General features: G+C 71.1%; 55 protein-coding genes, 1 tRNA gene and 1 riboswitch (2 of these 57 running past the window's edge). Of the genes, 17 read left to right on the plus strand and 39 right to left on the minus strand.

Annotated elements, in window-relative coordinates; all coding sequences use genetic code 11:
* The 8 genes from lepB (BLS99_RS20525) to proS all read right to left on the minus strand — a co-directional run.
* Nucleotides 1-370, minus strand: partial view of a signal peptidase I gene (gene lepB / locus BLS99_RS20525; RefSeq protein WP_245712344.1) — the 5' portion only. 329 nt of this gene lie to the left of the window's left edge; only the first 370 of its 699 coding nucleotides appear in the window; the start codon lies at nucleotides 368-370; its stop codon lies off the left edge, out of view.
* The gene (gene lepB, locus BLS99_RS20530; protein WP_218126759.1) at nucleotides 367-1620 is read right to left on the minus strand and encodes a signal peptidase I; all 1254 of its coding nucleotides are present in this window, start codon (nucleotides 1618-1620) and stop codon (nucleotides 367-369) included. Before lepB (BLS99_RS20530) ends, lepB (BLS99_RS20525) begins: the two co-directional genes overlap by 4 nt.
* An 86-nt stretch (nucleotides 1621-1706) precedes the next feature.
* Nucleotides 1707-2057, minus strand: coding sequence for a 50S ribosomal protein L19 (rplS, locus tag BLS99_RS20535; protein WP_091053604.1), 351 nt, complete (start codon nucleotides 2055-2057; stop codon nucleotides 1707-1709).
* A gap of 88 nt (nucleotides 2058-2145) precedes the next feature.
* A complete protein-coding gene (trmD, locus tag BLS99_RS20540; RefSeq protein ID WP_091053605.1) occupies nucleotides 2146-2931 on the minus strand; it encodes a tRNA (guanosine(37)-N1)-methyltransferase TrmD in 786 nt (261 codons plus the stop codon).
* A complete protein-coding gene (gene rimM / locus BLS99_RS20545) occupies nucleotides 2931-3428 on the minus strand; it encodes a ribosome maturation factor RimM (RefSeq protein ID WP_091053606.1) in 498 nt (165 codons plus the stop codon). The genes trmD and rimM overlap by 1 nt, the downstream gene beginning before the upstream one ends.
* A 62-nt stretch (nucleotides 3429-3490) precedes the next feature.
* A complete protein-coding gene (locus BLS99_RS20550; protein ID WP_026922808.1) occupies nucleotides 3491-3721 on the minus strand; it encodes an RNA-binding protein in 231 nt (76 codons plus the stop codon).
* A 3-nt stretch (nucleotides 3722-3724) separates the two neighbouring features.
* Nucleotides 3725-4225, minus strand: coding sequence for a 30S ribosomal protein S16 (rpsP, locus tag BLS99_RS20555; protein WP_091053607.1), 501 nt, complete (start codon nucleotides 4223-4225; stop codon nucleotides 3725-3727).
* Between the two features lie 161 nt (nucleotides 4226-4386).
* Nucleotides 4387-5793, minus strand: coding sequence for a proline--tRNA ligase (gene proS / locus BLS99_RS20560; protein WP_091053608.1), 1407 nt, complete (start codon nucleotides 5791-5793; stop codon nucleotides 4387-4389).
* 154 nt (nucleotides 5794-5947) lie between these two features.
* Here proS and BLS99_RS20565 point away from each other — a divergent pair, with 154 nt between their 5' ends.
* The 3 genes from BLS99_RS20565 (at nucleotide 5948) to BLS99_RS20575 (ending at nucleotide 10307) form a co-directional block, all read left to right on the plus strand.
* A complete protein-coding gene (locus BLS99_RS20565) occupies nucleotides 5948-8341 on the plus strand; it encodes an HAD-IC family P-type ATPase (protein ID WP_218126760.1) in 2394 nt (797 codons plus the stop codon).
* Between the two features lie 115 nt (nucleotides 8342-8456).
* The gene (locus BLS99_RS20570; RefSeq protein WP_091053610.1) at nucleotides 8457-9413 is read left to right on the plus strand and encodes an ATP-binding cassette domain-containing protein; all 957 of its coding nucleotides are present in this window, start codon (nucleotides 8457-8459) and stop codon (nucleotides 9411-9413) included.
* Between the two features lie 36 nt (nucleotides 9414-9449).
* Nucleotides 9450-10307, plus strand: coding sequence for an ABC transporter permease (locus BLS99_RS20575; RefSeq protein WP_091053611.1), 858 nt, complete (start codon nucleotides 9450-9452; stop codon nucleotides 10305-10307).
* A 60-nt stretch (nucleotides 10308-10367) separates the two neighbouring features.
* Here the strand turns inward: BLS99_RS20575 and BLS99_RS20580 are convergent, their stop codons facing one another.
* On the minus strand, nucleotides 10368-13349 hold the full coding sequence (locus BLS99_RS20580) for an ATP-binding protein (protein WP_176953461.1): 2982 nt from the start codon (nucleotides 13347-13349) through the stop codon (nucleotides 10368-10370).
* A 300-nt stretch (nucleotides 13350-13649) separates the two neighbouring features.
* On the opposite strand from BLS99_RS20580, the gene BLS99_RS20585 reads away from it, so the two are divergent.
* A complete protein-coding gene (locus BLS99_RS20585) occupies nucleotides 13650-14123 on the plus strand; it encodes a hypothetical protein (protein WP_143034891.1) in 474 nt (157 codons plus the stop codon).
* Between the two features lie 109 nt (nucleotides 14124-14232).
* On the opposite strand, the gene dapC is transcribed toward BLS99_RS20585, so the two are convergent.
* Together dapC and fdxA are read right to left on the minus strand one after the other, a co-directional pair.
* Nucleotides 14233-15348 (minus strand): succinyldiaminopimelate transaminase, encoded by a 1116-nt coding sequence (gene dapC / locus BLS99_RS20590; RefSeq protein WP_091053614.1) that lies wholly within the window; start codon nucleotides 15346-15348, stop codon nucleotides 14233-14235.
* A gap of 4 nt (nucleotides 15349-15352) precedes the next feature.
* A complete protein-coding gene (fdxA, locus tag BLS99_RS20595) occupies nucleotides 15353-15673 on the minus strand; it encodes a ferredoxin (protein ID WP_091053615.1) in 321 nt (106 codons plus the stop codon).
* Between the two features lie 97 nt (nucleotides 15674-15770).
* Between fdxA and BLS99_RS20600 the strand changes: the two genes are divergently transcribed.
* A complete protein-coding gene (locus BLS99_RS20600; RefSeq protein ID WP_143034892.1) occupies nucleotides 15771-16691 on the plus strand; it encodes a GNAT family N-acetyltransferase in 921 nt (306 codons plus the stop codon).
* Here the strand turns inward: BLS99_RS20600 and BLS99_RS20605 are convergent.
* The gene (locus BLS99_RS20605; RefSeq protein ID WP_091053617.1) at nucleotides 16681-17172 is read right to left on the minus strand and encodes a hypothetical protein; all 492 of its coding nucleotides are present in this window, start codon (nucleotides 17170-17172) and stop codon (nucleotides 16681-16683) included. The two genes, BLS99_RS20600 and BLS99_RS20605, sit on opposite strands and share 11 nt — an antisense overlap.
* Entirely contained in the window at nucleotides 17169-17579 is a 411-nt protein-coding gene (locus BLS99_RS20610; protein ID WP_091053618.1) for a hypothetical protein, read from the minus strand. Before BLS99_RS20610 ends, BLS99_RS20605 begins: the two co-directional genes overlap by 4 nt.
* 98 nt (nucleotides 17580-17677) lie before the next feature.
* Here BLS99_RS20610 and BLS99_RS20615 point away from each other — a divergent pair, with 98 nt between their 5' ends.
* Nucleotides 17678-19405: a SulP family inorganic anion transporter gene (locus BLS99_RS20615; protein WP_091053831.1), complete on the plus strand. Its 1728-nt coding sequence runs from the start codon at nucleotides 17678-17680 to the stop codon at nucleotides 19403-19405.
* On the opposite strand, the gene BLS99_RS20620 is transcribed toward BLS99_RS20615, so the two are convergent.
* On the minus strand, nucleotides 19343-20893 hold the full coding sequence (locus tag BLS99_RS20620; protein WP_176953462.1) for a heparinase II/III domain-containing protein: 1551 nt from the start codon (nucleotides 20891-20893) through the stop codon (nucleotides 19343-19345). The two genes, BLS99_RS20615 and BLS99_RS20620, sit on opposite strands and share 63 nt — an antisense overlap.
* 152 nt (nucleotides 20894-21045) lie before the next feature.
* Here BLS99_RS20620 and BLS99_RS20625 point away from each other — a divergent pair, with 152 nt between their 5' ends.
* The 3 genes from BLS99_RS20625 (at nucleotide 21046) to BLS99_RS20635 (ending at nucleotide 24140) form a co-directional block, all read left to right on the plus strand.
* On the plus strand, nucleotides 21046-21696 hold the full coding sequence (locus BLS99_RS20625; protein WP_091053620.1) for a MerR family transcriptional regulator: 651 nt from the start codon (nucleotides 21046-21048) through the stop codon (nucleotides 21694-21696).
* A 37-nt stretch (nucleotides 21697-21733) separates the two neighbouring features.
* Nucleotides 21734-22558 carry a spermidine synthase gene (locus BLS99_RS20630; protein ID WP_091053621.1) on the plus strand — a complete coding sequence of 275 codons (825 nt, stop codon included), beginning with the start codon at nucleotides 21734-21736 and terminating at the stop codon, nucleotides 22556-22558.
* 386 nt (nucleotides 22559-22944) lie between these two features.
* Nucleotides 22945-23113, plus strand: a riboswitch (cyclic di-AMP (ydaO/yuaA leader).
* Nucleotides 23114-23120: 7 nt separating this feature from the next.
* Nucleotides 23121-24140 (plus strand): C40 family peptidase, encoded by a 1020-nt coding sequence (locus BLS99_RS20635; protein ID WP_091053622.1) that lies wholly within the window; start codon nucleotides 23121-23123, stop codon nucleotides 24138-24140.
* Nucleotides 24141-24251: 111 nt separating this feature from the next.
* Here the strand turns inward: BLS99_RS20635 and BLS99_RS20640 are convergent, their stop codons facing one another.
* The gene (locus BLS99_RS20640; RefSeq protein WP_245712345.1) at nucleotides 24252-25202 is read right to left on the minus strand and encodes a sigma-70 family RNA polymerase sigma factor; all 951 of its coding nucleotides are present in this window, start codon (nucleotides 25200-25202) and stop codon (nucleotides 24252-24254) included.
* A 609-nt stretch (nucleotides 25203-25811) separates the two neighbouring features.
* Between BLS99_RS20640 and orn the strand changes: the two genes are divergently transcribed.
* The gene (orn, locus tag BLS99_RS20645; protein WP_245712346.1) at nucleotides 25812-26444 is read left to right on the plus strand and encodes an oligoribonuclease; all 633 of its coding nucleotides are present in this window, start codon (nucleotides 25812-25814) and stop codon (nucleotides 26442-26444) included.
* Between the two features lie 57 nt (nucleotides 26445-26501).
* A tRNA-His gene (locus tag BLS99_RS20650) sits at nucleotides 26502-26577 on the plus strand.
* A gap of 112 nt (nucleotides 26578-26689) precedes the next feature.
* Here BLS99_RS20650 and BLS99_RS20655 read toward each other — a convergent pair.
* The 9 genes from BLS99_RS20655 to BLS99_RS20695 all read right to left on the minus strand — a co-directional run bounded on the left by BLS99_RS20655 (nucleotide 26690) and on the right by BLS99_RS20695 (nucleotide 33998).
* Complete coding sequence (locus tag BLS99_RS20655; protein WP_091053625.1) at nucleotides 26690-27166, minus strand: DUF1707 SHOCT-like domain-containing protein; 477 nt, start codon at nucleotides 27164-27166, stop codon at nucleotides 26690-26692.
* 36 nt (nucleotides 27167-27202) lie between these two features.
* On the minus strand, nucleotides 27203-27757 hold the full coding sequence (locus tag BLS99_RS20660; protein ID WP_091053626.1) for a DUF1707 SHOCT-like domain-containing protein: 555 nt from the start codon (nucleotides 27755-27757) through the stop codon (nucleotides 27203-27205).
* A gap of 23 nt (nucleotides 27758-27780) precedes the next feature.
* Nucleotides 27781-28617 (minus strand): type I methionyl aminopeptidase, encoded by an 837-nt coding sequence (gene map, locus BLS99_RS20665; protein WP_091053627.1) that lies wholly within the window; start codon nucleotides 28615-28617, stop codon nucleotides 27781-27783.
* A 5-nt stretch (nucleotides 28618-28622) separates the two neighbouring features.
* Entirely contained in the window at nucleotides 28623-29258 is a 636-nt protein-coding gene (locus BLS99_RS20670) for an adenylate kinase (protein ID WP_091053628.1), read from the minus strand.
* A 106-nt stretch (nucleotides 29259-29364) separates the two neighbouring features.
* Nucleotides 29365-30702, minus strand: a complete 1338-nt coding sequence (gene secY, locus BLS99_RS20675; RefSeq protein WP_091053629.1) for a preprotein translocase subunit SecY — start codon at nucleotides 30700-30702, stop codon at nucleotides 29365-29367.
* Nucleotides 30703-30951: 249 nt separating this feature from the next.
* Complete coding sequence (gene rplO / locus BLS99_RS20680; RefSeq protein ID WP_091053630.1) at nucleotides 30952-31425, minus strand: 50S ribosomal protein L15; 474 nt, start codon at nucleotides 31423-31425, stop codon at nucleotides 30952-30954.
* A 2-nt stretch (nucleotides 31426-31427) separates the two neighbouring features.
* Nucleotides 31428-31610: a 50S ribosomal protein L30 gene (gene rpmD / locus BLS99_RS20685; protein WP_091053631.1), complete on the minus strand. Its 183-nt coding sequence runs from the start codon at nucleotides 31608-31610 to the stop codon at nucleotides 31428-31430.
* Nucleotides 31611-31620: 10 nt separating this feature from the next.
* Nucleotides 31621-32259: a 30S ribosomal protein S5 gene (gene rpsE, locus BLS99_RS20690; protein WP_176953463.1), complete on the minus strand. Its 639-nt coding sequence runs from the start codon at nucleotides 32257-32259 to the stop codon at nucleotides 31621-31623.
* Nucleotides 32260-32540: 281 nt separating this feature from the next.
* Nucleotides 32541-33998 (minus strand): RICIN domain-containing protein, encoded by a 1458-nt coding sequence (locus BLS99_RS20695; RefSeq protein WP_218126762.1) that lies wholly within the window; start codon nucleotides 33996-33998, stop codon nucleotides 32541-32543.
* A gap of 479 nt (nucleotides 33999-34477) precedes the next feature.
* On the opposite strand from BLS99_RS20695, the gene BLS99_RS20700 reads away from it, so the two are divergent.
* The 4 genes from BLS99_RS20700 to BLS99_RS20715 are packed head-to-tail and all read left to right on the plus strand — an operon-like array spanning nucleotide 34478 to nucleotide 42233.
* Nucleotides 34478-34948, plus strand: a complete 471-nt coding sequence (locus BLS99_RS20700) for a GtrA family protein (protein ID WP_176953464.1) — start codon at nucleotides 34478-34480, stop codon at nucleotides 34946-34948.
* Nucleotides 34884-37220 carry a glycosyltransferase gene (locus BLS99_RS20705; RefSeq protein ID WP_245712347.1) on the plus strand — a complete coding sequence of 779 codons (2337 nt, stop codon included), beginning with the start codon at nucleotides 34884-34886 and terminating at the stop codon, nucleotides 37218-37220. Before BLS99_RS20700 ends, BLS99_RS20705 begins: the two co-directional genes overlap by 65 nt.
* A complete protein-coding gene (locus BLS99_RS20710; RefSeq protein WP_245712348.1) occupies nucleotides 37217-38662 on the plus strand; it encodes a glycosyltransferase family 2 protein in 1446 nt (481 codons plus the stop codon). Before BLS99_RS20705 ends, BLS99_RS20710 begins: the two co-directional genes overlap by 4 nt.
* A complete protein-coding gene (locus tag BLS99_RS20715) occupies nucleotides 38652-42233 on the plus strand; it encodes a PQQ-dependent sugar dehydrogenase (RefSeq protein ID WP_245712349.1) in 3582 nt (1193 codons plus the stop codon). The genes BLS99_RS20710 and BLS99_RS20715 overlap by 11 nt, the downstream gene beginning before the upstream one ends.
* Nucleotides 42234-42329: 96 nt before the next feature.
* Here the strand turns inward: BLS99_RS20715 and BLS99_RS20720 are convergent, their stop codons facing one another.
* From BLS99_RS20720 to BLS99_RS20735, 4 genes are read right to left on the minus strand one after another with little or no spacing between them, the layout of a single operon-like run.
* Entirely contained in the window at nucleotides 42330-43211 is an 882-nt protein-coding gene (locus BLS99_RS20720; RefSeq protein WP_091053636.1) for a carbohydrate ABC transporter permease, read from the minus strand.
* An 8-nt stretch (nucleotides 43212-43219) separates the two neighbouring features.
* On the minus strand, nucleotides 43220-44143 hold the full coding sequence (locus tag BLS99_RS20725) for a carbohydrate ABC transporter permease (protein WP_091053637.1): 924 nt from the start codon (nucleotides 44141-44143) through the stop codon (nucleotides 43220-43222).
* Nucleotides 44144-44170: 27 nt separating this feature from the next.
* A complete protein-coding gene (gene ngcE, locus BLS99_RS20730; protein WP_091053638.1) occupies nucleotides 44171-45568 on the minus strand; it encodes an N-acetylglucosamine/diacetylchitobiose ABC transporter substrate-binding protein in 1398 nt (465 codons plus the stop codon).
* Between the two features lie 50 nt (nucleotides 45569-45618).
* Complete coding sequence (locus tag BLS99_RS20735; RefSeq protein WP_091053639.1) at nucleotides 45619-46551, minus strand: MurR/RpiR family transcriptional regulator; 933 nt, start codon at nucleotides 46549-46551, stop codon at nucleotides 45619-45621.
* A 141-nt stretch (nucleotides 46552-46692) separates the two neighbouring features.
* On the opposite strand from BLS99_RS20735, the gene BLS99_RS20740 reads away from it, so the two are divergent.
* Nucleotides 46693-47646 carry an N-acetylglucosamine kinase gene (locus BLS99_RS20740; protein ID WP_091053640.1) on the plus strand — a complete coding sequence of 318 codons (954 nt, stop codon included), beginning with the start codon at nucleotides 46693-46695 and terminating at the stop codon, nucleotides 47644-47646.
* A gap of 465 nt (nucleotides 47647-48111) precedes the next feature.
* Here BLS99_RS20740 and murQ read toward each other — a convergent pair whose 3' ends face one another.
* Complete coding sequence (murQ, locus tag BLS99_RS20745) at nucleotides 48112-49038, minus strand: N-acetylmuramic acid 6-phosphate etherase (RefSeq protein WP_245712350.1); 927 nt, start codon at nucleotides 49036-49038, stop codon at nucleotides 48112-48114.
* Between the two features lie 102 nt (nucleotides 49039-49140).
* Here murQ and BLS99_RS20750 point away from each other — a divergent pair, with 102 nt between their 5' ends.
* On the plus strand, nucleotides 49141-50022 hold the full coding sequence (locus BLS99_RS20750) for a MurR/RpiR family transcriptional regulator (RefSeq protein WP_091053834.1): 882 nt from the start codon (nucleotides 49141-49143) through the stop codon (nucleotides 50020-50022).
* 59 nt (nucleotides 50023-50081) lie between these two features.
* On the opposite strand, the gene BLS99_RS20755 is transcribed toward BLS99_RS20750, so the two are convergent.
* The 10 genes from BLS99_RS20755 to rplN all read right to left on the minus strand — a co-directional run.
* On the minus strand, nucleotides 50082-50783 hold the full coding sequence (locus BLS99_RS20755) for a peptidoglycan recognition protein family protein (RefSeq protein ID WP_091053642.1): 702 nt from the start codon (nucleotides 50781-50783) through the stop codon (nucleotides 50082-50084).
* A 56-nt stretch (nucleotides 50784-50839) separates the two neighbouring features.
* Complete coding sequence (locus tag BLS99_RS20760; protein WP_091053835.1) at nucleotides 50840-51532, minus strand: GH25 family lysozyme; 693 nt, start codon at nucleotides 51530-51532, stop codon at nucleotides 50840-50842.
* 217 nt (nucleotides 51533-51749) lie between these two features.
* Complete coding sequence (locus BLS99_RS20765; RefSeq protein WP_091053643.1) at nucleotides 51750-53549, minus strand: glycoside hydrolase family 3 protein; 1800 nt, start codon at nucleotides 53547-53549, stop codon at nucleotides 51750-51752.
* Between the two features lie 132 nt (nucleotides 53550-53681).
* Entirely contained in the window at nucleotides 53682-54077 is a 396-nt protein-coding gene (gene rplR, locus BLS99_RS20770) for a 50S ribosomal protein L18 (protein WP_091053644.1), read from the minus strand.
* Nucleotides 54077-54616, minus strand: a complete 540-nt coding sequence (rplF, locus tag BLS99_RS20775) for a 50S ribosomal protein L6 (RefSeq protein ID WP_091053645.1) — start codon at nucleotides 54614-54616, stop codon at nucleotides 54077-54079. The genes rplR and rplF overlap by 1 nt, the downstream gene beginning before the upstream one ends.
* Nucleotides 54617-54632: 16 nt before the next feature.
* Nucleotides 54633-55040 carry a 30S ribosomal protein S8 gene (gene rpsH / locus BLS99_RS20780; protein WP_091053646.1) on the minus strand — a complete coding sequence of 136 codons (408 nt, stop codon included), beginning with the start codon at nucleotides 55038-55040 and terminating at the stop codon, nucleotides 54633-54635.
* Between the two features lie 85 nt (nucleotides 55041-55125).
* The gene (locus BLS99_RS20785; protein ID WP_026929009.1) at nucleotides 55126-55311 is read right to left on the minus strand and encodes a type Z 30S ribosomal protein S14; all 186 of its coding nucleotides are present in this window, start codon (nucleotides 55309-55311) and stop codon (nucleotides 55126-55128) included.
* On the minus strand, nucleotides 55311-55886 hold the full coding sequence (gene rplE, locus BLS99_RS20790; RefSeq protein WP_091053647.1) for a 50S ribosomal protein L5: 576 nt from the start codon (nucleotides 55884-55886) through the stop codon (nucleotides 55311-55313). The genes BLS99_RS20785 and rplE overlap by 1 nt, the downstream gene beginning before the upstream one ends.
* Complete coding sequence (rplX, locus tag BLS99_RS20795) at nucleotides 55886-56200, minus strand: 50S ribosomal protein L24 (protein ID WP_091053648.1); 315 nt, start codon at nucleotides 56198-56200, stop codon at nucleotides 55886-55888. Before rplX ends, rplE begins: the two co-directional genes overlap by 1 nt.
* 3 nt (nucleotides 56201-56203) lie before the next feature.
* Nucleotides 56204-56337 carry the end of a 50S ribosomal protein L14 gene (gene rplN / locus BLS99_RS20800; RefSeq protein WP_091039823.1) on the minus strand. It continues 232 nt past the right edge of the window, so the window shows 134 of its 366 coding nt (coding positions 233-366); its start codon lies off the right edge, out of view; the stop codon is at nucleotides 56204-56206.

The following is a 56337-nucleotide window of genomic DNA, read 5'->3' on the forward strand; positions in this document are numbered from 1 at the left end:
CGCAGCAGACGACGTGGTCGCCGCCGACGGCGATGACCCGCTTGATGAACTCGTCCTCCTCCATGACCGACCGCCACGACTCGGGCGCGGTGAAGACGATGATGTCGCCGCGCTCGGGTTCGGAGAAGTCGTAGACGAGCTTGTTGACGAGGACCCGGTCGTTGATCTGGAGGGTGTTCTCCATCGACCCCGAGGGGATGTAGTAGGTCTGGACGACCCAGGTCCGCACCACGATCGCCACCAGGATGGCGACGCCCAGGAGGATGGGGAGTTCCTTCCAGAACGACCCCTTCTTCTGGGGCTCCTGCTTGTCGGGGGTCTCCTCGGCGCCCTCGCCGTCGGCGCCGGGCGCCTGCCCTTCTTCGATCACGGTGCGAGTCTACGCGCTCGCGCTCCGGCGGCAGGGGCGGTGGTCGCGGTGGCGGGCAACGAAGGCGGTGGGTCCCACGAGGTGCCCTGCGCGGCGGGGAGGCCGTCGCCGGCGGTGCCCGAGGCCGACTGGCTCCCTTCGGATCCGGTGGTCCCGTCGAGCGCGTCGAAGGCGCCGGGGATCTCCAGTTCGGTGGCCCGGTCGGTGGGCCACACCAGGGCGATGGCGCGGCCGATGATGTTCTCGACCGGGACCGGGCCCTGGCAGCGGGAGTCCTTGGAGTTGCCCCGGTGGTCCCCCATCACCCACACCTCGCCCTCGGGGACGGTGACCTGGTCGAAGCGGCGCGAGTGGCAGGTGCCGGGCTCGGGTTCGACGGGCGCGTTGTCGTACACGTACTCGTCCTCGTGGAGCGCGACGCCGTTGACGACCACGTTCCCGTCGGCGTCGCAGCACATGACGGTGTCGCCGCCGACGGCGATGACGCGCTTGATGAAGTCCTTCTCGTCGGGCTCGGCGAGGCCGATGAGGTCGAGGACGGCGGTGGTGACGTCGGACAGGACCGAGTCGGAGCCGCCCGCGGGCCGGTACTCGGGGTCCCAGGAGTCGGTGCCGCGGAAGACCACGACCTCGCCGCGCTGGGGCGTGCGCATGGTGGTGGTGAGCTTGAGGACGAGGACCTTGTCGCCCTCCTGGAGGGTCTGCTCCATCGAGCCGGAGGGGATGTAGAAGGGCTGCACGGCGAACGTGCGCAGCAGGACCGCGGCGGAGAATGCCACGACCAGGAGCAGCGGCAGCTCGATCCACAGCGACAGGTACTGGCGCTTGTGGGGCTGCGAGAGGCGGCTCTCGGCCTCCTTCTTGGGCTTGTCGTCGGCGCCGCCTCGGGCGGGCTTCACCCGGTCGTGCGCGGCGCTCACCCGGTCGTGGGACGCGGCGACGCGGTCCCGGGCGCCGGTCGGGCCCTCGGAGAGCCTGCGGCGCTGGACGTCGGCGGGAGGGCGGCCGGCGACAGGGCTACCGGAAATGCGGCCACCGGACGTGCGGCCACCGGACGTGCGACCGCCTGAGTCGCGACCGCCGGAGTCGGGGATGCCGGGACCGCGGCCGCCGGCGACGGGGCCGTCGGGGAGGCGGCCGGGGCGCTTCGCGCCGGGGGGCGGCGGGGCGCCGGGCTCACCGGCACCGGGGAGTCGGCTCCATTCGATGCGGCGGGGGCCCTTCGCCCCGTCGGAGGAACCGGGACTCATGAGGTGAGGGTAGCGGAAAAGGGCGCGCAGCGAAAAACCCCGGGCGGATGCCCGGGGTCTGCGGAAGTCGCTGTCGCGGCGCGGCCCTAGAGCTCGCGGCGCTCCTTGATCTTCGTCGCGGCCTTGCCCTTGCGGTCGCGCAGGTAGTACAGCTTCGCGCGGCGGACCTTGCCTCGCATGGCGATCTCGATCGAGTCGACCATGGGGCCGTGGACCGGGAAGGTGCGCTCGACGCCGATGCCGTAGCTGATCTTGCGGACCGTGAAGGTCTCGCCCAGACCGCCGCCGTGGCGGCGGATCACGACACCCTGGAACACCTGGACACGGGACCGGTTGCCTTCCTGGATCCGGACGTTCACCTTGACGGTGTCGCCGGGACGGAAGTCCGGCACGTCGGCGCGCATGGAGGCGGCGTTCAGCTCATCCAGAATGTTCATTGGTTTCAACCCTCGTTGATGAAGAAGTTCGTGGCTCCGGACCGGGAGAGGTACCGCTTGAACGGGCGGGACGTCGCGGGGAACCGTCTTACTCTGCCACACCCTGCGAAGGCGCGGCGAACCCGGCTCCTTCGAGGAGGAGCCGGTCACGTTCATCGAGGCTACCCGCCTCCAGCCGCGCCAGCAAATCCGGGCGGGCCGCCGCGGTGCGCAGGAGCGCCTGCTCACGCCGCCACCGGTCGACCTTCCCGTGGTCGCCCGACAGGAGCACCGGCGGGATCTCCAGGCCGCGCCACTCGGCGGGCCGCGTGTACGCGGGGGCCTCCAGGAGGCCGGCGTTGTGCGACTCGTCGTCGAGCGAGGCGGCGTTGCCGAGGACGCCCGGCACGAGCCGGGCCACGGCCTCGACGATCGCCAGGACCGCGACCTCGCCGCCGAAGAGCACGTAGTCGCCGATGGAGACCTCGGTGACCTCCATCGCCTGGGACGCGTGGTCGACCACGCGCTGGTCGATGCCCTCGTAGCGGCCGCACGCGAACATGAGCCACGGCTCGGCCGCGAGCTCGTGCGCCATCGCCTGGGTGAAGGGCCGCCCGGCCGGGCTGGTGACGAGCAGGCGCGGCTTCTCCTCGCCGGGACCCTGCCGTTGGAAGACCAGTTCGTCGAGGCATTCGCCCCACGGCTGAGGCTTCATGACCATGCCGGCCCCGCCGCCCGCGGGGGCGCCGTCCACCGAGTGGTGGACGTCGTGGGTCCAGCGGCGGAGGTCGTGCACGTCGAGGTCGATGAGGCCCCGCTGGCGGGCGCGCCCGATGAGCGAGAGGTCCAGGGGCGAGAGGTACTCGGGGAAGACGGTGACGACGTCGATCTTCACTACAGCTCCAGCAGGCCCGGGGGCAGGTCGACGGTGATGACCTCGGCCTCGAAGTCGATCTCGGTGACCATCTCGGCCACGAACGGGATGCGCGCGGGGTGGGTGCCCTGGCGCCGGACCACGAGGGTCTCGTGGCCCGCGCCGTGCTCGACGCGGGCGACGGTGCCGATCGCGGTGCCGTCGGCGTCCACGACCGCCAGACCCTCCAGGTCGTCGTCGCGGAACTCGTCGTCGCCGAGGTCGTCCTCGTCGACGTCGACCGACAGGAGCACGCCGCGCAGGAGTTCGGCCTCGGTGCGGCCGGGCACGCCGTCGAAGCCGACCATCGGCCGGCCCTGGTGCCAGCGCACCGTGAGGGCCTTGAGCGGCCCGTTCTTCGTGGCGTACACGACGCCGGGCTGGAACCGGGCCTCGGGATCGTCGGTGCGGACCTCGACGATCAGCTCGCCGCGCAGCCCGTGGGGGCGCACGATCCGGCCGACCACGACCTCTGCCATTGCGTTCCTCTCCTTGCAGCACGACAGCCCCGAGGCGGACCTCGGGGCTGTCGCATCAGGACTCAGTAGGAATCGACGACCTCGACGCGGATGCCGCGCCCGCCGATCGAGCCGATGACCTGCCGCAGCGCGTTGACGGTGCGGCCGCCGCGGCCGATCACCGTGCCCAGGTCGTCCGGGTTGACCCGGACTTCCAGGCGCTTGCCGCGACGCGAGTCGACCAGACGGACACGGACATCGTCAGGGTGATCGACGATGCCTTTCACAAGGTGTTCAAGCGCTGGTCGCAGCACGGTCTACTCCCCTTTTTCGTCGGAAGCCTCAGTGGCCTCCGCCTTGACCTCTTCAGTCTTAGCGGACTCGTCGGCCTTCTCGGCGGACTTCTTCGACTTCGTCGCGGGCTTCGTGTCGGCGGCCTTGACGGCGTCGTCCGAGACGTAGGCCTTCGACGGGTCGATACCGGACTCCTTGAGGGCCGCCACGTACAGCGACTCCTTCTCCGGCTTGGGCTCGGCGGTCTTCAGCGGGCCCGGCTCGGGCAGGCCCTTGAAGCGCTGCCAGTCGCCGGTCTTGCGGAGGATCGCCTTGACCTGGTCGGTCGGCTGGGCGCCCACGGAGAGCCAGTGCTGGACGCGGTCGGACTTGACCTCGATCCGGGACGGGTTCTCCTTCGGGTGGTAGATCCCGACGTTCTCAATGACCTTGCCGTCGCGCTTGACCCGCGAGTCGGCGATGACGATGCGGTACTGGGGAGTACGGATCTTCCCCATACGCGTGAGGCGAATCTTCACTGCCACGTTCTTGTTACTCCTGTAATAAGGATCACGCAGCACGCCCGCTGTCCAGGGGAATCACTCCGGATCGCGGTCGCGCTGAAACCTGGCTTTGCGTCACGGTTGTTGAGAGGGCACCCGTCCCAAAGCTCATGTACAGCGACCGAGTCTAGCCTACGGACGGATCAGTACGACCGCGCCAGGTAGGCGATGAGACCGGGTTCATCCAGCGAGTCCGGTACGGAGCCGTCCTCGCGTTGCAGGACCCGCACGGTGACCGAGGATTCGGCGGCCCTGCGCTCCCCTTCGACGCCGCAGGCGTCCCACGGGAGGCGGGCGTACCCCGTCTGGGCGGCCTCGACGGCCTCCTCGACGGTGGCCGCGTCGGCGGTGTGCGACTCCCGGAACTCCAGGGCCTCGTTCCACAGCTGGTCCTGGGCGCCCTGGAGCGCGGCGGCGACGGCCTCGGCGAGCATCCCGAGCGGGACGGTCTCCTTGGTGCCGGCGACGCGCGAGACCACGGTGGCCTCGCCGTTCTTGAGGTCGCGGGGGCCGATCTCGATGCGGACCGGGTAGCCCTTGAGCTCGGCGTCGACGGCGCGGCGGCCGAAGGCCACGTCGCCGCGGTGGTCGAGCTTGACGCGCAGGCCGTCGCCCTTGAGCTCGTCGTGGACCTTGCGCGCGGCGGTCTGGACCTCGTCGGTGTCCTTGACGACCATGACGCAGACCTGGACGGGCGCGAGGTTCGGGGGCACGCGCAGCCCCGCGTCGTCGCCGTGGCCCATGATGAGCCCGCCGATCATGCGGGTCGAGGTGCCCCAGGAGGTGGTCCAGCCGTGGGCCTGCTTGCCGTCCTTGCCCTGGAACTGGATGTCGAACGCCTTGGCGAAGTTCTGGCCCAGCTCATGGGAGGTGCCCATCTGGAGGGCCTTGCCGTCGCGCATGAGCGACTCGACCGCGAACGTGTTCAGGGCCCCGGCGAAGCGCTCGGCCTCGGTCTTGATGCCGCGCAGCACCGGCAGCGCGAGCACGTTCTCCATGAAGTCGGCGTAGACCTCGTGGAGGATGCGCAGCGTGAACGCGTGCGCGTCCTCATAGGACTCGTGGACGGTGTGCCCCTCCTGCCACAGGAACTCCGAGGAGCGCAGGAACAGGCGGGTGCGCAGCTCGTAGCGCATGACGTTGCACCACTGGTTGAGCAGCAGGGGCAGGTCGCGGTACGAGTTGACCCACTTCGCCATGTACTCGCCGATGACGGTCTCGGAGGTGGGCCGGATCGCCAGCTTCTCCTCGAGCTCCTTGCCGCCGCCGTGGGTGACCATCCACAGCTCGGGGGCGAAGCCCTCGACGTGGTCGGCCTCGCGGGTGAAGTACGACTCGGGGATGAGCAGGGGGAACGACGCGTTCTCGGTCCCGGTGTCCTTGATGCGGGCGTCCATCTCGGCCGTCATGCGCTCCCACAGGGAGAACCCGGACGGTCGGATCACCTGCGAGCCGCGCGCCGGCCCGTTCTCGGCCAGCTGGGCCTTGGCGATGACGTCCTGGTACCAGCGAGGGAAGTCCTCGCCCTGCGGTGTGAGTACATTGGCCATAATCAGGGATTCTACGGGCCGGGCCCCGCGGCGCCGCAATCGGATGAGGGCGCGGAGGCGCCGGTCGCCCTCCACATTTCGGCCGAGGGGCATTCGCACCGTCTCGGTCCTTCGGCGGTGATACAGGACGGCGAGAGTCGCATAAGCTGTCGACGTGACAACACCCATGCTGGCAGGCGACCGCGGCCTGACGGCCGCCGAGGTCGCCGAGCGCGTCGAGGCCGGAGCGGTGAACGAGGCCAAGCGCCGCACGAGCCGCCCGTTCTCCGCCATCCTGCGCGCCAACCTGTTCACCCCGCTCAACGCCGTCATCGGCATCCTGGCCGTCATCGCCGTGACCTTCGGCGGCTGGAAGCAGGGCCTGTTCGCGGGGGTCATCATCGCGAACATCCTCATCGGCACCATCCAGGAGCTGCGCGCCAAGCGCACCCTCGACAAGCTCTCGCTCATGAACCAGGCCAACGCCAAGGTGCTGCGCGACGGCGAGGTCCAGGAGGTCCCGCCCGACCGCATCGTCAAGGACGACCTCGTGTTCGTCGAACCCGGCGACCGCGTCGTCGTCGACGGCCCCGTGGTGGAGTCCCGGAACCTGGAGATCGACGAGTCGCTGCTGACCGGCGAGGCCGACCCCGTGGCGAAGGCCCCCGGGGACGAAGTGCGCTCCGGCTCCTTCGCCGTCGCCGGCACCGGCCTGTTCCGGGCCGAGCACATCGGCGCGGACTCCTACGCCGCCAAGCTCGTCGAGGAGGCCAGCAAGTTCACGCTGGCCCGCTCCGAGCTGCGCGAGGGCATCAACCGGTTCATCAAGCTCATCAACTGGCTCATCGTGCCGATCGCGATCCTGCTCATCGTCAGCCAGGCCGCGGACGCCCAGAACTGGCGCGAGATCATCGTCTCCACCGTCGCCGGGATCGTGCCGATGATCCCCGAGGGCCTGGTGCTGCTCACCTCCGTCGCGTTCGCCGTCGGCGTGGTCCGCCTCGGTGCCCGCAAGTGCCTCGTGCAGGAGCTCCCCGCGATCGAGGGCCTGGCCCGCACCGACGTGCTGTGCCTGGACAAGACCGGGACCCTCACCGAGGGCGGCATGGACGTCGACGAGATCCGCCCCATCAACGGCACCGCGGCCGACGCCGCCTTCGAGGCGCTCGCCGCCCTCGCCGCCGCCGACGACAGCCCCAACCCGACCATGCAGGCCGTCGCCGCGCACCTCCAGGAGAAAGAGGTCGCCGACCCGCGCTGGCGCGTCATCGACGTCATGCCGTTCTCCTCCGCGCGCAAGTGGAGCGGCACCCGCTTCACCGACCACGGCACCTGGCTCCTCGGCGCCCCCGACGTCCTCCTCGACAGCGCTCCTGACGGCACCGGCGACCCGGTCGCCATGGACGCCGACGTCCTCGCCGCCCAGGGCCTGCGGGTCCTCGCGCTCGTCACCGCCGAGTCTGCCTCCACCACCGGCGGGGTGACCGGCGTCAAGGCCCAGGCCCTCGTCATCCTGCGCCAGCGCCTGCGCTCCACCGCGGCCGCGACCCTCGCCTACTTCAAGGAGCAGGGCGTCGCCGTCAAGATCATCTCCGGGGACTCCCCCGCCGCCGTGGGCGCGGTCGCCGCGCAGCTCGGCGTCGAGGGCGCCGCGGACACCGTGGACGCCCGGCGCCTGCCCGAGGACCCCGAGGAGCTCGCGGACCTGCTGGAGCGGGCCACGATCTTCGGGCGCGTCAAGCCGCACCAGAAGCAGGCGTTCGTCAAGGCGCTCCAGTCGCGCGGGCACACCGTGGCGATGACCGGCGACGGCGTCAACGACGTCCTCGCGCTCAAGGACGCCGACCTCGGCATCGCGATGGGCTCGGGCTCGGCCGCGGCGCGGTCGGTGGCGCAGGTCGTGCTCCTGGACGACGAGTTCGCGACGCTCCCGCACGTGGTCGCCGAGGGCCGCCGGGTCCTGGGCAACATCGGGCGGGTCTCGAACCTGTTCCTCACCAAGACCGTGTACGCGATCGCGCTGGCGCTGTTCATCGCCGTGGGCGCCTCGATCGCGTGGTTCGCGGGCAACGACCCGCTGCCGTACCCGTTCCTGCCGATCCACCAGTCGCTCATCAACGCGTTCACGATCGGCATCCCGGCGTTCTTCCTCGCGCTGGCCCCGACGTTCGACCGGGCCCGGCCCGGGTTCGTCAAGCGGGTCCTCAAGTTCGCGATCCCCGCGGGGATCTGCTGCGCGGTGCCGACGTTCGCGGTGTACCTGGCGGCGCTGGCGCACGACGGCTACGACTCGGCGCTGCCGCAGACGACGGCGGCGATCACGCTGTTCAGCCTGGCGCTGGCGGCGCTGGCGATCGTGGCGAAGCCGTACACGTGGTGGAAGGGCCTGCTGGTCGGCGTGTGCGCGGGCGCGTTCGTGCTGGTGCTGGCGGTGCCGCCGTTCGCGCGGTTCTACGAGCTGGAGTTGCCGGGGGTGTGGAACACCACTGCGGCGGCGATCGCGGTCGGCTGCGGTGTGGCGGCGCTGCTGTTCTGGCTGGTCGTGCGGCCCAAGCACCTGCGGGACTGACGCGGGAAGAAGCGAATCGGGGCCCCGCTACACGGGATGTAGCGGGGCCCCGGCGCCTCTGGCGGGGCGTGTAGCGCCTCTGGAGTGAAGGCAGTAATTCACTCAGGAGGCCGACATGGCAAGCGAGACCGCGATCCGGGCCGAAGGGCTCGTCAAGCACTTCAAGGAGATCAAGGCCGTCGACGGCGTGGACCTGGAGGTCCCGGCGGGGACGGTGTACGGGGTGCTCGGGCCGAACGGCGCGGGCAAGACCACGACCGTGCGGATGCTGGCCACCCTGCTGCGTCCGGACGCGGGCACCGCCACGGTGTTCGGGAACGACATCGTCGCCGACCCCTCGGCGGTGCGCACCCAGGTGAGCCTGACGGGCCAGTACGCGTCGCTGGACGAGGACCTGACGGGCGCGGAGAACCTGGTCCTGCTGTCGCGGCTGTACGGGTTCGGGAAGCCCGCGGCGCGCTCGCGCGCCGAGAACTTGCTGGAGGCGTTCGGGCTCACGTACGCGGCCGGGAAGCAGGTGAAGAGCTACTCGGGCGGGATGCGCCGCCGCCTCGACATCGCCGCGTCGATCATCATCACGCCGAAGCTGCTGTTCCTGGACGAGCCGACGACGGGCCTGGACCCGCGCAGCCGCAACCAGGTGTGGGAGGTCATCCGGACGATCGTCGGCGAGGGCACCACGGTGCTGCTGACGACCCAGTACCTGGAGGAGGCCGACCAGCTCGCGAGCCGCATCGCGGTCATCGACACCGGGAAGGTCATCGCCGAGGGCACGCCGGGGCAGCTGAAGTCCTCGGTGGGCGCGGGCTCGATCAAGCTGCGGCTGCACCACACCGACCAGCGCGACCACGCGCGGACCGTCCTCAGCGGGGCGCTGAACGCCGAGGTCGAGCTCGACGACGACCCCGTGGCGCTCACCGCGCGGCTGCTGCCCGGGCAGGACAACGCCGTGCAGGGCGCGCACGCGCTGAGCGAGCTGGCGAAGGCCGGCATCCTCGTCGACGACTTCTCGCTCGGCCAGCCGAGCCTGGACGAGGTCTTCCTCGCCCTCACCGAGCGCGTCGACGCCTAGTCAGTGGACTGAGAGAGATAAGAGGAAGAACCCATCATGGCTTTCACCGAGACCAAGACGAGTACCGATCAGGACGCGCCGGCGCCCGTTGAGAAGGAACGGCTCCGCAAGCTGCTGAACCAGGGCGAGCGCCCGGCGCCGCCGAGCGCGTTCGCGTCGGCGCGGGCCTTCGCGTGGCGCTCGATGCTGAAGATCAAGCACGTGCCCGAGCAGCTGGGCGACATCCTGGTCTTCCCGATCATCATGCTGCTCATGTTCACCTACCTGTTCGGCGGCGCCATCGCCGGCGGCACGGGCGACTACCTGCAGTTCCTGCTGCCGGGCATCATGGTCATGAGCATCGTGATGACGACGATCTACACCGGCATGTCGGTGAACATCGACATCAACAAGGGCGTGTCGGACCGGTTCCGGACGCTGCCGATCTGGCGGGCCGCGCCGATGGTCGGGTACCTGCTGGCCGACATGTTCCGGTACGCGGCGGCCGGGGCGATCATGTTCGGGACCGGCATGGTCATGGGCTACCGGCCCGAGGGCGGCGCGGTCGGCGTGCTGCTGGGCGTGGGGCTTCTGCTGGTGTTCTGCTTCGCGTTCTCGTGGGTGTGGACCTGGCTGGGGCTCATCACGCGGTCGGAGAAGACCGTCATGTCGATCTCGATGTCGATCATGTTCCCGCTGACGTTCCTGTCGAACATCATGGTCGACCCCTCGACGATGCCGGGCTGGCTCCAGCCGGTCGTGGAGAACACGCCGATCAGCCAGCTGGTCGACGGCGTGCGGGGCCTGTTCGACGGGACGTCCCCGTCGGAGGGGATCCTGACGACCCTCATCTGGTCGGCCGGCTTCATCGCGGTGTTCGGGTTCCTGACGCTCAGGGCCTACAACCGCAAGTGAGACTCGATTCAACACCCGGCGGGGCCGGGCGGACCACCTGGTCCGCCCGGCCTCTTCGCGTCACAGGTCCCATTTCGGGGCGCCGGGTCCGGGCCGGTAGGCGCAGGAGGAGCCGGTGGCGACGGCCTCCCGCAGGTGCGCGCCGAGCGCGGGGTGGCCGTCCTCGATCTTCTTGAGGGTGTTGCGGATGCGGTTGGTGACGGACTTGCGGGCCCGCTCGTGGTTGTCGCCGAGGCGCCGGGCCCGGCCGCCGAGCCCGGTGGCGGCCTTCAGGTGCTCGATGAGGGCCTGGCGCTCGGTGTCGAGGGCGGCGGCGCGGGCGTCGTCGCCGACCGCGGCGGCGGTGTCGATCTGCTCGTCGAGGGCTTCCAGGTGCTCGCGGAAGCGGGCGCGGGCGGCGGCGTCGAGGACGTCGTCGCCGCCGAGCCGCGCGTCGGCGGCCACGGACTCCGCGGGGTCGAGGAGGTCGGCGGCGGCGATGTCCTCGCCCGGGTGCGAGAGCAGTTCGTGCAGGTCGGCGAGGCCCTTCGCGTGCGGCAGGTGCAGGACGTCGCCCTCGAACGCGAGGGTCCAGGTCGCGCCGTCGCGGCGGAACACGTCGCCGGAGGCGGGCGGGTCCTTCGGGGCGGCGAGGGCGGCGAGCCCGGCGCGGGCGGCGTCGGCCCAGGGCCGCGCTTCGAGCCGGTCGGCCTGCTCGACGGCGGCCGTGAAGTGCGCGGCGGCGCGGTCGTCCTCGCCGAGGGCCGCCGCGAGGGTGCCGAGCCAGTGGCTGATCGGCCCGCTGATGCTGTTGCCCCACATGGCGACCAGCCATTCGCCTTCGTGCGGGGCGAGCCGGTCGTAGAGGTCGCGGGCGAGGTCGGTGTCGCCGTCGGCGACGGCCAGTTCCGCCTCGAAGCGGAGCATGAGGGACTCCCAGGAGCCGAAGAGGTCGTCGGCGGCGAGGAGCCGTTCGCGGATGCGGCGGGCCCGGCCGGTCTCGCCGCGGCGCAGCGCGACGAGGCCGGTGAGCAGTTCGGCGTGGTTGGCGCCGTAGGAGCCGTGCGGCAGGGACTCGTCGGTGGACGGGAGCTCGCCTCGGGCGATCGTGAGCTCCCAGCGCAGGTGCCCGACGAGGTCGAGGTGCGCCCGCTCGCCGTCCATGAGCCGGGCGGCCTCGTCGATGCGCGCCTCGGCGCTGTCGTAGCGGCCCTGGACGATGTCGACGATGGCGCGGTCGACGTTCGAGCCGCCGACCCAGTGGCCGGCGTCGGCGACGTCGGCGAGCGCGCAGAACTCGGCGAGCTGCGCGAGGAACGCGGGGTCGCCCTGTTCGAGGAGCACGACCCAGCGCAGGGAGGAGGCGAGGAGGCGCATCTCCTCGTCGCCGGTGCGCCGCGTGATGTCGGCGAGCTCCTCGACGACCCGCTGGCGGTGCGCGGCGGTGCCGGGGCCCCAGCTGGAGGCGTGGGTGGCCCACAGGCCGAAGGAGATCTCCTCGTCGTCGCCGGATTCGCGGGCGGCGATCATGAAGCGGTACAGCAGCTGGCGGCTCAGCGCCTCGTGCTCCAGGCCCGGGTCGGGGGCCTCGCCGGCGAGCCCTTCGTAGGCGAGGGCCTTGAGCCGCATGAGTTCGGGGACGTTCTCGGTCTGCGGGGCGTCCATCGCGGCGCGCGCCAGCAGCATCGGGTCGCCGTGGTCCTCGGCCTCGTGGAGGGCGAGCGCGAAGATCCCGCGGGCCTCGTCCTCGCGTTTGAGCCAGCGCACGGCGTCGGCGAGCTGGATCCGCAGCAGGACCCGCTTGCGGACCATCGCGGGGGTGCAGCGCTCGACGGCGCGGCGGTAGTACCGCTCGGAGCCGGCGATGCTCATGCACGCGGTGGACTTGGCGCCGGCGCGGGCGATGAGGTCGACGGCGGTCTCGGGGTCGAGGTCGTCCCCGGCGACCCACGCGTGGTGGGCGATCTCGGTGATGAGCATGTGCTTCTTGAGGGACTCGTCGGCCTGGAGGGCGCGCACGACGCAGCCGTGGTGGTGGGCGGCCTCGGCGGGGTCCATCGAGTTGTAGAGGGTCTCGCGGACGAGGTCGTGGACGAAGACGTACCGGTCGCGCTCGCGGCGGATGAGCCGGGTCTGGCAGGCGGTGTCGAGGGCGGACTCGATGCGGAACAGTTCGAGGCCGGACGCCTGGGCCATGACGCCGGCGTGGAACTCGCGGCCGCCGACCGAGGCGAGGGTGAGCATGCGCAGGATGGGTGCGGGGAGCTGGTCGAGGCGGCGGCGCAGGGCGTCGCGCATGCCGGCGCTGGTGGCGTCGACGGGCTGGCCGGAGGCCCACAGGAGCGCGGACTGCTCGACGAAGAACGGGTTCCCGCCGGTGCGGCGGGTGATCTCGGCCACCGTGTCGGGGTCGGGGGCGGCGCCCGCGGTGGCCGCGACGAGCGCGGCGACGCCGTCCTCGGTGAGGCCGTCGAGCCCGACCATGGCGGCCTTGGAGACGAGCTGGAGCATGCGGCCGCGGAGGCGGTGCCCGGGGTCGATCTCGGAGTCGCGGTAGGTGCCGACGAACAGGACGCGTTCGAAGAAGGTGTGCTGGCAGGCGAACTTGAGCAGTTCGATGCTCGCGGTGTCGGAGAAGTGGAGGTCGTCGAGGACGACGAGGAGGGGCCGGACCCGGGAGGCGGCGATGAGGAGCTGGGTGACGGCGTCGTGGAGTTCGAAGTCGACGGGCCGGGAGCCGTCGCCCTCGCCGAGGAACACGTCGATGGCGGGGGCGGGGCGCAGCGCGCGCCACGCCTCGTCGCCGAGGCGCCCGCGCAGGGAGCGCAGGACCTGGATCCAGAGCCAGTTGTCGGGGACGGCCTCGGACTCCCAGGAGGTGGCGAAGGCGACGAGCAGGTCGTCGCGGCGTCCGGCCGCGGCCTCGGTGACGAGGGCGGTCTTGCCGATGCCGGCCTCGCCCACGACGAGGACCAGGCCGCCGTGGCTGGCCGCGGTGCGGTCGACGGCCGCGCGCAGCGCGGAGGCGGGGTGGTCGCGTCCGATGAGCAGCGTGTCAGTCACCCGCCAAGTGTGAACGAAGGGTCCGACGCCCGCCACCGGGTTCGGCCGGGACTGTCGGGTTTCGGACGATGGGGTTTACCGGCGATCGTGCTGCTCAGGGCGGTCCCATCGGCGAGGATGTCGGTATTTGCCCGGTGGATTCCGCCGAACCGGCGCGGTGCTTACCTTCAGTACATAAAGTCCTACGGAAAGTTAGGCATCCCGGTGCCGATGGACGGTCGGGGTCGTCCCCGCTGACGGCCTTTGAAGGCAGGACCGCTCCTGAGCCGGGGTCGCCGACAATCCACGGGAGTAATCCTCATGGCAGAGTCCATGTTCGAAACAGCACGAGACCGGAGCCCGAAGACCAAGACCTGGCGGGCCGTGTTCATCGGCCTCGCCGTCCCGGTGGCGATGCTCGCCGCCGCGCCGGCCGTCGGCGCCGCCGAGACCACCGACCGGGTGGAGACCGTCGCCGCGGAGCAGCTGCCGCCGCTCCCGGTCGACCCGCCGCCGCTTCCGGGCGGGCTGCCCGACCCGACCGCGCTCACCGACCTGGCCACGTGCCTGACGGACCTGCAGGCCGCGCTCGACGCGGGGGCGCCGCTCCCGGCCGAGCTGGAGGAGGAGTTCGAGCAGCTCCCGCCGCTGCCGGTGCCGGTACCGGGCGGTGACCCGGCGCTGCCGGACATCGGGGCCCTGGCCCAGACCTGCCAGGACATCCTGGCGACGGTGACCGGCGCGGTGCCGCCGGTCGACCCGCCGGTCGACGTCCCCGCGGTCCCCAAGGACTAAGGGCGCGCCATGAGCGAGGGGCCCGCGGCATCCGGCCGCGGGCCCCTTTTCCGTGCGCTGGTGCGGGCGCCTCGGCGCCCGTCCGCTCGGGCCGCTGCGCGGCCCGCGTCTACTTCAGCCGCCCGGCGGCGTCCGCGATGGCGTCGTCGGTGGCGGTCAGGGACAGCCGCACATGGCGGTTCCCCTTGGCGCCGTAGAACTCCCCCGCCGCGGCGAGGATGCCGCGGTCGGCGAGGGCCGCGACGGTGTCCCAGCAGTCCTCGTCGCGCGTGGCCCACAGGTACAGGCCCGCGGCGGAGTGGTCGATGCGGAACCCGGCGGCCTCGACGGCGGCGCGCAGGACCTCGCGGCGGCGCCGGTAGCGCTCGCGCTGCTCGATCGCGTGCTCCTCGTCGTGGAGCGCGGCGATCGTGGCCCGCTGGACCGCCCACGGCACCATGAAGCCCGCGTGGCGGCGGATCTCCAGGAGGTCGGCGACGACCGCGGGGTCCCCGGCGAGGAACGCCGAGCGGTACCCGGCGAGGTTCGAGCGCTTCGACAGCGAGTGCGCGGCCAGCAGACCGGTGAGGTCGCCGTCGTTGACGCGCGGGTCGAGGACCGACACGGGCGGGCCCGCCTCGTCCCAGCCGAGCGTCAGGTAGCACTCGTCGGAGGCGAGGACCACGCCGGACTCGCGGGCCCAGCGGACCAGGTCGCGCAGGTGCTCGACGGTGGCGGTCTCGCCGGTCGGGTTCGCCGGGTAGTTGATCCACGCCAGGCGCAGGCGCGAGCCGAAGGCGTCGCGCGGGTCGGCCACCGGGACCGGGTCGGCCTTCGCGAGGATCGCGCCGATCTCGTACGTGGGGTAGGCGATCTCGGGGTAGGCCACGGACTCGCCGGGGCCGATGCCGAGCTGGAACGGCAGGTTCGCGACCAGTTCCTTGGAGCCCACCGTGGGCAGGACCGCGACGTCCTCGGCGACCCCGGTGTGGCGGTGCAGCCACGAGCGCATCGCGGCGGCGAGCTCGGGCGGGCCGGCCACGGTCGGGTAGCCGGGGAAGCCGGCGCCCTCGTCGAGGGCGGCGCGGATCGACTCGGGGACCGGGTCGACGGGCGCCCCGACGGTGAGGTCGACCAGCCCGTCGGGGTGCGCGGCGGCGCGCTCCTTGAACGGGGCCATGCGGTCCCAGGGGAAGCGCGGCAGCCGCCGGGCCGGTGAGGCGCTGTGGAGGCGGCGCAGCGCCATCGGGCTACTCCTCTTTCGCGGGCAGCGCGGCCACGAACGGCACGTCGCTGTCGATCTTGCCGACCTTGGAGGCCCCGCCGGGGCTGCCGAGGTCGTCGAAGAAGTCCACGTCGGCCTTGGTGTAGGCGGCCCACTCCTCGGGGACGTCGTCCTCGTAGAAGATCGCCTCGACCGGGCACACCGGCTCGCACGCACCGCAGTCGACGCACTCGTCGGGGTGGATGTAGAGCTTGCGGTTGCCTTCGTAGATGCAGTCGACGGGGCATTCTTCAATGCAGGCCCTGTCGAGCAGGTCCACGCACGGCTCGGCGATTACGTAAGTCACGAGTCGTCCTTCCTACGGCGCGCGGCCGGGCGGGCTGCGCTGAGATGAGCCTAAAGCTTATTTCCTCTATGAGACCCGAAGGCTTGGGGTGCGCCAGATGCTGGGACCGGAACACGTCGGCCGCCGCGTGGCGGTTCGGATCAGGTTGCGGGACGCCCGGCCCGGTCTGCGGTTCACGGACGTCACGGGCGAGCTTATCGAGTTCGGCGCGGAGCGCTGGCTCGTGCGGTCGGCCGCAGGGGCGGTCGTCACCGTCGACGCCGCGGCCGTGGTCGCCGCGCGCCCGGTCCCGCCGCAGCCGGTGAAGTTCTCGGAGATCATCGGGCTGGAGCGGCTGCTCGCCGAGACCTGGCCCGCGGTCGAGACCGCGGCGCTCGGCGGCTGGGTGCTGCGCGCCGCGGGCGGGTTCACCAACCGCGCGAACTCGGTCCTGGCGCTCACCGCGCCCGAGGGCGGGATCGACGCGGCCGTGGCCGCCGTCGAGGCGTGGTACGCGGCGCGCGGGCTGCCGGCGAAGTTCTCCCTGGCCGGGCCGGTCACGCGGCGGCTGGAGGAGGAGCTGGACGCCCGCGGCTGGGAGGCGCGCATGGAGACCGTGGTGATGGTCAAGGCGCTCGATGAGACCGCGTACGCGGGCGAGGCGGTCGTGTCGGACGCGCCGAGCGCGGCGTTCCTGGAGCAGACCGGGCGCGGCGACCCCGCGGTGGCCGCGCGGGTGTTCGGGTCCGGTCCCGGCCGGGCCTACGCGGAGATCCGCCGCGGCGGCGCGCTCGCCGCGCGCGGGAGGGGCGCGGTGGCCGGGGACCTCCTGGCCGTCACCAACGTCGGGACCCTCCCCGACCTGCGCAGGCAGGGCCTGGGGACCGAAGTCCTGGCGGCGCTGGAGGCGTGGGGCGCGGGCGGCGGAGCGGCGCGCGCCGCCCTCCAGGTGGAGGCCGACAACGCGCCGGCGATCGGCATGTACCGGAGGCTCGGCTACGCCGAGCGCTACCGGTACCACTACCGGGTCAGGCCTTAGCGGCGGCGGCCTTGCGCGACGGGCTCGCCTTGCGCTCGAACGCGATCCGCGTGGCCTTGAGCTCGCGGCCGTAGCGGTCGACGCCGAGGGCCATCACGATGAGGAAGCCCACCCAGCCCGAGACCGCCAGCAGCGCGAAGTAGATCGGGATCTGCGAGAACACGCCCTGGAGGTCCGGGTAGTCCACGCGCGCGATCAGCGGGTTGACGAGCACCGCGAACAGGGTCGCGATCAGGAAGATCACCAGCAGCTCGCCGGTGATCTCCTGGCGGCGGCGCCGCACGCCCCACCAGATCCCGGCCGCGACCGCGACCGCGGCCATGGCGCCGAAGGTGTACACGCCCACGAGGTCGCCGACCGCGGTGCCCTCGCCCCACACGTTCGAGGCGATCCGGCCGCCGAGGTTCGCGGCGATGAGGCCCAGCGCGAAGCCGTAGATCGACGGCCAGTGCGGCATCAGGAGGCGGCTGAGGAGGGTCACTGTCGGGACTCCTTCGGGGCAGAGGGGGCCTTGCTCGGTCTGGGACGAAAATACCGCCACAGCGCGACGCCGATCCCGGCGGTACCGGCCAGGAGCAGCGCGTAGCCGTTGAAGCCGCTCGCGACGACCAGCGACCCGGCGGACGAGGGCATCGAGGCGGCCAGGACCACCGCGAACCAGGCGAGGGAGGTGAGCAGCGCGCCCCACCGACTGCCGGTCCACCACACCGCCAGCGCGGCGAGCGACCAGTTCCCGGCGAACGCGAGGGCCCCGGCGAGGGGGATCGCGATCCCGTCCCAGTAGGTCGGGACCAGGAACGCTTCGATCAGGGCGGCGAGGACCGCCGCGGCCGCCGCGACGACCGCGCCGCCGACCCGGACCGCCGTCTCCAGACCTCTCGCACGCACGGTGGCGATCCTACGGCAGCAAGCGCATCGGCCGCCGCCCCGGCGCGTTGGAGGCGTGCTCCCGTACCACCGGACGGGACAATACGCTCATGACCACGATGCGAGAGACGACTGCCACGAAACGACGACGATTCCGACAGCTGTTTCCCGAACGGTCCGACTTCGCGCACGTCCGCCGCCACTGGCACACCGACCTCCTCGCCGGGCTCACCGTCGCGGTCGTCGCGCTGCCGCTGGCGCTGGGCTTCGGGATCGCCTCGGGCCTGGGGGCCTTCGCGGGCCTCATCACCTCGATCATCGCCGGGGTGCTCGCGGCGCTCCTGGGCGGCTCGAACCTCCAGGTGACGGGCCCGACCGGGACGATGGCGGTGGTGCTGGTGCCGCTGGCGGCCACCCACTCGCACACGGGCGTGATGCTCGTGGGGGTGATGGCCGGGATCATGCTGGTCGCGCTCGCGCTGTGCGGGGCGGGCCGGTACGCGCGGTACGTGCCGGTCCCGGTGGTCGAGGGCTTCACGGCGGGGGTCGGGATCGTCATCGCGGTGCAGCAGCTCCCGCCCGCGCTCGGGCTCCCTTCGCAGAACGCGCACCTCATCACGGGCGCGTGGGAGTCGCTGCGGACGTTCGCGGCGGCCCCGGACTGGGCGCCGGTCGCGGTCACGTTCGGCGTGGTCGCCGCGATCCTGCTGGGCTCGCGCCTGCACTCGCAGATCCCGACGCCGCTGCTCGCGGTGATCGCGGCGACGGTCGTGGTGTGGTTCGCCGAGCCCGGGGTCGCGGTCATCGGGTCGCTGCCGCGGACCGTCCCGGCCCCGGAGGCGGGGTTCCTCGACTTCGCGTCGGAGGCGCCGCAGCTCGTTGCGGCGGCGGTCGCGATCTGCGCGCTGTGCGCGCTGGAGTCGCTGCTGTCGGCCACGGTGGCGGACAACATGACCGTGGGGCGCCACCACAACCCGGACCGCGAGCTCCTGGGGCAGGGCGTGGCGAACCTGGTGACGCCGTTCTTCGGCGGGATGCCGTCCTCGGGGGCGCTCGCGCGCACGGCGGTGAACGTCCGGTCGGGGGCGGCGGGGCGGCTGGCGTCGCTGACGCACGCGGTGGTGCTGGCGCTCATGATGCTCGCGCTCGCGCCGCTGGTCGCGCACGTGCCGCTGGCGGCGCTCGCGGGCGTGCTCATCGCGACGTCGATCCGGATGATCGAGGTCGGCTCGATGCTGGCGCTGGCGCGGTCGACGCGCGCCGATGCGGCGGTCATGTGGCTGACGCTGGCGGCGACGGTGCTGTTCAACCTGGTGTGGGCGGTCGCGGTGGGGATCGCCCTGGCGGGGCTGCTGGCGCTGGGGCGGATCTCGCGGTCGGTGTCGGTGGAGGAGGAGCCGATCGACCACGACGACCACCACGACGAGGAGGCGGCGCTGCTGCACGAGCACATCGTGGCGTACCGGCTGGAGGGGCCGCTGTTCTTCGCGGCGGCGCACCGGTTCCTCTTGCAGCTGTTGGACGTGGCGGACGTGCGCGTGGTGGTCCTGCGCATGAGCCGGGTGTCCACGATGGACGCGTCGGGGGCGACGGTCCTGGCCGACGCGATCCGGCGCCTGGAGCACCGCGGCATCGCCGTGTACCTCTCGGGCCTCGAACCGGTGCACGCCAAACCCCTTGAGGCCCTTGGCATCCTGGAACCGCTATGGCAGCAGGGGCGCCTGTTCGAGCACACCAGCGAGGCCATCGCGGCGGCCCGCCGCCGCCTCAAGGCCGACGGGCTCCTAGAGCAGCTCGAAGCGGAGGCGGGCGCTCTCCGCGGGGAGTCCGAAGCGGAGCGCCCATAGGCGGTCGTGGAAGCCCCGGTGGTCGGCGGTGTCGACCGAGTCGACCAGGGCGTCCTCGGGGTTGATCCCGTGGAGGATGAGGGTGCCGCGCTCGCCGGTCCACACCGCGCGGTCGCCCTCGAGTTCGGGGCGGATGCGGCTGACGAACGTCTCGGTGAGCTCGGGTCCGAAGTCCCGCAGGATGATCCGCTCGTCCTTCCACGCGAACTTGCGGATGAGGGCGCCGTCGCCGTAGGCGTCGACGTAGACCTCGACGCCGTCGGGGCCGTCGACGAGCTCGGCGCGGGAGTCCTCGCCGGGCTGCTGGGCGGCGCCCTCGACGGTGGGCACCGAGTGCCAGGCGGCGGAGGGGTGGACCTGCTCGTAGCGCTCCTCGCCGAAGTACGCGGCGGTGTACTCCCCGGCCCCGGCGTCGCACAGGAGCTGCTCGCCGTCGACGGCGATGATGAAGGCGCCCAGGTCGAGGTGGTTGTGGGGCTCCTCGTTGTAGCCGCCCTTGACGGCGAGGGCCCACATGCGCCGGCCGATGCGGCGGCGCTCGACGAACCAGCCGACCTCGGGCAGGAGGGTCCGGGCGGGCTCGACCGACTCCGGGAGCGGCCGGCCCCACTCGAGGGTGCGGGTGAGCGGGGCCCAGCGCGCGCACTCGTCCTCGGCGAAGGTCTGGGGGCGGGAGGCCGCGGGGGGCTCGGCGCCGAGCCGGTCGTGGAGGCGGGTGAGGAGCCCGGCGGGCAGGAGCGGGTCGCCGTCGGTGTCGCCGAACGTGGCGAAGGAGCCGGGGTAGAGCTGGGCGCGGGCCGGGAACGCGGCGATGGCCTCGTTGCCTTCGAGCAGGTCCTCGCCGGTGGCCTCGCGCCACGCCTCGGCGAAGTAGGTGAAGTACCCGAACCCGTAGATCCAGTAGTAGACGCCCTCGACGCAGCCGCCGTCGGGTCCGAAGGAGAACAGGTAGCTCTGGAGCGCGGGCAGGACCCGGGCGCGGACGACGTCGGTGTCGTAGCCGAGGGCGAGCGCGGCGAGCCCGGCGGCGCCGGCGCACACGGCGGTCCAGTTGGAGATGCGCAGCTCCCACCAGAACGGGAACTCCGACTCGAAGAACGGGTCGAGGACGCGTTCGCGGATCTCGGCCTCGACCTGCTCGCGACCTTCGACGTCCTCGCGCAGGCGCAGGATCTCGGCGAGGGTCTGCGCGGTCTCGCACGCGAACAGGTCGACGCAGGTGCGCGGGTCGAAGTCCTCGCCCCAGTGGGCGGGCAGGGCCCAGGACCGCTCCTGGCAGACGTCCTTGAGGAGCGAGGAGAGCGGGGCGGCCTCGCCGGTGATCGCGAGCGCGGCGAGGTGGCGGCGGCGCGCGAAGTACTGGGCCTCGTAGGGCAGGCGGCGCCCGGTGGCGGCGAAGTCGTCGGCCAGCGCCGGGTCGAAGTCCGGGACCGGCCGCGCGGCGATCTCGCGGAGCTCTTCGAGGAGGGCGGTTCGGAGGTCATGCATGGCGCAGCCGTTCGGGTTCGGGGCGGTCGGGAGGGGGCGGCGGGTGCGGGTCCATCGGCCTCCGCCTTTCCGGGTGGGGACGTGTCGGGGCGGGGGTTCCGGCCGTGGCTCAACGGTAACGCGGGCGCGCATTCCGGCATAGACTGCCTCGTATGCGCATAGGCGAGCTGTCGGAGCGGACCGGCGTTCCGGCCGCCACCATCAAGTACTACCTGCGGGAGCAGCTGCTCCAGCCGGGCGAGCACGGCGAGGGGAACACCGTCGAGTACGGGTCCCCTCACGTGCACCGCCTGACGCTCATCAGGGCGCTGTCGGAGACCGCGGGGCTGTCGGTGGCGCAGATCGGGGAAGTGCTCACCGTGCTTGCGCGCCATCAGGACTCGGCGTTCCAGGCGATGGGGGCGGCGCTCGCGGCGACGCACCGGGAGCCGGCGTTCTCGCTCGCGAGCGAGGGCACGCGGGAGGCCGCGGAGCGCACCGTGGACCAGCTGCTGGGCGAGTACGGGTGGGCCGAGGTGGCGCCGCCGATGTACCGCGACGCGATGGTCACGGCCCTGACCGCGTTCTACCGCTTGGGGAATCCCGATCCGCAGGAGGTGCTGGGCCACTACGCGGACGCGGCGGCGGCGCTGGCGTCGGCGGACATGGAGGCCATCGCGGAGGCGACCCGGGTGGAGGGCGTCGACGTCGAGCAGGCGGTGACGGCGACGGTCCTGGGCGAGACGGTGTTCGCGGCGCTGCGGCGCATCGCGCACATCGCGGCCTCGGCCCGGACGCAGGCGTCCCAGGGCCCCGGGTCCTAGGCTGGACCCTAGACTCGCGGGGTCCGCCTCCCCGACCGTGAACGGCACCGCCATGAAGGACGCGCTCCGCTTCGACCGCGACCCCGACCGCCCGAACCTGCTGCACCTGGTCTACGACGAGGTCGTGCAGGCGACGATCGACCTCGACGACCCGTCCTACCTGGACGCGGAGTACATGCAGCGCATCGCGTACCTGGTGGACGCCGCGGCCGGGCCGCGGCGGCCCCTGCGGGTGCTGCACCTGGGCGCGGGCGGACTGGCGATGGCCCGGTACGTGGCCGCGACCCGGCCGGGCTCGTACCAGCAGGCCGTGGAGACGAACGAGGCGCTCATCGAGCTGGTGCGGGCCGAGGCCCCGCTGCCGCGCGGCGTCAAGGTGAAGATCCGGCGCACCGACGCGCGGGAGGCGGTCGAGTCGGCGCCCGAGGACAGCTACGAGCTGGTGATCACCGACGTGTACGACGGCGCGCGGGTCCCGGCACACGTCACCGGGACGGAGTTCCTGCGGGCCGCGGACCAGGTGCTGCGCCCGGGCGGGCACTACGCGGTGAACCTGTGCGACGGCGGGCACATGCGGTTCCTCAAGCCGGCCCTGGCCGCGATGCGGGAGGTGTGGCCGCACGTGGCGGTCATGGCCGAGCCCGCGGTGCTGCGCGGGCGCCGGTTCGGGAACGTCGTGGCCGTGGCCTCCGGAGTTGAGCTGCCGGTCGCGGAGCTGCGCCGCCGCTGCGCGGGCGCGGCCTTCCCGTGCCGGGTCCTGGAGGGCACCGAGCTGCGCGAGTACATCGGCGGCGCCGCCCCGGCCACCGACGCCACCGCGATCCAGTCCCCGCCCCCGCCCAGGTCGCTGCGGAGTTTCTGAGCGACGCCCATGGGCGGTTCGGGTCGAGGCGGTGCGAGGCCGTTCGACGGAGGCGGTCGAGACCGGCCGGGCGGACCGTCGGACCCCTCGGGCACGCTTGCAAGCGGGGGCGGGTGCCGACGCGAGCGCCCCTCGCGAACCGTCCCGGCGGACGGTCCACCCGCAGGTCGGCCGTTCGGACAATAAACCCGCAGGATAGTGGCCCTGTCTCCCGCCCCGTCACCACTGTCCGATCCGGATCGGTGACCACCCTCACAGCGGACTTGGCGATCCGGGTCACCCCCGACTAGCGTCGGCGGCTGTTCCGGTCGGGTCCTCAGGGCTCCCCCAGAGACCCACCCGTCCGGACCGCCGAGCCGCGCAGCGCATGGCGCCCGTTCCTCCCGGTACGGGGCGCGCCACCGCCGCGCGGGCCGGGGACCCAGCCGCGCCGCTCCCCCCAATGCAGGCGGCGCACGGGGTGAATCCCGCACAGGCGCCCTCGCCTGCGCGGGTAGGGCGATCTTCCCTGCCCGAACCCGACAGCTAACCCGGTAGGCGGCCGAGGAAGAAAGGCCACCTGGTGGCTCAAGCCTGCACTGATACTCAAGCCTGCACTGACATCGACCACCGATCGCGCGCCGCCGCGATCCTCCGCCGCATCGCCGCCTACACCGGCGTCACCGTCGCCACCGTCGGGCTGGTGACGGCCTTCGCCGGCAGCCGGGCCCACGCGGCCGACGACATCGACTACGACGCGGCGTCCGCCTCCGAGATCGAGGACCACCTCGGCGACCTGGAGACCGAGCGCGACGCCGCCGCCACCTCCCTCACCGGACTCCAGACGCAGCTCGCCGCCGCGAACGCCGTCATCACCGCCACCGCCGCCGACTACGGCACCACCGGTGCGCAGCTCCTGGACGTGACCGCCGCGGTCGAGTCCGCCGACGACGAGCTCGGGGCCAAGGTCTCCACGCTCGTCGAGTACGCGCAGGAGCAGTCCGACAAGTACGCCGAGGCCGAGACCGCCGCCGAGACCGTCGACCGGCTGGAGCCGCGGATCGCGGACCTCCAGACCCAGGTCGGCAAGCTCGACGCCCAGATCGAGGACGCCCAGGCCGCCTACGACGAGGCCGCCGAAGCGGAAGCGGCCGCTGAGGCCGCCGCTGCCGCCGAAGCCGCGGCCGAGGCCGAGGCGTCGGCCGAGGAGTCCTCCTCGTCCTCGTCCTCCTCCGGCTCCACCGCCGAGTACAGCTCGGACGCGGCCACCGCCGCCGTCCAGTTCGCGAAGGACCAGCTCGGCGAGTCCTACGTGTTCGGCGCCGCCGGCCCCGACACCTGGGACTGCTCCGGCCTCATCGCCGGCGCCTACGACGTCTCGGGCGTCTCCCTCACCCACTCCACGTGGGCCATGTGGGACGAGACCAGCGGCATCGGCCGCGACGAGCTCAAGCCCGGCGACCTGGTCTTCTACAACGGCCAGAACCACGTCGCCATGTACATCGGCGACGGCCAGGTCATCCACGCGCCCAAGCCGGGCGACGTCGTGAAGATCTCGGACCTCGACATGGGCATGTCGATCGACGGCTACCGCCGGATCTGACCGCGCGCGAGTGCGAGGGCGTCCCGGCCGCGACACCGGGACGCCGAAGGGCCGGGGCTCTCGCCCCGGCCCTTCGCCTCGCGTGCTGTTTCCTTATCGCCTATCGCGCCTTCAAGCCGCCTCGGCCATCACCTGGTCGTTGGCGAGCTCCTTGAGGCGCGCCAGCGCCTGGATCTCCAGCTGCCGGATGCGCTCGCGCGACAGGTGGAACCGGTGCGCGACCTCGGTGAGGGAGTGCTCCCGGCCGTCTTCGAGCCCGTAGCGGGCCTTCACGATGCCGGCGGAGCGCTCGTCGAGGTGGTTGAGCATCATCTCGATGCGCTGCCGTTCCATCCCCGCGAGGACGACGTCCTCGGGGCTGGGCTCGTCGGAGTCGGCGACCAGGTCGCCGAGGTTGGTGTCGCCGTCGTCGCCGATCGGCGTGTCCAGCGAGACGGTGTCCTGGCTCCAGCGGATGAGCTCGTTGACCCGCTCGACCGTGACGCCGAGCGCGGCGGCCACCTGGTCGGGTTCGGGGTCGCCGCCGAGCTCACGGGTGAGCTGGCGGGTGACGTTGCGCATCCGGTTGACGTCCTCGACCAGATGCACCGGCAGGCGCACGGTGCGCTCCTGCTGGGCGATCGCCCGGCTGATGGCCTGACGGATCCACCAGGTGGCGTAGGTCGAGAACTTGAAGCCGCGCGCGTAGTCGAACTTCTCGACGGCGCGGACCAGGCCGGTGTTGCCCTCCTGGATCAGGTCGAGCATCGGCATTCCGGAGCGGACGTACCGGCGGGCGATCGACACGACCAGCCGCAGGTTCGCCTTGATGAACTGCTCCTTCGCGCGCGCGCCGTCCTCGATCAGGCGCTTGAGCTCCTTCTCGGAGGCCGCGCCGAAGGTCTCACCTTCACCGAGCAGGTGCTTCGCGAACAGACCCGCCTCGACCGCCTTCGCCAAGTCGACCTCGGCGGCCGCGTCGAGCAGCGGCGTCTTCGAGATCTCGTGCAGGTAGACGCCTACAAGGTCTCGTTCCTCAGCGACCTCTTGGGTGGTGAGGGTGGGTGTTTCAGTAGTATCCACGCTCAAGGTCTCCTCCAGCTTCCTCGTCCCCCGACACCGCGTGAACGGTGTACCAGTTACAACGACCGCTTCGTTGCGTGGAATTCCGTGCCCCGGTGTTCGATGCGCCACGGTTACGGAATCGTTGCCGACGGGTGCCCTTCCGGGTCGTCGCACAATCCCGCAAACCGGTCTCTCGGGCTATGCTCGGTTCACGGCTCCTGTCTCTGGGACGGGGGCGGGCAACCTTCATGATGCCTCTGAGACGGGGATCACCTCACCGGTGGTTCAGTGGGGAGATCCGAGTCCTGGTCACGGTATCGTCTCCGGCCTGCTTCATCGCAAACCTTCAATCTCTAGGGGTACACGCGCCTTACCTTGAAAAAGTTGAGAGATCATCTCTTTGCGGCCCGAATCACGTGTTTTCCGGCCGGGAAGGCGGCGACGCTCTGATACCCGCACCATAGCGGACGGTAGCGGTGACAAGCAACACCATTCTCAGCTGTTGATGTCGGATTCCGAGCACCCCTCGTTCTCTCCAGTCTGCGCCTCCCGGCCCTCCCGCGGGGGACTTCCGGGCGCGTGACACGAAGATCACGCCCGTGACCGCCTGCGCGTAGAGTTGGCCGGGTGACAGAAGAACGCCTTGTGTGGGTCGACTGCGAAATGACCGGCCTCGACCCGGACACCGAAGCCCTCATCGAAATCGCCGTGCTCGTCACCGAACCGGACCTGACCCCCCTGGACGACGGCATCGACATCGTCATCGCGTGCGACCCGGACGTGCTCGAGAACATGGGCGCCTTCGTGGCCGACATGCACGCGAAGTCCGGTCTCACCGACGAGGTGAAGGCGTCCCGCACCTCCCTCGCCGAGGCCGAGGACGAGGTCCTGCGGTACATCCGGCAGCACGTGCCCGAGGCGCGCACCGCCCCCCTGTGCGGCAACTCGATCGCCACCGACCGCACCTTCATCACCAAATACATGCCCCGCCTGGACGACCACCTGCACTACCGCATGATCGACGTGTCGTCCATCAAGGAGCTCACGCGGCGCTGGTACCCGCGCGTGTACTACAACCAGCCGCCCAAGGGCCTCGCCCACCGCGCGCTCGCCGACATCAAGGAGAGCGTGAACGAGCTGGAGTACTACCGGCGCACCGTCTTCGTGGGCCTGCCCGGGCCCTCGAGCGAGGAGGCGAAAGCCGCCGCCGCGGCGCTGGCCGGGACGTCCGGTGAGACCCCGAACACCCAACCCCGTTGACACCGCACGGGGCCCAGTGGCTATTATTGTCCCCGGCTTCCTTGTTGAAGCCCGATGGTGGTCGTAGTTCAGCTGGTAGAACGCTTGGTTGTGGTCCAGGAGGTCGCGGGTTCAAGTCCCGTCGATCACCCCATCAGCAAAGGCCCTGTGGCATCGCGCCGCAGGGCCTTTCACATGTCTGCGCCTTTCGCGTGTCCGCGACTTTCACATGTCCAGCGGGCGCCCCGGCGCCCGCCGTCCCGCGCCTACCGCTGGTTCCGCTTGCGGCGCAGGCGCTCCTTGCGCTTGCGCTCCTCGGCGGGGCGCATGATGCCGCGCTCGGCGCCGGTCAGGGCGATGCCGACGACCAGCAGCGGGACCATGACCCAGATGGGCCAGAAGTAGATCGAGCCCTCGGTGAGCGCCTCGACGACCAGCCACACGCCCAGGTTGATGCCGATCGGGATCGAGAACCCGAACCACATCCACTTGATCCAGTCGGGAGTGCCGAGCTTCTCGGGCTCCGCGGGCTCGATGAGGCGCTGGTAGGCCGGCAGGTCCGCGAGGACGACCTCGGCGTCGCCGACGGTCTGGGCCGCGAGGAGCACGTCGACGCGCTTCTCGTACTCGTCGAGGTCGATGTACCCCTGGTCGACCGCCGCGCGGAGGATCTCGGTCAGGGCGCCGCGCTCGGGGTTGCCGATCCGCATGGTGCGGTCGCCGTACCGTTCGAGGGAGGACAATTCGGGCTCCTTGGTGGGGTCGGGTGCTTCGGGGGGTCAGTGGGCGGTGCCGCCGTGGTGGCCGCCGGGGTGGCCGTGGCGGTGCCCCCGGTCGCGGTCGCGGCGCTCGCGCCGGTCGCGGCGGTCCTCGTCGTCGTCGCCGTCCTCGTCGCCGCCGCCGAAGCCCATGTTGACGACCTGGAGGACGGTGGCGATGCCCAGGCCGAGGATGGGCCAGATCGGCCAGAAGTACGGCATGTCGCCGCTGCCGATCCAGGTCGCGAACCAGACGCCGGTGGTGATGAGGCCGACGGTGACGAGGCCCTGGAGGGCGGGGAGGCGCCGCAGCAGGCTCCGCTTCGGAGCGGGCGGGGCCGCGGGGGCGGCGGCCGGCTCGGCGGGGACGACCTCGCCGACCTTCGGGCGCCCGCCCGGGAGGTCCTCGAAGATGAGGTCGAGCTCGGCGTTGGTCTTGGCGCTGTAAGCGGCCATCGAGCGCTCGTCGAACTCGCCCAGGTCGATGCGGCCCTGGTCGAGGGCCGCGCGGAGCTGCGCGATCGCCTCGTCGCGGTCGTCGTTGGAGATGCGCAGCTTCCCGTGGTCTTCGGTCACGAGGCCATTATGGCACCGGAGTCCTATTCACCGCGAGCCGCGCTCGCGGCCAGTTCGCCCAGTTGTTCGACCCCGCCGTCCGGGGCCGTCAGCACCCACACGCCGTCCTCGCAGAGGGCGATGGTGTGCTCGGTGTGGGCGGCGACCGAGCCGTCGTCGGTGACGATGGTCCAGCCGTCCTCGAGTTCGGCGGTGTCCGGCGAGCCGAGCGTGATCATCGGCTCGATCGCCAGGGCCATGCCGGGGCGGAGCCTGGGGCCCTCGCTCGGGCGGCCGTAGTTGAGGATGTGCGGGTCCTGGTGCATCTCGGTGCCGATGCCGTGCCCGCCGAAGCCGGTGACGATCCCGTAGTCCCCCGAGTGCTCCACGGAGTGCTCGACGGCGTGCGAGATCCCGCCGAGGCGCTTGGCGGTCGCGGCGGCGCGGATGCCGGCCCACATGGACGCCTCGCAGGCGGCCCGCAGGGCGGACAGCTCCGGGGCGACCTCGCCGATCTCGATGGTGATCGCGGCGTCCCCGTGCCAGCCGTCGACGATCGCGCCGACGTCGACCGACAGGAGGTCCCCGGCCTCCAGGACGGCGTCCGCGGCGGGGATGGCGTGGACGACCTGCTCGTTCACCGAGGAGCAGATCGAGGCGGGGTAGGGCCCGAAGCCGATGTCGTAGCCCTTGAAGGAGGGCACCGCGCCGGAGGAGCGGATGACCTCCTCGGCGATGCGGTCGAGTTCCGCCGTCGAGACGCCCGGTCCGGCGGACTCGCGCATGGCCTGGTGGACCTCGGCCACCACGAGGCCCGCGGCCCGCATCTTGCGGATCTGCTCCGGGGTCTTGTACTGGATCCGGTCGCGACGGCGGAACACCTCGCCTACTCCGCCGCGCCGATGCCGGTCAGCGCGCGCTCGGTGACCTCGGCGACCTCGCCGATGGCGTCGATCTCGACGAGCTTGCCCTGCGCCTGGTAGTAGCCGACCAGGGGGGCGGTCTGCTCGGCGTAGACCTCCAGGCGGTGCTTCACGGTCTCGGGCTTGTCGTCGCTGCGCTGGTACAGGTCGTCCGAGTCGGGGTCGGCCGGCGGGTCGAACTCGAGGTGGTAGACCTTGCCGGTGGACTTGGAGACGCGGCGGCCCGAGAGCCGGCGCACGACCTCGTCGTCGCTGGCGACCAGTTCGAGGGCGGTGTCGAGGGTGACGCCGGCCTCCTTGAGGATGCCGTCGAGGACCTTGGCCTGCTCGGTGTTGCGGGGGTAGCCGTCGAGCAGGAAGCCGTCCTTCGCGTCGTCCTGCGCGAGGCGGTCGGCCACCATCTCGTTGGTGACCTCGTCGGGGACGAGCTCGCCGGCGTCCATGTACTCCTTAGCCTTGAGGCCCAGCGGGGTGCCGCCGGAGACGTTGGCGCGGAAGATGTCGCCGGTGGAGATCTTGGGGATGCCGAGCCGCTCGGCGATGATCTCCGCCTGGGTGCCCTTGCCGGCCCCGGGCGGGCCTACGAGTACCAGTCGCAAAGAATTTCCTCCCGTGTCATACGTGCCGATCTTCGGCGGACGTCCGCCGAACGTGCCGATAGCGCGGCCTGGGCGGCCGCGCTGTGGCACTGAGGTCAAGCCTGCGTCAGCGCAGGAAGCCCTCGTAGTGGCGCTGCATCAGCTGGGACTCGATCTGCTTGACCGACTCCAGGCCGACGCCCACCATGATCAGCACCGAGGTGCCGCCGAACGCGAACTGAGCGAACAGCTGCTGGTTACCGAACGCGATGATGGCCAGATTGGGAAGGATAGCGATCGCGGCGAGGTACAGCGAGCCCGGGAAGGTCAGGCGTGACAGGACTCGCTGCAAGTAGGTCGCGGTGGGGTTGCCCGGGCGCACGCCCGGGATGAACCCGCCGGCCTTCTTCATGTTCTCGGCGACGTCGTCGACCTTGAAGGTGATGGACACGTAGAAGTACGTGAAGAAGATGATGAGGAACGCGTAGAGCGTGATGTACACCCACGAGCCCTGGTTGAGCAGGTACCGGTCGATGAACTGGACCCACTGGGCGTCGCTGTTCTGGTTGAGCTGGCGGAACAGCGTCGGGATGTACAGCAGCGAGGAGCCGAAGATGACGGGCACGACGCCGGCCTGGTTGACCTTGAGCGGGATGTAGGTCGAGGTGCCGCCGTACATCCGGCGGCCGACCATCTTCTTGGCGTACTGCACCGGGATGCGGCGCTGCGACTGCTCGATGAAGATGACCGCGACCATGATCGCGATGCAGAGGCCGACGATGACGGCGAACATGAACCAGCCCTCGGACTCCTGGAGGGACCAGAACTGGCCGGGCATCTGGGCGGCGATCGACGCGAAGATCAGCAGGCTCATGCCGTTGCCGACGCCGCGCTCGGTGATCTGCTCGCCGAACCACATGATGATCGCCGAGCCGGCAACCATGACCGCCACGACGGTGACCACGGACATCCAGTAGGGGATGTTCGCCTCGGTGGTCGACAGGTCGGGGAGGATCGGGCTCGGGCACTCGGTCTGGAACAGGATCCCCGACCGGGCGAGCGCGATGTAGCCGGACGCCTGGAGCAGGGCGAGGCCCAGCGTCAGGTACCGGGTGTACTGGGTGATCTTGACCTGGCCGGGCTGGCCCTCCTTGCGGAGCTGCTCCAGCCTGGGGATGACCACGGTCAGCAGCTGCATGATGATCGACGCGGTGATGTACGGCATGACGCCGAGCGCGAAGACCGAGAGCTGGAGGAGCGCTCCACCGGTGAACAGGTTCAGGAGGCCGAAGACGCCCGCTTCATCGGTGGGCTGGATGTTCAGGCAGGACTGCACCGCGGCATAGTCGATGCCGGGACTCGGCATCTGCGCACCCAGACGATACAGACCGATGATCATCAGGGTGAACAGGATCTTCTTGCGCAGATCCGGGGTCCGAAACGCGCTGATGAAGGCGGAGAGCAATGCGGTTCCTCCTGAACAAGACCCCCTGGCGGGGCCCATGGTGTTGCGGTGCAACACCTTTCGTTACCAGTGGGCGTGTGAAGTTCGTAGCGAGGGGGTCACGCGCCCGAGGAAGACGGTGATCCTCGCCAAGGGAGCCTAGCAGGCGCATTCGGACGCACCGTATTCGGCACTGAGCATGACGAAACGGGCCGGAGTTCCCTCCGGCCCGTTTGCGCAGATCAGGTGTTCGTCCGCATGGACGTCCGCCTATTCGGCGAGCGCCTCACCGGTCTTCTTGTCCACCACGGTGGTCGAACCGCCGGCGGCGGCGACCTTGGTGGTGGCCGAGGCCGAGAAGGCGTGCGCCTTCAGGTCGAACTTGACGCCTTCGAGCTCGCCCGAGCCGAGGACCTTGATGAGCTCCTTCTTGTTGAGGACGCCCACCTCGATCAGCTGCTCCGGGCCGACCTGGCCGCCGTCGGGGAAGAGTTCCACGAGGCGGTCGAGGTTGACCACTTGGTAGACGAGCTTGTTGTGCGGCTTGAAGCCCTTGAGCTTCGGCACGCGCAGCTGGAGCGGCATCTGCCCGCCCTCGAAGGCGGCCGGCACGGTCTTGCGGGCCTTGGTGCCCTTGGTGCCGCGGCCGGCGGTCTTGCCCTTGGAGCCCTCACCGCGACCGACGCGGGTCTTGGCCTTCTTGGCGCCGGGGGCCGGCTGCAGGTCGTGAATACGGATACTCATGACTACTCGACCTCCTCGACGTCGACCAGGTGACGGACGCGGTGGACCATGCCGCGGTACTGCGGGAGGTCCTCCTTGTAGACGGTCTGGCCGATCTTGCGGAGGCCGAGCGTCTCGATGGTCGCCCGGGCCTTCGGCTTCTCGCCGATGACCGACTTGTGCTGGGTGATCTTCAAACGTGCCATGTCAGATCCCCTACGCCTGCGCAGCCTGGGCGGCTTCGGCGCGGGCGCGCAGCAGGCCCTGGGGAGCGATGTCCTCCAGCGGCATGCCGCGGCGGGCCGCGACGGCCTCCGGCGACTCGAGCTGCTTGAGCGCGCGCACCGTCGCGTGGACGATGTTGATCGCGTTCGAGGAGCCCAGGGACTTCGACAGGACGTCGTGGACGCCGGCGCACTCGAGGACGGCGCGCACGGGGCCGCCCGCGATGACACCGGTACCGGCCGAGGCGGGCTTGAGGAGGACCTTGCCGGCCGCGTCCTCGCCGAACGTCTCGTGCGGGATGGTGCCGCCGATGCGGGGGACCGTGAAGAAGTTCTTCTTGGCCTCTTCGACGCCCTTGGCGATCGCCGCCGGGACTTCCTTGGCCTTGCCGTAGCCGACGCCGACGTTGCCCGCGCCGTCGCCGACCACCACGAGGGCGGTGAAGGCGAAGCGCCGGCCGCCCTTGACGACCTTGGCGACGCGGTTGATGGTGACGACGCGCTCGATGTGCGGGGACTTCTCGGCGCGGTCGCGTCCGCGACCGCCTTCACGGCCCCCGCGGCCGCCGCGACCGCCGCGGCCTCCGCCGCCGCCGTCCCGGCCGCCGGCCGATTGCTGTTGATCAGTCACGAGACTGATTCCTTTCGTTCGCTAAGCGCCGCGCCCGGCAGTGCTCTCGAAGCACCGTGTGCTCGAAGGCGTCGCCGGGAGCGACTCGCATACTGTGCCCTTTTGCGGGCCTTCGGCCCCGGGCGTCCGGTCTCGGAGGACCGGGAGATGCCGCGCCGAAGCGCAACCTCTCGATTATGCCTGGTCAAGGGACCTGCGGCGAACGGCGGGGTGGGGATGAGGCAGGCGACACAGGCCGCCGCGGGACGGCGGGTCCCGCGGCGGCCTCCTTCGCTTCCGCGCTACCGGACGGTGACGGTCCAGCGCTGGTTCGCGGCGCCGGTGCAGGCGCTCTGGACGATCGCGGCGCCGTCGGCGGTGGAGGCGCCGCTGACCGAGAGGCACAGCCCGGAGTGCTGGGCCACGATCAGGTGGCCGCCGCCGGCGGCGGCGCGGAGGGCGAAGCGCTGGTTGCCCCCGGCCCAGCAGCCCCACTGGCCGACGGGGGCGCCGACGGCGGTGGACTGGTCGAGCACGTCCCAGCACTTGCCGGTGGCGGTGTTGGCGATGGAACCGACCTTGGAGCCGGGGTAGACGGGGTCGAAGGTGAACGCCTGGGGCGCGCCGTTCCAGCAGCCGTACTGGATGAGCGCGGTCCCGTCCGCGCCGGAGCCGGAGGGCACGTCGACGCACTTGCCCGAGCCGGCGTTGACGAACTTGGTCGAGTACGGGCTGCCGTCGTCGTTGCCGACGACGCCCTGGACGGTGCCCGCGGCGGCGTCGATGTTCAGGGTCGAGTACCAGGTCAGGCTCATGCTCGTGCTGCTGGGGAAGCTGATCGGGAGCCACACGTACTCGGAGTCCATGGGCTTGCCGCCCCACTGGGGTCCCCAGCGGTCGCCCATGTAGAGGTAGCTGGTGCCGGCGGTGCCCTGGACGGTGGTGACGTAGGTCGGCTGGGAGCCGAAGGTGGTGGAGTTCCCGGCGTTGGACCAGCCGGACCAGGCGCCCTCGGGGAAGTTGGTGGTGGTGGCGTACTGGGTCTGGTTGGCGTTCCAGCCGGTGGCGCCGGAGGTCACCAGGAAGTAGACCCCGTTGCGCACGAATACGGCCGGGGCCTCGCGGTGGTAGCCGTCGAAGACGTGCACGAGCTCGTCGATGGCGAGGAAGTCGTCGGTGAGGCGGTAGACGTTGAGGTCGTAGTTCACGTCGGCGGCGGAGATGAGGTAGCCGGTGCCGTCGGTGTCCACGAAGAGGGTCATGTCGCGGGAGTCGTAGCCCGCGGGGCGGAACGAGCCCCGGTAGTCGTAGTCGCCGGTGACGGTGTCGGAGACGGCCACGGCCACTTCGGCGTCGCCGTAGTCGACGCCGTTCTCCTTGTGCGCCCACAGGACGTACTTGCCGGTGTTCGGGTTGTAGACGACCTTGGGCCGCTCGATGTTGGCGGGCGAGAGGTCGGGGTCGGACTCGGCGCTGAGGATGTCGTTGCGGAACGTCCAGTTGACCAGGTCGGTGCTCGAGTACATCGAGACCTGGTCGAAGAGGTAGTCGTTGCGCTGCTCGCCGACGAGGTAGTAGGTGCTCCCGACCTTGAGCATGCCGCCGCCGTGGGCGTGCATGAGGTTGCCGGAGGTGTCGGTGATGGCGCGGCCGTTGTCGAACGCCACGGGGGCGGCCTCGGCCGGCGCGGGGGCGCCGAGGCCGAGGACCGCGGTGGCGAGCGCGGTCGCCGCCGCGAGCGCGGCCATCCTTGAGGACATCGTCGTCTCCTTCGCTTGGGCCCCACAGCGAGGGCCAGATTGATCGATTTCGATATTTGCACAGATCCCCCTTCTTGTAAAGACCCTTCGTCTAACGGGTTTAGTAACATATTCCTTCACATTCACCGGGAACCCGATAAAGCTACTTCCCAGTCATCCCCCGTTCGGGCAATTCTGCGAAGTCAACTACCCGACACTCGTCGCCGGAATTGTAATCGCGACTTGTCCGAATCGATCGGATACGCGCGAGACGTGCGCAATCCCGTACTCGCCCAAACTGGACATTTACCGGACCCCAAGTGACGCACCGTGATCCCGAGCCGTGTTCGGCGGGACACATGACCTGCTCAGTCCTCGCTAAGGTGGTCCGTACAACCCCGAACAGCCGAACGCACGACGCTCCATTGAAGAAGAGTCGATGCGCTTATCCGTCGTGCCTTCAGGAGGCTTATCGAATGCGTCGGCTCCGGCCGCAAGCGATGCGGCTCGCCCGATTCTCAGGCGTCGGCCTGACCTGTTTCGCAATTCAAGCCGGGATACTCCTGGCCCTGGGGCGCGCCGGCGTGCCCGGCCCGATCGCCAATGCGACCGGGTTCCTCGCCTCGGCCCAGGTCAACTTCCTCTTGTCCACCTACGTCACCTGGTCCGACCGGCGCCTGCCGCGGGCCGAGCCCTGGGCCAGGCGCTGGCTCTCCTTCCAGGCCACCGTCGCGGTCAGCCTGGCCTGCAACACGGGCGTGTACGCCCTCGCCTCCGGGTTCCTGCCGCCGGTCGCCGCCGCCGCGGCGGGGGTGTGCGCCGGGGCCCTCCTCACCTACCTCGCGAGCGACCACCTCGTCTTCCGCCGCCGGAGGGCGGCCCAGACCGACCACTTTGGAGCTTCACTTGACGATCATCGCCGACCAGCCGCAGCACTCCCCGGTCCGAACGGCGGCCCCGCCGCCGACTGACGGCGTCGCCGTGGTCATGCCCGCCTACCGCGAGGAGGCGAACGTCGCCGCCACGGTCCAGGACTTCCTGTCGACGCTCGTGCGCGAGGGGATCCCCCACGCGGTCGTCGTCGTCGACGACGGCTCGGACGACCGCACCGGCGCGATCATCGACCGCCTCGCCGCGGCCCACCCCGGACGGGTGATCGCGGTCCACCACGAGCGCAACCAGGGCTACGGCGCCGCCGTGCGCTCGGGCCTGGAGGCCGCGCTGCGGCGCACCGGGTTCCGCGAGATCCTGCTGACCGACGCCGACTGCCAGTTCCGCGCCGAGGACCTGGTGCGCCTGCGGGAGAAGAAGAAGGAGGAGCGCGCCGACGCCGTCATCGGCTACCGCAGGCGCCGCGCCGACCCGTGGCGCCGCCGTCTCAACGCCAAGGTGTGGACGATCCTGTGCAAGACGCTGCTGCGCGTCCCCGGCCGCGACGTCGACTGCGCGTACAAGCTCATCGACCGCTCGCTGCTCCAGGACCTGCGCCTGTCCGGCGAGGCCGCCGCGATCTCCCCCGAGCTGCTGTGCCGCATCTCGGGCGACGGCGCCCGCATCGTCGAGCACCCCGTCGAGCACTACCCCAGAGAGCACGGCGAGCAGACCGGCGCGCGCCTCTCGGTGGTCGTCAAGTCGCTCGTCAGCCTCGCGGTCGTCTACGGCCACATGGTCCGCGACGCCCGCCGCCTCGGCTGGGTCCGGCGCCTCGCGGCTCCCAAGGACCCCGGCGCGGCCCTCGTGGCGCTCGCCGCCTGCGTCGCCGCCGTCGTCGCGTACCTGTACTTCGCCGACCACGGGTACCTGCTCGCGTACAAGGACGCGAACTCGCACCTGCTCATCGCCAGGCGCGTGGTGGAGAGTCCGACGGCCGGGCTCGCCCAGCTCGGCGGCGTCTGGCTGCCGCTGCCGCACCTGCTCGCCGCGCCGCTGTCGCTGTGGGAGGGCCTGTACCTCAACGGGTTCGCCGGGGCGTTCGTATCGATGGCCTCGTACGTGGTGGCCGTGCGGTTCCTGTTCGCCCACGCCCGCTCGCTCTCGGGCCACTGGGCCGGCGGCCTCACCGCCGCGGGTCTGTTCGCCCTCAACCCGAACGTGCTGTACCTCCAGGCCACGGCCATGACCGAGCTGCTGCTGTTCGCGTGCGCGGTCGTGGCGGTCCACTACCTCCACGAGTGGTGCACCGAGGGGCGCATCAGGGACCTGTCGCTCGCCTCCGGCGCGGTCCTCGCCGCGACCCTGACCCGCTACGAGGGCTGGATCCTGTGCGCCGTCGCCGCCGCGATCGTCGCGTTCACCGCACTGCGCCGGCACCGCAGGTACGCCCACACCGAGGGGTCCCTCGTCGTGTTCGGCTTCGTCGCCGGCGCGGGCGTCCTCGGCTGGATGGCCTGGAACCTCGCGATCTTCGGCGACCCCATGAACTGGCGGTCCGGCGAGTACGCCGACTCCTCCCTGTGGGTCGCCGAGGGCGAGGCCAACGTCGGGTCGCTGCCGACCGCGATGGAGACCTACGGGCTCGCCTCGCTCCACAACCTCGGCATCGCCACGGCCGCACTAGGACTGGCCGGACTCGTCCTGTACGCGGTCCAGCGCCGGCTGCGCTCGCGGGCGCTCGTGCCCTACGCGATGCTCGTGTTCGCGCCGTTCTTCGTGTGGGCCCTGTACAGCGGGGAGCGCCCCCTCCACGTCAAGGAGGTCATGGGCGCCCTCTACAACGTGCGGTTCGGGCTCATCATGCTCATCCCCGCCGCGGTCTTCGCCGGGTACCTCGTCGGGAGGCTCGTCCCCCGCCTCCCCGGCAGGCGCATCGCGGCCGGGGCCCTCGCAGGAGCCGCCGTCGTCGGCGCCACCCTCGCCGTCGACGGCGCGGTCACCCTCGACGAGGCCGTCGAGTACCGCGCCAGCGGATGGGAGGCCGACAACGCCGCCGTCTCGCAGTGGCTGCGCGAGCACCACGACGGCGGGACCACCCTCATGATGTCCTTCGAGAACGAGTCGGTGACCTTCGAGTCCCAGGTGCCCACCGGGTCGCTGGTGTACGAGGGCTCCTACCGGATCTGGGAGGAGGCGCTCGCGGACCCGCACGCCGCGGGGGTCGAGTGGATCTACATGCGGGCCACGCCCGGGGCCGAGGACGACGTCTGGGAGGCCCTGTGGGGCACCGAGGTCCTCGACGAGCACTACGACCTGGTCTACGACGAGGGCGACCGGCTCGTCTTCCGTGCCGAAGGCGGTGCCGCGTGAACCCCGACGCCCCGCCCGCGGGCCTGAGCGCCCAGCGGCTCCTCTCCCCCGGCCAGAGCGCGCTCGCGCTCTCGGTCGTCGGCTTCGTCGCCGGCGCGATCGCCGTCGACCTGCTCACCGGGTTCGGACCGAGCCCCCTGCAATGGGCGCAGGGCGGCATGTTCGCCCTCATCGTCCTCTACCTGGCCGTCATCGGCTTCAAACTCGCGATGGTCCTGGGCTCGGGCCGGTCCACCGCGATGCGCTTCGAACCCGGTGCGCTGGAGACGTTCCCGGACTCCGAGCTGCCCCGGTACACGGTCCTGGTGCCGCTGTACCGCGAGGCCGCGGTCGTCCCCGGGCTCGTCCGGCGGCTCTCGGCCCTCGACTACCCGCAGGAGAAGCTGGAGATCCTCCTGCTCGTGGAGGCCGACGACGGCGAGACCCGGACCGCGCTCGCCGCGCAGGGCCTCGGCCCGGCGTTCCGCACGGTGGTCGTGCCCGACACGCAGCCGAAGACGAAGCCCAAGGCGTGCAACGTCGGACTCGCCCGCGCCACCGGCGAGCTGTGCGTCATCTTCGACGCCGAGGACCGGCCCGACCCCGACCAGCTCCGCAAGGCCGCGCTGGCGTTCCGGGTGCTCCCGGACCGGGTGGTGTGCGTCCAGGCCGAGCTCCAGTACTGGAACCCGTGGACGAACTGGCTCACCCGGTGCTTCTCGGCCGAGTACGCCACGAACTTCAGCCTGACGCTGCACGGCATGGACCGGCACCGGCTCGCGATCCCCCTGGGCGGCACGTCGAACCACTTCCGGATCGACGCGCTGCGCGACCTCGGCGGGTGGGACCCGTTCAACGTCACCGAGGACGCCGACCTCGGCATCCGCATCGCCCGGCGTGGCTGGGACGTGCGCATGATCGTCTCGGTCACCGAGGAGGAGGCCAACTCGGCGCTGGGCAACTGGATCCGCCAGCGCAGCCGGTGGATCAAGGGCTACCTCCAGACGTGGCTGGTGCACTCGCGGCAGCCGCTGAAACTGTGGCGGGAGCTGGGGACGAAGAAGACCCTGGCGATCCACCTGACGCTCGGCTTCTCGACGGTGACGACCCTCATCAACCCGCTCATGTGGGCGCTCACGCTGTCGTACTTCGTGTTCGGGCCGCAGTGGATGGAGCCGCTGTTCCCGCCGGTCGTGCTCTACGGGGGCATGTTCGCGATGATCGCCGGCAACGCGCTCATGTGCTACGCGCTCATGCTCGGCTGCCTCAAGCGCGGCCTGTACGCGGCGGTGCGCGCGATGCTCACGGTGCCCTTGTACTGGGGGCTCATGAGCGTGGCGGCGTACAAGGCGTTCGGGCAGCTCCTGCGGCCCAGCAAGCGCCACTACTGGGAGCTGACGGTCCACGGGCTGGACACGTCGGACGAGATCGACGTCGACGAGGAGGTCGTGCGTGCGCGGTGAACGATGGGGCCGCCTGGCGGCCGGGATGGTCGTGGGGGCGGCGCTGCTGACGGCGCCGGGCGCAGCGGCGGAGGCCGCGCCCCCGGCGGAGTTCGAGCGGCTGCTGGTGGTCGGCGGCCTGGAGGAGCCGACGGCGTTCCGGTTCACGCCGGACGGCGACGTCCTGATCGCGGAGAAGAACGGCGCGATCCAGCTCCTGCACGACGGGGAGCTGCACGACCACCCGCTCATCGAGCTGGCCACGGCCGGATCGGACGAGCGGGGGCTGCTGGGGATGGCGCTCGACCCGGACTTCGCGGCGAACGGGTACGTGTACGTGTACGTGGGATACACGGCCGCGGACAACCTGGACCGGTTGAGCCGCTTCACGATGACCGGGCACGAGATCGACCCGGACTCGGAACTGGTGCTGGTGCAGTCGCAGCAGGACGCGAACGTGTTCCACCACTCCGGGACCGTCGGGTTCGGCCCGGACGGGAAGCTGTACTGGACGCTCGGGATGAACACGAACAACCAGAACCCGCCGAACCTGGGGAACGTGCACGGCAAGATGCACCGCATCAACGCGGACGGCACGGTCCCGGCGGACAACCCGTTCGTGGACACGCCGGGGGCGGAGCCCTCGGTGTGGGCGTACGGGCTGCGGAACTCGTTCCGGTGGGACTTCGTCCCCAGTGGACCCCATGCCGGGGACATCCTCGCCGGGGACGTGGGCGGCTCGGAGTTCGAGGAGCTCAACCTCATCGAGCGCGGCGCGAACTACGGGTGGCCGCACGTGGAGGGGGTGTGCGAGGACTGCCCGTACGCGCAGCCGGTGTACACGTACCCGCACACGGCGCCGCCCGCGAGCGCGGGCTCGATCTCCGCGGTGGAGGTGTACGAGGGCGGGTTGCTCGGGGAGGCGTACGAGGACGCGGTGTTCATCGCGGACTACACGCTCGGTTTCGTGAAGTACCTGGAGATGGACGAGGCGTTCGAGTCGGTGGTGTCGGTGCACGACTTCGACACCGAGGCGGGCACGCCCGTGGACCTCCAGACCGGCCCGGACGGGGCGCTGTACCAGTTGAACATCTACCCCGGTGAGCTGTACCGGATCGCGCCCTCCGGCGGGAACCGGACGCCGGTCGCCGAGGCGAGCGCGACGCCGGACAACGGTTATGCGCCTCTGGAAGTGGCGTTCTCCTCCGGCGGTTCCTCGGACCCGGACGGGGACGCGTTGAGCTACGCGTGGGACTTCGGCGACGGGGACGGCTCGACCGAGGCGGACCCGGTGCACACGTACACCGAGGACGGCGTGTACCAGGCGGTGCTCACGGTCTCCGACGGCGACAAGTCGGCGCAGGCGCAGGTCGAGGTGCAGGTGGGGAACACCAGGCCCGAGGCGGTGATCCTGGCGCCGGAGGAGGGCCTGACGTACGACGGCGGCGACGTGGTCGCGTTCTCGGGCGAGGCGGCCGACCCCGAGGACGGGGCGCTGGCCGCGGCGGCGCTGTCGTGGACGGTGCAGTTCCACCACGCCGACCACGTGCACCCGTTCTACGGCCCGGCCGAGGGCGCGTCGGGCGAGATCACGATCCCGCGGGCGCCGCACGGCGGCGACAACACGTTCTACCGGATCGCGCTGACGGCCACGGACTCCGGCGGACTGACGGACACGACCTATGTGGACGTGCACCCGAACACGGTGGAGGTGTCGATCGCGACCGATCCGGCGGGCCTGGAGTTCACGCTCGACGGCCGGCCGCTGGAGTCGACGACCAAGCGGATGGTGGTGGGCACCGAGTACGTGCTTGGCGCGGAGTCGCCGCAGTACGCCGACGGGTCGCGGTTCGCGTTCGCGGGCTGGTCGACCGGGGCGGAGCGGCAGCACGTGTTCACCGTCCCCGGCGAGGACGCGTCGGTGACGGCCGAGTTCACGGAGCTGCCGTACCCGCCGGAGCCGTGGGAGGCCGCGGACATCGGGGAGCGGACCCAGTTGGGTCTCAGCAGCTTCGACCCGGAGGGCCCCGGCGGCGGCGCGTTCGCGGTGACCGGCGCGGGCTGGGACGTCTGGGACGCGACCGACGAGTTCCACTTCGTGCACCGGCCGCTGATCGGGGACGGGTCGATCACGGCGCGGCTGACCGCGCAGGAGGCGACGAACCCGTGGGCGAAGGCCGGGGTCATGGTGAAGGAGTCCGCGGAGGAGGGCGCGACGTACGCCGCCATCGCGGTGACCCCTGAGCACGGGGCGCACTTCCAGGCGGACTTCGGCACCGACGGGGGCGGCTTCGCGTACACCGAGGGCGCGGCGTGGCTGCGGCTGACGCGGACCGGGGACCTGTTCACGGCCGAACTGTCGGCCGACGGCGAGACCTGGGAGGCCATCGGCTCGGCCGAGGTCCCGATGTCGGCGAGCGCGCGGGTGGGGCTGTTCGCCACCGCGCACGACAACACGCAGTTCTCCACGGCGGTCTTCGACTCGGTCGCGGTCGCCGCGGCGGACCCGGAGCTGACGTGCGAGGACGTGGGCGATCCGGCGGTCGCCGGCTCGGCGTCGTTCGAGGGCGGCACGGCGGCGCTCACCGGCGGCGGCGACGACATCTGGGGCGACGCGGACCAGTTCCACTTCTGCCACAGGGCCCTTGAGGGCGACGGCGAGATCATCGCGCGGGTCGTGTCGCTGGAGGACACGAACGACTGGGCCAAGGCCGGGGTCATGGTCAAGGCCGCGCCCGAGGAGGGCGCGGACTACGTCGCGGCCATGGCGACCTCGGCCGAGGGCGTGCACTTCCAGACCGGGTTCGACACTGATGCGGACGGACCGGACACGGCTGCGCCCGTGTGGCTCCGGCTGGTCAGGGAGGGGTCCCAGGTGACCGGGTACCACTCCCCCGACGGGCTCGCGTGGGAGCCGTTCGCCAGCGCGGTCCTGGAGGGCCCGGCCGTGGTCGGCCTGTTCGTGACCTCCCACGACGGGAGCGAGGCGAACACCGCGGTGTTCGACTCGGTCGCGATCGCCGACACCGCGCCGGCGGTCCCGGCGCCGTGGACGTGCGGGGACGTCGGCGCGCCGCGGATCCCGGGCGACGCGGCGTTCTTCGGCGACCCGGCCGCGGGCGGGACGGTGTCGATGACGGGCGCCGGGGACGACGTCTGGGGCGACGCGGACCAGTTCCACTTCTGCCACCAGCCGTTGGAGGGCGAGGGGCAGATCACCGCGCGGGTGGTCTCGCAGGAGGACACCGACGACTGGGCGAAGGCCGGGGTGATGGTCAAGGCCGCGCCCGAGGCGGGCGCGGAGTACGCGCTGCTGGCGGTGACGCCCGCGAACGGCGTCCACCTCCAGTCCGGGTTCGACACGGACGTGGCCGGGGCCGAGGAGGGCGCGCCGATGTGGCTGCGCCTCAGCCGGACCGGCGACACGGTGACGGCGTCGTGGTCGGCCGACGGGGAGGTCTGGTCGGCGTTCGGCACGGTGGAGCTGGCGGGCGGGGCGGTGATCGGGCTGTTCGCGACCTCGCACGACGGCTCCGATCCGAGCGCCGTCGTGTTCGACTCCATCTCCTACGACACCGTCACGGCCAGATAGACGGGCGCCGGGGTTCGCGGAAGCCCCGGCGTCTGCCGCCGCTCGGGACGCGAAGGGGGCGTCCCGGGCGGCGGCCCTGCTGTGCGGGCCCGGCGGCTACTTGATGGCGCCGGCGGTCAGGCCCTCCTGGATCTGGCGCTGGAACAGCACGTACGCGACGAAGATCGGGATCATCGCGAGCACCGTGCCCGCGAACAGCGCGCCCGAGTCGCCCTCGTAGCCCTGGCGCATGGCGAGGTTCGCCAGGCCCTGGGAGATGACGGCGTCGTCGGGGTTGCGGCCCATGAGGACCAGCGGGAGCAGGAACTGGTTCCACTGGCCGATGATGTTGAAGATCGTGATCGCGACGAGGCCCGGCTTCGCCATCGGCAGCATCACTTGGAAGAACAGGCGGTAGTGCCCGGCGCCGTCCACGACCGCGGCCTCGGCCACGCCCGTGGGCAGCGTGCGGAAGAACGCGGTCAGGAAGAACACCGTGAACGGCAGCGAGTACGCGATGTACACGATGACGAGCCCGGTGTAGGTGTTCAGCAGGCCCACGTTCCCGAGGGTCTTGAACAGCGGGAACAGCGCCAGGAACACCGGGAACATCATGCCGGCGGCGAAGCCGAAGTAGATGATCCGGTTGCCCCAGAACTGGTACCGCGCCAGCACGTACGCGGCCATGGCGCCCAGGAGCATCGTCCCGGAGACGCTGAAGACCATGACCTGCAGGGTGTTGAGGAAGAACGAGCCGATGTGGCCGTTCGTCCACGCGTTCGCGTAGTTCTGCCAGTGCAGCGACTCGGGCAGGCCCAGCGGGACCGAGGCGATCTCGCGGCTGGTCTTGAACGAGGACAGCACGATCCACGCCACCGGGATGATGATCATGAGCGACCACAGCCACAGGAAGCCCTGGGAGAAGAAGTTGAGGACGACGCCTTCGCGCGGGGCGCCGGAGGCGCGCGTCGTCGGTTTCGCGGGGGTCTCGGTTGCCATGTCGATCCTCAGAACTCGATCTGCTCGCGGCGGCCGAACCGCAGCGACACCACGGCCAGGGTCAGGGCGGCGAAGAACAGCACCACGCCGATCGCGGACGCGAACGCCTGCTCGGCGTTCTTGAACGCGTACTTCCAGATGACGCCGCCGACCACTTCGCTGGCGGCGTCGGGGCCGCCCTGCTCGGGTGTCATCAGGTACACCAGCACGAACACGTCCAGCGCCACGATCGACAGGTAGATCCACGCGGTCTGCACGGAGTCCCACAGCAGCGGCAGCGTGATCTTGAAGAACGTCTGGAACCGGCCCGCGCCGTCGATGATCGCCGCCTCGTAGAGGTCGCGCGGGATCGACGCCATCGCCGAGGAGAAGAACACCAGGTAGAACCCGACCGCGCTCCACACCAGGACCCCGATGACGGCCGCGAGCACGAACCGCTTGTCGGCGAGGAACCCGTTGACGGGGGCCGGGAGCCCGACCGCCCCGAGTGCCCCGGTGATGAGCCCGCCGAAGCCCTCGGGCGCGTACACCTGCTTCCACAGGATGCCCACGATCGCGACCGACAGCACCTGCGGGAAGAAGTAGACGACCTTGTGGAACTTCGAGCCGCGCACGCCCTCGATGCGCCCCTGGCGGCTGCGCCCGCCGAGGTTGAGCATGAACGCGAAGAACAGGCCCAGCACGATCGTGATCACCGGCATCACCAGGAGGATGATCCCGGTGTGCCGCAGGGCCGGCAGTACGAACCGCTCGTCCTTGAAGAGGTTGAGGTAGTTGTCGAACCCGATGTAGTCGAAGTTGTTGCTCGACCCCGACCAGTCGGTCAGGGAGATCTGGAAGGCCTGGGCGAACGGCAGGATCACCAGCCAGGCGTACAGCCCCACCGGCAGTGCCAGGAAGCTCAGGATGAACGGGTACCTGCCGTGTCTCACGACCCAGGCCCTCCTCTCGTACCGGACCTAGTCCTCGTGGGTGAACTTCTCGACGGTGTCGTCGGCGGCGGTCTCGTCGGCGACGGCCTGCATCCGGTCGATGAACTCGGCCGCGGTCGACTCGCCCGACAGCAGCGCGCCCAGCGCGGGCTTGACCTCGTCGCTCATCTTCGTGTACCAGAAGCGGAACCGCGGCTGGAACAGGTCCTCCGGGTTCGACACCAGCGCGTCGGTCGCCTGCGCGGCCGGGTTGTCGAGCGGGACGTCCTTGACGACCGTGGCCGCCTGCACCGTGTCGCCGAAGATCTGCGCGCCCTCCTTGGAGAGCATGATGCGCAGGTACTCGTAGGCGCCCGCGAGGTTCGTCGCGTTCTTGGGGACCACGAACGGCTCCTCGCCGCCGGCGCTGATGAGGCCCGGCTGCGCCGAGCCCTCGAACGCCGGGACGCCCATCGGCATGTACTCGAAGTCGGCCGGCGCGATCGCCGCCTGCTCGTTGGGCAGCCACGACCCGCACGGCAGGAACGCGGCCTTGCGCTCGTTGAACGCCGTCTGCGACTGGATGTGGTCGATGCCCGGCGTGCCCTCGAGGATGTAGCCCTCGGTGTAGAGCGCGGCCAGCGCCTCGGCGGCCTTGACGACCGACGGGTTGCGCCACGCGTCGGGCTCCAGGTGGTCGATGGCCTTGACGACCTCGACGCCGCCGTGCTTGCCGGCGAGGATGAGCAGCAGGTCGTACAGGTACACCGGGTGCTGCCCGGCGTACGTCCACGGCGCGATCCCGGCCTCCTGGATGGTCGGGCAGAGCGCGAGCATCTCCTCCCACGTGGTCGGCGGGGTCCAGCCCTGGTCGCGGAACAGCTTGGCGTCGTACCAGACCGTCCACGCCGAGAACACGTAGTTCAGGGCGTACACCTCGCCGTTGAAGGTGCCCATCGAGAGCACGCCGTCGCGCAGGGTCTCGCGGACGGTGACCTCGGGGTCGTCGTAGGACGGGGCGTCCAGCAGCGGGGTGAGCTCGGCGAGCTCGCCGTCGCTGACGAGCGAGTCCATCGGGATCTGCTGCGCGCCGGAGTTGTCGAGCACGTCCGTGGGCTTGCCCTCGGCGAAGCGCGGCTGCTGGGTCTCGGCGATCGCCTGGGTCGCCAGGTGCGTGATCGCCGCGTCCGGGAACGCGCGGTTGTAGATCTCCTGGTGCGCCTTGGCGTACTCCTCGCCGAAGCCGCCGTCGAAGATGACGACGTCGAGCGGCGCGGACCCGTCGACCCCGAACGGGTTCTCCGCGTCGTCGCCGACGGTCACCTCCTCGGCGTCGTCGTCCCCGCCGCTGGTGGCGCAGGCCGCCAGGGACGAGGCCGCGAGTCCGGCGGCGGTGGCCCCGAAGAGGTTGCGGCGGTTGAACAGGGGTTGGTTCGAGTTCCTCATGGGTTTCGCTCCTGAGTTGGGGGTAGAGATGAGAACGTTCGGTCGGGCGGTCAGCCGGCGCCGTTCCTGGGCCGCGGCGTCGGGCGGTGGCCGACCACCGCCCGCGCCCGGGATTCGAGGGCCTCCGAGGCCGCGGGGAACCGCCGCTGCGCGACGGCTATGTGGATGAGGTCGGCGACCAGCAGCGCCGAGTGCCGGGACGCGAGGAGGTCGGCGCGGTGGCTGGTGCGGCGGGCGGCCGAGGCCAGGCACACGTCGGCGACCTCGGCCAGTTCGGCCTCGGGGCAGGCGGTGACGGCCACGGTGAACGCGCCGCGGGTGCCGGCCTCGCTGAGCATCTCGATGGTCTCGGCGGTGGTGCCCGAGTGCGAGATGGCCAGGGCCACGTCGCGCTCGCCGAGGAGCGCGGCGCTGGCGAGGGCGTCGTGGACCTCGGTCCAGGCCCAGGCGGCGACGCCGGTGCGGTAGAAGCCCATCTGGAGTTCGCGGGCGACGGTGGCGCTGGAGCCGACCCCGTAGACGTCGACGCGGCCGGCCGCGGAGACGCGGGTCGCGACGCGCTCGACGGCGGCGAGGTCGAGGGTGTCGATCGTGTCGCGGAGCATCGCGGCATCGATCGTGATGAGCTGCTTGAGAACTCGGTCGAGCGGGTCGTCCGGTCCGATCTCGCGGCCGATGTTGACGTCCCAGCCGGTCTCGTGCCTGGCCGAGGCCCTGCCGGTCTCGGTGGCGATGGCGACCCGGAGGGCCGCGTAACCGTCGTATCCGAGGTGACGGCAGAATCGGGTGATGGTTCCTGGGGAGGTGCCCGAGAGCTCGGCGAGATCCATGATCGTCGCCCGGGCCGCGGCTTCGGGGTCGGCCAGTACCTGGCCGGCCACTTTGGACATCGCTTCGGAGAGATCGCTGGCGCCCGTGCGGATGCGTTCGAGCACGCCGGTCTCGACGGGGGCGGTGGGCGCATCTGTCCGGGTTCGGTCCATGGGCGACCCTTTCGGGAGGTGGATTCAAGAAAAACTATTACCTATGCCACACTCGTGTCAAGTTGATGAGAATTATTATTTTTACTGGTTTGCACCTAGAGCGGATACTGCTGGTAGCGCGAGAAGCGAGGACCCTCAAACATGCATGCAAGACTCGCCGTCGGCCTTGACGCCGGCGGAACCAGCAGCCGCGCCGTCCTCATCGATGAGAGCGGAGCGGTGCTCGGCACCGGCGCGTCCGGTCCGGCCAACCCGGTGGGCGGCGACCGGGAGATCGCGCTGTCCAACATGGCCCTGGCGTTCCAGCGCGCGCTCGGCGGCATCGACCCGCGGGAGGTCGGCTCGGTGTGCGTCGGGACCGCGGGCGCGCTGTCGCTGACCGAGGAGGTGCGCGAGGTCTCGGCGGACCTCAAGCGGCGCTTCGGCACCGACTGCGAGGTGGAAGTGGTCTCGGACGCGGTGATCGCGTTCGCGGCCGGCTCCTCGGCCCCGGACGGGACCGTCATCGTCTCGGGCACCGGCGCGGTGGCGTTCGCGATCCGCGACCGCACGCCCGCGCTGCGCTCGGACGGGTACGGCTGGCTGTTCGGCGACGCCGGCTCCGGGTTCTGGCTCGGCCGCGAGGCGGTCCGGGCGGCGCTGCGGCACATCGACGGGAACGGCCCCGGGGGCCGGCTCGTCGAGGCGATCATCGCGGCCATCGCACCCGACAAGCGGCGCTCGGGCGCCCTGGTCGCCAAGTGCATGGCCGATCCCCCGGTGCGGTTGTCGCGCTTCGCGGCCCTGGTGTGCGAGGCCGCCGACGGCGGCGACGCCGTGGCCGAGTCCATCGTGGCGCGGGCCGTCGGCCACCTGGCCGAGTCGGTCTCGTACGTCGTCGACCGCGAGCTGCCGATCGTCATGGCCGGCAGCCTCCTCACCCGACCCACCCCCATCGCCGCGCTCCTCCAGGAGCGCTTCCGGCTGGTCTACCCCAAGGCCGGCATCAGCAAGGCCACCGATCCCGCCATCGGCGCGGCCTGGATGGCCGCCAGCGCGTTCGTCACCGACCCCGCCGAGCGCGTCCGGCTCCACCGCCAGCTCGCCTGGCGCTGAATCGAATCACCGCCCCCACCGAGCCCACCCGCCCCCGCACGCACGCCGCCCCCATCACCGGCGCCCGAGCGGGGGCGGCCCCGTTCCACCGCACGTGCCGCGCTTCCACGAGCCGCGGGCGCCGACTTCGCTCCGCATCCCCGGCCGACCCCGGCTCTCGCGCTCCCGGCGGCCTGGTGACAGCTGGCCCACCGCAGCCGGGGCTGCGGGGCTGCGGGGCTGCGGGGCTGCGGGGCTGCGGGGCTGCGGGGCTGCGACATGTCATACCCCTCGGGCACTGTTGATCCGGGGGCCGCACCGCTGCCGCCGGCTTCGGCGTGCCCGCGGAACCACATTCCGGAAACCGCGCCCCCGAAATCGCACCCCTGAAAACCGCCCACGCCAGCGCAACGGACGCCCATGTCGTACCTCTAGGGCACTGTTGATCCGGGGGCGGCCGGCGGCCGTCCCCGAACTGGGGTGCCCTCAGCCCGCCAGCGCCCCCGAGAGCCGTCCGTCCGCCAGCGCGAGGCGCGCTTCGGCCGCCGCCGCGTCGATGCCGAGTTCGAGCATCACCACGGCGGTCTTCACGCGGTCGCCCGACGCCGCCAGCGCGGCCTCGGCCTCCTCCTGCCCGGCCCCGGTGATCTCGCGGATCATCCGCACCGCCCGCGCGGCGAGCTTCTGGTTCGCGACCTTCATGTCCACCATGTAGTTCCGGTAGACCTTCCCGAGCCGCACCATGCTGATCGTCGACACCATGTTGAGCACGAACTTCTGCGCCGTCCCCGACTTCAGCCGCGTCGACCCGGCCACCACCTCGGGCCCGACCTCCACCTCGATCCGGTGCTCGGCCGCGTCCGAGAGCACCGTGCCGGTGTTGCACGACAGCCCCACCGTCAGCGCCCCCCGCCGCCGCGCCTCGCGCACGGCCGCCACCACGAACGGGGTCCGCCCGCTCGCGGCCAGGCCCACGACGGCGTCGGCCGGGCCGATCCCGTCCGCCGCGATGGCGGCCTCGCCCGCGGCCTCGTCGTCCTCGGTCCCCTCGACCGCGCCGCCCTCGGCGGCCTTGCCCCCGGCGATGATCGCCTTGATGAACTCGGGTTCGGTCGAGAACGTCGGCGGGCACTCGGCGGCGTCCATCACCGCCATCCGCCCGGCGGTCCCCGCGCCCACGTACCGCAGGCGCCCGCCCTTCGCGAGCCGGTCGGCGACGGCGTCGATCGCGGCGGCCACCTCGGGGAGCACGGCCGCGACGGCGGCGGATACGCTCGCATCGGCCTCGTTCATGGTCCTCGCCAGGTCGAGGGTCGACAGCTCCTCGATCCCCGCGTAGCGCGGGTCGGCCCGCTCGGTCGCCAGCATGGCCAACAGGGTGCGCGCTTCAAGGCGCTCGGTCGGTTCACTCACAGTTGCGAGCGTAGCGCAATGAAGTAAAATTTCACTCACCCAGGATCGCCTGAAGAATCGCGCCGACCCGTGGTGCCGCCGCGGCGGGTGTACCGTGACGTCATGCCAGCAAGCCGCACCGACACGCCCAACCTCCTGGTGCTCATCAAGTCGGTCCTGCCCTCGTTGTCGAAGGCCGAGACCAAGGTCGCCCAAGAGATCATCCGCGAGCCCGAGGCCGCCTCGACGCGGACCATCACCGAACTCGCCCGCGCCGCGGGCACCTCCGAGGCCACCGTCGTGCGCTTCTGCCGCTCCCTCGGCCTCGCCGGCCACCGCGAGCTGCGCATGCGCGCCGCCCAGGCCGTCATCGGCACCGGCGACGGGCCCGACCGCGAGATCGCCGGCGGCGACATCCCCACCGGGGCCGACATGTCCCGCATCATCGCCACGGTCTCGTACGCCGACATGGGCGCGATCACCGACACCGCGAACGCCCTCGACACCGCGGCGTGCGAGGCGGCCGTCGCCGCCCTGGCCGCGGCCGGGCGCATCGACGTGTTCGGGGTCGAGGCGTCGGGCATCGTCGCCGCCGACCTCGTCAAGAAGCTGCACCGCATCGGCTCGGTCGCGTTCTCGTGGCCCGACGTCCACGCCGCCCTCGTCGCGAGCGCCCTCGCCGGCCCCAAGGACGTCGCCGTCGCGATCTCCCACTCCGGCGCGACCACCGAGACCGTGGAGTTCCTGGAGGCCGCCCGCGACCGGGAGGCCGTCACCATCGCGATCACCAACCACGCCCGGTCCCCGCTGGCGCAGGCCGCGGACCTGGTCCTCACCACCGCCGCGCGGGAGACGACGTTCCGGTCCGGGGCCACCGTCAGCCGCATCGCGCAGCTCATGGTCGTCGACTGCCTGTTCGTGGGGGTCGCGGCCAAGCAGCGCAAGCGCACCGCGAAGGCGCTCGCGGCGACCGCGGCCGCGGTCTCGCACCGGCAGCGGACGTGACGATCGCGCGCGGCGGTCACCGTCGCCGCGCGCGATCAGCTTGCGCGCCTTCACCGGTCTTACCGGTCGCGGGCCGCCTCGACCTCGTCCCGCAGCCGCGGGAGCCGGTCGTGGAAGATCCCGGGGCACTGGGTCGAGTTGAAGTCCATGTGCCCGTAGATCTCGCTCGACGGGACGCCGTACTGCTCGCAGGCGAACGCGCACAGCGTCACCAGCGACTCCCACTGGGCCGCGGGCGGGACCGCCCCCGCATGGTACGAGCCCTCGTTGGAGATCCCGATCGCGGAGCCGTTCTGGCCCGAGGTGTGGATGCCCATGATGAAGCGCTGCCCGGACATGAGCGCGGCGAGGCTCCCGGTGGTGCCCTCGGTGATCCAGCCGCCGCGGCTGACGACGAAGTTGTAGCCGGAGTCGCGCCAGCCGTTGCCGTCCATGTGTAGGTCCTGCACCCACTTCGCGTGGGCGTGGGCCTGCGCGCGGGAGAAGTCCGCGGTGTTCGGCGAGACCGTGTGGTGCACGATGAGCTTCGCCGGGCTCCCCTGGATGACGGGGTTGGTGCCGTTGGGGCGCCGCGCGCCCCACTCGGTGGTCGAGTCGACGTCGGGTTCTACTGCGGCCGTGCCGAACTCGGCCGGTTCGTACGCTTCGCCGTTCACGCCGGTCGCGGCGTGCGCGGGCGCGGCGGCGAGGCCGGTGGCCCCGGCGGCGAGGAGGGCGCCGGTCCCGAACAGGACCCGGCGCCGGATGCGGTGGTCGTCCATGGTCTGCCTCCCGGGACGCCGCGGGCCGGGCCCGGCGGCCCGGCCCGCGCGTCGCACTAGGTGTTGTTCGCCAGCGCGAGGAGTCGCGAGGCCGAGCCGTTGAAGTAGTTCCGGTCCACGTTCCCGGAGATGCCCGAGACCGATCCGGTGGACGTGTACTGCCAGAACGTCCAGGTCGTGTTGTTCCACCCGGCGGGCAGCGAGGGGGCCGAGACGCCCCAGTGCGCGATCCACAGCGGGCTCTTGGAGGCCATGCCGGTCCACGAGCCGGTGCAGGTGTTCCACCACGAGGCGGTCGTGTAGATGACGACGTCGCGGCCGGTGCGGGACTTGTACGTGTTGTAGAAGTCGGTGATCCAGTTGCGCATCGAGGTGGTGCTCAGCCCGTAGCAGGCCGCGCCCGAGGGCGGGGCCTCCAGGTCGAGCGCGCCCGGGAGGGTGAGCCCGTCGGCCGACCAGGCGCCGCCGTTGCTGGCGAAGAAGTTCGCCTGCGCGGCGCCGGTGGAGGAGTTGGGGCGCGCGAAGTGGTAGGCGCCGCGGATGACGCCCGCGGCGTGCGCGGCCGGGTAGTTGGTGTTGAAGCGGGCGTCCCTGAAGGTGGTGCCCTCGGTGGCCTTGATGTAGGCGAACTGGATCCCGGAGTTCTTGACGGAGGTCCAGTTGATGGAGCCCTGGTAGTTCGAGACGTCGATGCCCGCCAGGCCCTGGGCCTGGGCGGGGCTCGCGACGGCGAGTCCGGTCGCGGTCATGACCGCGGAGAGGAGGACCACGACCGCGGCGCGCAGCCCGTGGCGTCTTCTGAGGTTGCGGAGGGTGGCGAAGAGGTTCACACGATGCTCCCTGCTTGTCAGGAGATCTCACAATTGGGTGGAGTGCCGGGTTTGGCACCTGGCCCCAGTATGGAGACAATCTCCACAATCAGTCAAGCCTGTGAAAATAACTTTCTGTCCTGTGGTCGCGGGCGTGCTAGGGGTAGCCGATGCCGTGGCCCAGGGGGTACAGGACGTCGCCTGCGGCGCTGGGGACGTCGACCGGGAGCGTCCCGCTCGGCGCGAGGTTCCCGGCGATGGCCTTCGCGAGGGCTTCGAGCGAGGGCGCGGCGTAGGAGTACGCGGCGAGGCTCGCGTTGACGGCGCCGAGGTGCGCGGCGTCGTAGGGGGTCCCGACCGCGGCGGTGACGACGGGCGCGGGCCCGTCGAGGAGGGCCGCGACGAGGTCGGCCTGCGGGGAGCCGGCGCGCACGTTCCGGGTGGCGACCACGACGAGGTCGCGTCCGGCGGCGGCGGCCGCGGCGGCCCCGATCGCGGCGGCGCCCGGGTCGTCCCCGGTGACGTGGGCTTCGGCGTCGAACCCTTGGGCGGCAAGCGCTTCGGCGAGGAGCCGGGTGGTGTTCTCGCCCCAGCCGGTCACCAGGACCGAGCCGCCCGCGAACGGCAGCGTGCCGTCGTTGGCCAGGAGCGTGACCGAGCGGTCGGCGATGTCCGCGGCGGCGGCGCGGTGCGCTTCGGACCCGACCGCCTCAGCGGCGGCGCCCTCGTCGGTCTCGGGAGCGTCCACAATGCCGTGGCGGGTCTTCAATTCGAGGATGCGGCGCACCGATGCGTCGATGCGCGCCTCGGTGAGTTCACCGGAGGCGACGGCGTCGAGCACGGCCTGGTGCGCGAGCGGGAGGTCCGGGGGCATCAGGAGCAGGTCGGCGCCGGCGAGGAGCGCGAGGACCGGGACGCGGTCGTCGCCGTACTCGGTGCGCACCCCCTGCATGTCGAGCGCGTCGGTGACCACCACGCCGGTGAACCCGAGCCGCTCGCGCAGCAGCCCGGTGAGGATCGGGTGCGAGAGCGTCGCGGGCTTGAGCGAGTCGTCCAGGGCCGGGAACTGCAGGTGGGCCGACATGACCATGTCGGTGCCGGCGGCGATCGCGGCCGTGAACGGCGGGGCGTCGATCCGCTCCCACTCCTCGGCGGTGTGCGTGATGACCGGCAGGCCCACGTGGCTGTCGGTCCCGGTGTCGCCGTGCCCGGGGAAGTGCTTGGCGGAGACGGCCACGCCCCCGGCCTGGTACCCGCGCACCTGCGCGGCGGCGAACTCGGCCACGAGCGCCGGGTCGGAGCCGAACGACCGGACCCCGATCACGGGGTTCGCGGGGTCCACATTGACATCGGCGTCGGGCGCGAAATTGTGGTTCAGGCCCATCGCTCGCAATTCCGAACCGGCGATCTCGGCGGCCCGCTCGGCCGCGTCGAGGTCCCGGGTGGCCCCCAGCGGCATCGCCCCGGGGAACTGCGTGGCGGGCTCGCCGATGCGCACGACCGAGCCGTACTCCTGGTCGGTGGCGATGAGCAGCGGCACGGTCGAGGCGGCCTGGAGGCCGTTCGAGAGCGCCGCGACCTGCTCGGGCCCGGTGAGGCCGTTGGCCCAGTCGAAGTAGATGATCCCGCCGGGCCGGTACGCCTCGACGAACGCGGCCCCGGTGTCGGCCCCGAGCCGCTCCCGGTTCGCGGCGATCGCGTCCGCGTCGCCGGTGTCGGCGCTCTCGCCGTGCACGTACACCATGAAGAGCTGGCCGACCTTGTCCTCCAGGGACATCGACGCCATCAGGTCCCCCACGGGGTCCCCGGTCGGCTCCTCCACCGGATCCTCACCCCCGGGCTCGTCGTCGCGGTCGGCGGTCGCCTCGGCGACCACCACCCCGCCCCCGACGACCGCGAAGGCCGCCGTGACGCTGGAGAGCAGCACGGTCTTGCGGGAGACTTTCGCCGAACGCACCCGCACATCCTCGCGCAGACCCCCGGCGCCGCCGCATCCGGCCCCCGCCGGAAACGGCGCAAATCACCGTGAACACCACGAAGCCGGGCCGGAGCATTCGCTCCGGCCCGGCTTGCGAGTCGTCCTAGCGGACTAGAACTTCAGGCCCGAGTCGCGGGCGGCGTCGGCCAGGGCCGCGACGCGGCCGTGGTACTTGACACCGCCGCGGTCGAAGACCACGGCCTCGACGCCGGCGGCCTTGGCGCGCTCGGCGATGAGCCGGCCGACTTCCTTGGCCTTGGCGGTCTTGTCGCCCTCGAAGGCGCGCAGACCGGGCTCCACCGTCGACGCGGCGGCCAGCGTGTGGCCCTGCACGTCGTCGATGACCTGGGCCACGATGTGCTTCGAGGACCGGAAGACCGCGAGGCGCGGCTGGGCGGCCGTCCCGTTGACCTTCTTGCGGCCGCGGAAGTGCCGGCGGTTCTTGCCGATCCGGCGGCGCTCGGACACCGACCCGGACGGGCGGCGGTTTTCGAGTTTGCTCGCCATTACTTGCCTGCCTTCCCGGCCTTGCGGCGGATGCGCTCGTCGACGTACTTGACGCCCTTGCCCTTGTAGGGCTCCGGCGGACGCAGACGGCGGATGTTCGCGGCGACCTGGCCGACCAGCTGCTTGTCGATGCCCTCGACGTGCAGCAGGGTCGGCTTCTCGACGGTGAACGAGATGCCTTCCGGAGCGTCGACCTGGATGGTGTGGGAGAAGCCGAGGCTCATCTCCACGCCCTTGCCCTTGGCCTGCGCCCGGTAACCGGTGCCGTTGATCTCGAGGGACTTCTTGTAGCCCTCCGAGACGCCGACGACCATGTTGTTGACGAGGCTGCGCGACAGGCCGTGCAGGGCCCGCGACTTGCGCTCGTCGTTGGGGCGGGTGACCTCGAGGGACCCGTCGTCGTTCTTCTCGATGCCGATCGGCTCGGGCAGCTCGCTGACGAGCTGGCCCTTGGGGCCCTTCACGGTCACCGTCGCGCCATCGATCTTGACGTCGACGCCGGAGGGCACCAGAATCGGCTGCTTCCCAATGCGGGACATGCTTAATACCCTCCTGCTACCAGACGTAGGCGATGACTTCGCCGCCCACGCCGCGCTTGCGAGCCTGGCGGTCGGTCAGCAGGCCCTGGGACGTGGACACGATGGCCACACCCAGGCCGCCGAGGACGCGCGGCAGCTCAGTGGACTTGGCGTAGACCCGCAGGCCCGGCTTGGAGACGCGGCGCAGGCCCGCCAGGGACCGCTCGCGGCGCTCGCCGAACTTCAGGTCGATGACCAGGGTCTTGCCGACTTTGCCCTCTTCAGGCTCCTCGGCGCGCCAGTCGGCGATGTAGCCCTCCTGCTTGAGGACTTCGGCGATCGAAGCCTTCATCTTGGAGTGCGGCATCGCCAGCGTGTCGTGGTACGCCTGGTTGGCGTTCCGCAGACGGGTCAGCATGTCTGCGATCGGGTCGGTCATTGTCATGTGCGTTGTATACCTTTCTCACCCCGGTTCCCCGCCTTGTGAAGCACGGCAGGGCCTGTGGCGATCGGAGCTATTGCGCCTGGAGTTACCAGGAAGCCTTGTGGACGCCCGGGAGTTCACCCGCGTGGGCCATGTCGCGCACGCAGACGCGGCACAGGCCGAACTTGCGGTAGACGGCCTTCGGCCGGCCGCACTTCTGGCAGCGGGAGTAGGCGCGCACGGCGAACTTCGGCTTCCGCTTGGCCTTCGCGATGAGGGCTTTCTTCGCCATTAGTCGTTCTCCTTGAACGGGAAGCCGAGCAGCTTCAGGAACGCCCGGCCTTCGTCGTCGGTCTTCGCGGTGGTCACCAGCGTGATGTCCATACCGCGAACCCGGTCGATCTTGTCCTGGTCGATCTCGGGGAACACCGACTGCTCGGTCAGACCGAACGTGTAGTTCCCGTTGCCGTCGAACTGCTGGTCCGAGAGCCCGCGGAAGTCGCGGATGCGCGGCAGCGCGATCGCCAGCAGGCGGTCGAGGAACTCCCACATGCGGTCGCCGCGGAGGGTCACCTTCGCGCCGATCGCCTGGCCCTCGCGCAGCTTGAACTGCGCGATCGACTTCTTGGCCCGGCGGACCAGGGGCTTCTGCCCCGTGATCGTCGCCAGGTCCTCGAGCGCACCGTTGATGAGCTTCGAGTCGCGGGCGGCCTCGCCGACACCCATGTTCACCACGATCTTGGTCAGACCGGGGATCTGGTGGATGTTCGCGTAACCGAACTGGTCCTTGAGCGCGTCCCGGATCTCGGAGCGGTACGTCTCCTTGAGGCGGGGCTGCACCTTTTCGACAACCTCAACATCAGTCATTACAGGTCCTTACCCGTCCGCTTCGAAACGCGGACCTTGCGGCCGTCGTCGCCGAACCGGTAGCCGACGCGGGTCGGCTGGTTGTCGGCGTCGAGCACCTGCACGTTGGACACGTGGATCGCCGACTCCTGGGTGACGATGCCACCGGTCTTCGATCCGCGCGCCGTCTGGCCGGCCTTGGTGTGCTTGGTGATGCGGTTGACGCCCTCGACGAGCACGCGCTCGCGGTCGGGGTACGACTCCAGCACCAGGCCCTCGGCGCCCTTGTCCTTGCCCGCGATGACGCGGACTCGGTCGCCCTTCTTGATCTTCATCTCTTACAGCACCTCCGGTGCGAGGGAGATGATCTTCATGAACTGCTTGTCGCGCAGTTCGCGGGCGACCGGCCCGAAGATGCGGGTCCCTCGCGGTTCGCCGTCCTTGACGAGGACGGCGGCGTTCTCGTCGAACT

This window comes from Glycomyces sambucus (assembly GCF_900102815.1).
GTDB classification, from domain to species: domain Bacteria; phylum Actinomycetota; class Actinomycetes; order Mycobacteriales; family Micromonosporaceae; genus Glycomyces; species Glycomyces sambucus.

Coding starts and splice junctions, on each gene's coding strand:
- lepB (WP_218126759.1), bottom strand. CDS start 1,620: ATGAGTCCCGGTTCCTCCGACGGGGCGAAGGGCCCCCGCCGCATCGAA.
- BLS99_RS20755 (WP_091053642.1), bottom strand. CDS start 50,783: ATGGACGACCACCGCATCCGGCGCCGGGTCCTGTTCGGGACCGGCGCC.
- rplO (WP_091053630.1), bottom strand. CDS start 31,425: ATGAGTATCCGTATTCACGACCTGCAGCCGGCCCCCGGCGCCAAGAAG.
- rplE (WP_091053647.1), bottom strand. CDS start 55,886: ATGACTGATGTTGAGGTTGTCGAAAAGGTGCAGCCCCGCCTCAAGGAG.
- rimM (WP_091053606.1), bottom strand. CDS start 3,428: ATGGCAGAGGTCGTGGTCGGCCGGATCGTGCGCCCCCACGGGCTGCGC.
- BLS99_RS20720 (WP_091053636.1), bottom strand. CDS start 43,211: ATGGCAACCGAGACCCCCGCGAAACCGACGACGCGCGCCTCCGGCGCC.
- BLS99_RS20625 (WP_091053620.1), top strand. CDS start 21,046: ATGCGCATAGGCGAGCTGTCGGAGCGGACCGGCGTTCCGGCCGCCACC.
- rplF (WP_091053645.1), bottom strand. CDS start 54,616: ATGTCCCGCATTGGGAAGCAGCCGATTCTGGTGCCCTCCGGCGTCGAC.
- BLS99_RS20575 (WP_091053611.1), top strand. CDS start 9,450: ATGGCTTTCACCGAGACCAAGACGAGTACCGATCAGGACGCGCCGGCG.
- rpsH (WP_091053646.1), bottom strand. CDS start 55,040: ATGACAATGACCGACCCGATCGCAGACATGCTGACCCGTCTGCGGAAC.
- rplS (WP_091053604.1), bottom strand. CDS start 2,057: ATGAACATTCTGGATGAGCTGAACGCCGCCTCCATGCGCGCCGACGTG.
- BLS99_RS20570 (WP_091053610.1), top strand. CDS start 8,457: ATGGCAAGCGAGACCGCGATCCGGGCCGAAGGGCTCGTCAAGCACTTC.
- rplR (WP_091053644.1), bottom strand. CDS start 54,077: ATGGCGAGCAAACTCGAAAACCGCCGCCCGTCCGGGTCGGTGTCCGAG.
- BLS99_RS20740 (WP_091053640.1), top strand. CDS start 46,693: ATGCATGCAAGACTCGCCGTCGGCCTTGACGCCGGCGGAACCAGCAGC.
- BLS99_RS20600 (WP_143034892.1), top strand. CDS start 15,771: ATGCTGGGACCGGAACACGTCGGCCGCCGCGTGGCGGTTCGGATCAGG.
- BLS99_RS20750 (WP_091053834.1), top strand. CDS start 49,141: ATGCCAGCAAGCCGCACCGACACGCCCAACCTCCTGGTGCTCATCAAG.
- BLS99_RS20695 (WP_218126762.1), bottom strand. CDS start 33,998: ATGTCCTCAAGGATGGCCGCGCTCGCGGCGGCGACCGCGCTCGCCACC.
- BLS99_RS20785 (WP_026929009.1), bottom strand. CDS start 55,311: ATGGCGAAGAAAGCCCTCATCGCGAAGGCCAAGCGGAAGCCGAAGTTC.
- BLS99_RS20620 (WP_176953462.1), bottom strand. CDS start 20,893: ATGCATGACCTCCGAACCGCCCTCCTCGAAGAGCTCCGCGAGATCGCC.
- BLS99_RS20615 (WP_091053831.1), top strand. CDS start 17,678: ATGCGAGAGACGACTGCCACGAAACGACGACGATTCCGACAGCTGTTT.
- ngcE (WP_091053638.1), bottom strand. CDS start 45,568: ATGAGGAACTCGAACCAACCCCTGTTCAACCGCCGCAACCTCTTCGGG.
- dapC (WP_091053614.1), bottom strand. CDS start 15,348: ATGGCGCTGCGCCGCCTCCACAGCGCCTCACCGGCCCGGCGGCTGCCG.
- proS (WP_091053608.1), bottom strand. CDS start 5,793: ATGGCCAATGTACTCACACCGCAGGGCGAGGACTTCCCTCGCTGGTAC.
- BLS99_RS20585 (WP_143034891.1), top strand. CDS start 13,650: ATGGCAGAGTCCATGTTCGAAACAGCACGAGACCGGAGCCCGAAGACC.
- BLS99_RS20735 (WP_091053639.1), bottom strand. CDS start 46,551: ATGGACCGAACCCGGACAGATGCGCCCACCGCCCCCGTCGAGACCGGC.
- BLS99_RS20700 (WP_176953464.1), top strand. CDS start 34,478: ATGCGGCTCGCCCGATTCTCAGGCGTCGGCCTGACCTGTTTCGCAATT.
- rplX (WP_091053648.1), bottom strand. CDS start 56,200: ATGAAGATCAAGAAGGGCGACCGAGTCCGCGTCATCGCGGGCAAGGAC.
- rpmD (WP_091053631.1), bottom strand. CDS start 31,610: ATGGCACGTTTGAAGATCACCCAGCACAAGTCGGTCATCGGCGAGAAG.
- BLS99_RS20760 (WP_091053835.1), bottom strand. CDS start 51,532: ATGACCGCGACCGGACTCGCCGTCGCGAGCCCCGCCCAGGCCCAGGGC.